Source organism: Streptomyces stoeckheimensis (assembly GCF_045822005.1).
Lineage (GTDB): Bacteria > Actinomycetota > Actinomycetes > Streptomycetales > Streptomycetaceae > Streptomyces > Streptomyces stoeckheimensis.
On the sequence record NZ_CP169550.1, the window covers coordinates 8427226 to 8484537 of the forward strand.

At 73.4% G+C, this 57312-nt stretch carries 46 protein-coding genes and 4 pseudogenes (2 of these 50 cut by a window edge); 19 read left to right on the forward strand and 31 right to left on the reverse strand.

The window, feature by feature from the left end; genetic code table 11:
* From ACE1OC_RS38200 to ACE1OC_RS38215, 4 genes are all read right to left on the reverse strand, one after another.
* Window positions 1–353 carry the 5' portion of an ectoine synthase gene (locus tag ACE1OC_RS38200; RefSeq protein ID WP_407840894.1) on the reverse strand. Its footprint begins 52 nt before the window's first position, so the window shows 353 of its 405 coding nt (coding positions 1–353); its start codon is at window positions 351–353; its stop codon lies beyond the left edge, outside the window.
* A 35-nt stretch (window positions 354–388) separates the two neighbouring features.
* On the reverse strand, window positions 389–1657 hold the full coding sequence (gene ectB / locus ACE1OC_RS38205; protein ID WP_407840895.1) for a diaminobutyrate--2-oxoglutarate transaminase: 1269 nt from the start codon (window positions 1655–1657) through the stop codon (window positions 389–391).
* Between the two features lie 127 nt (window positions 1658–1784).
* Window positions 1785–2270, reverse strand: a complete 486-nt coding sequence (ectA, locus tag ACE1OC_RS38210; protein WP_407841811.1) for a diaminobutyrate acetyltransferase — start codon at window positions 2268–2270, stop codon at window positions 1785–1787.
* Window positions 2271–2643: 373 nt separating this feature from the next.
* The gene (locus ACE1OC_RS38215; protein ID WP_407840896.1) at window positions 2644–4455 is read right to left on the reverse strand and encodes an RICIN domain-containing protein; all 1812 of its coding nucleotides are present in this window, start codon (window positions 4453–4455) and stop codon (window positions 2644–2646) included.
* Between the two features lie 267 nt (window positions 4456–4722).
* Here ACE1OC_RS38215 and ligA point away from each other — a divergent pair, with 267 nt between their 5' ends.
* Together ligA and ACE1OC_RS38225 are read left to right on the forward strand one after the other, a co-directional pair.
* Window positions 4723–6789, forward strand: a complete 2067-nt coding sequence (gene ligA, locus ACE1OC_RS38220; protein WP_407840897.1) for an NAD-dependent DNA ligase LigA — start codon at window positions 4723–4725, stop codon at window positions 6787–6789.
* 182 nt (window positions 6790–6971) lie between these two features.
* Window positions 6972–7760 (forward strand): polysaccharide deacetylase family protein, encoded by a 789-nt coding sequence (locus ACE1OC_RS38225; RefSeq protein WP_407840898.1) that lies wholly within the window; start codon window positions 6972–6974, stop codon window positions 7758–7760.
* Between the two features lie 27 nt (window positions 7761–7787).
* Here ACE1OC_RS38225 and ACE1OC_RS38230 read toward each other — a convergent pair whose 3' ends face one another.
* Window positions 7788–9320, reverse strand: coding sequence for a sensor histidine kinase (locus ACE1OC_RS38230; RefSeq protein WP_407840899.1), 1533 nt, complete (start codon window positions 9318–9320; stop codon window positions 7788–7790).
* Window positions 9313–10005: a response regulator transcription factor gene (locus ACE1OC_RS38235; RefSeq protein WP_351374035.1), complete on the reverse strand. Its 693-nt coding sequence runs from the start codon at window positions 10003–10005 to the stop codon at window positions 9313–9315. Before ACE1OC_RS38235 ends, ACE1OC_RS38230 begins: the two co-directional genes overlap by 8 nt.
* Before the next feature lie 161 nt (window positions 10006–10166).
* Here ACE1OC_RS38235 and ACE1OC_RS38240 point away from each other — a divergent pair, with 161 nt between their 5' ends.
* Together ACE1OC_RS38240 and ACE1OC_RS38245 are read left to right on the forward strand one after the other, a co-directional pair.
* Window positions 10167–11510: a glycosyltransferase family 4 protein gene (locus tag ACE1OC_RS38240; protein ID WP_407840900.1), complete on the forward strand. Its 1344-nt coding sequence runs from the start codon at window positions 10167–10169 to the stop codon at window positions 11508–11510.
* Window positions 11476–11934, forward strand: a complete 459-nt coding sequence (locus ACE1OC_RS38245; RefSeq protein WP_407840901.1) for a GNAT family N-acetyltransferase — start codon at window positions 11476–11478, stop codon at window positions 11932–11934. The genes ACE1OC_RS38240 and ACE1OC_RS38245 overlap by 35 nt, the downstream gene beginning before the upstream one ends.
* A gap of 49 nt (window positions 11935–11983) precedes the next feature.
* Here ACE1OC_RS38245 and ACE1OC_RS38250 read toward each other — a convergent pair whose 3' ends face one another.
* From ACE1OC_RS38250 to ACE1OC_RS38295, 10 genes and pseudogenes are all read right to left on the reverse strand, one after another.
* Entirely contained in the window at window positions 11984–12397 is a 414-nt protein-coding gene (locus ACE1OC_RS38250) for a rodlin (protein WP_407840902.1), read from the reverse strand.
* A gap of 110 nt (window positions 12398–12507) precedes the next feature.
* The gene (locus ACE1OC_RS38255) at window positions 12508–13770 is read right to left on the reverse strand and encodes a lipase family protein (protein ID WP_407840903.1); all 1263 of its coding nucleotides are present in this window, start codon (window positions 13768–13770) and stop codon (window positions 12508–12510) included.
* Window positions 13771–13916: 146 nt separating this feature from the next.
* The gene (locus ACE1OC_RS38260; protein WP_407840904.1) at window positions 13917–14177 is read right to left on the reverse strand and encodes a PKD domain-containing protein; all 261 of its coding nucleotides are present in this window, start codon (window positions 14175–14177) and stop codon (window positions 13917–13919) included.
* Window positions 14178–14252: 75 nt separating this feature from the next.
* Window positions 14253–14516 (reverse strand): annotated as a pseudogene (locus tag ACE1OC_RS38265) (PKD domain-containing protein); the annotation flags it as partial.
* Window positions 14413–15891: a branched-chain amino acid ABC transporter substrate-binding protein gene (locus ACE1OC_RS38270; protein WP_407840905.1), complete on the reverse strand. Its 1479-nt coding sequence runs from the start codon at window positions 15889–15891 to the stop codon at window positions 14413–14415. The pseudogene ACE1OC_RS38265 and the gene ACE1OC_RS38270, both read right to left, overlap by 104 nt.
* 4 nt (window positions 15892–15895) lie before the next feature.
* A complete protein-coding gene (locus ACE1OC_RS38275; RefSeq protein ID WP_407840906.1) occupies window positions 15896–17896 on the reverse strand; it encodes a hypothetical protein in 2001 nt (666 codons plus the stop codon).
* Between the two features lie 162 nt (window positions 17897–18058).
* Window positions 18059–19333, reverse strand: coding sequence for a cytochrome P450 (locus ACE1OC_RS38280; protein ID WP_407840907.1), 1275 nt, complete (start codon window positions 19331–19333; stop codon window positions 18059–18061).
* Window positions 19334–19477: 144 nt separating this feature from the next.
* On the reverse strand, window positions 19478–20008 hold the full coding sequence (locus ACE1OC_RS38285) for a DoxX family protein (RefSeq protein ID WP_407840908.1): 531 nt from the start codon (window positions 20006–20008) through the stop codon (window positions 19478–19480).
* Between the two features lie 68 nt (window positions 20009–20076).
* Window positions 20077–20448 (reverse strand): hypothetical protein, encoded by a 372-nt coding sequence (locus ACE1OC_RS38290; protein ID WP_407840909.1) that lies wholly within the window; start codon window positions 20446–20448, stop codon window positions 20077–20079.
* A 96-nt stretch (window positions 20449–20544) separates the two neighbouring features.
* Window positions 20545–22203, reverse strand: a complete 1659-nt coding sequence (locus ACE1OC_RS38295; RefSeq protein WP_407840910.1) for a phospholipase D family protein — start codon at window positions 22201–22203, stop codon at window positions 20545–20547.
* 159 nt (window positions 22204–22362) lie between these two features.
* On the opposite strand from ACE1OC_RS38295, the gene ACE1OC_RS38300 reads away from it, so the two are divergent.
* Together ACE1OC_RS38300 and ACE1OC_RS38305 are read left to right on the forward strand one after the other, a co-directional pair.
* Window positions 22363–23694: an AI-2E family transporter gene (locus tag ACE1OC_RS38300; protein ID WP_407841812.1), complete on the forward strand. Its 1332-nt coding sequence runs from the start codon at window positions 22363–22365 to the stop codon at window positions 23692–23694.
* Between the two features lie 59 nt (window positions 23695–23753).
* On the forward strand, window positions 23754–23894 hold the full coding sequence (locus ACE1OC_RS38305) for a hypothetical protein (protein ID WP_407840911.1): 141 nt from the start codon (window positions 23754–23756) through the stop codon (window positions 23892–23894).
* 14 nt (window positions 23895–23908) lie between these two features.
* On the opposite strand, the gene ACE1OC_RS38310 is transcribed toward ACE1OC_RS38305, so the two are convergent.
* Both ACE1OC_RS38310 and ACE1OC_RS38315 read right to left on the reverse strand, forming a co-directional pair.
* Complete coding sequence (locus tag ACE1OC_RS38310; protein ID WP_243332813.1) at window positions 23909–24184, reverse strand: isoamylase early set domain-containing protein; 276 nt, start codon at window positions 24182–24184, stop codon at window positions 23909–23911.
* A gap of 203 nt (window positions 24185–24387) precedes the next feature.
* Complete coding sequence (locus ACE1OC_RS38315; RefSeq protein WP_407840912.1) at window positions 24388–24654, reverse strand: DUF4235 domain-containing protein; 267 nt, start codon at window positions 24652–24654, stop codon at window positions 24388–24390.
* A gap of 164 nt (window positions 24655–24818) precedes the next feature.
* Here ACE1OC_RS38315 and ACE1OC_RS38320 point away from each other — a divergent pair, with 164 nt between their 5' ends.
* The 3 genes from ACE1OC_RS38320 (at window position 24819) to ACE1OC_RS38330 (ending at window position 26657) form a co-directional block, all read left to right on the forward strand.
* Entirely contained in the window at window positions 24819–24974 is a 156-nt protein-coding gene (locus ACE1OC_RS38320) for a CsbD family protein (RefSeq protein ID WP_375947185.1), read from the forward strand.
* Between the two features lie 334 nt (window positions 24975–25308).
* Window positions 25309–26313 (forward strand): D-alanyl-D-alanine carboxypeptidase family protein, encoded by a 1005-nt coding sequence (locus tag ACE1OC_RS38325; protein ID WP_407840913.1) that lies wholly within the window; start codon window positions 25309–25311, stop codon window positions 26311–26313.
* A 155-nt stretch (window positions 26314–26468) separates the two neighbouring features.
* A complete protein-coding gene (locus tag ACE1OC_RS38330; protein WP_407840914.1) occupies window positions 26469–26657 on the forward strand; it encodes a hypothetical protein in 189 nt (62 codons plus the stop codon).
* A gap of 83 nt (window positions 26658–26740) precedes the next feature.
* Here ACE1OC_RS38330 and ACE1OC_RS38335 read toward each other — a convergent pair whose 3' ends face one another.
* Complete coding sequence (locus tag ACE1OC_RS38335) at window positions 26741–28117, reverse strand: Lrp/AsnC family transcriptional regulator (RefSeq protein WP_407840915.1); 1377 nt, start codon at window positions 28115–28117, stop codon at window positions 26741–26743.
* Between the two features lie 198 nt (window positions 28118–28315).
* Here ACE1OC_RS38335 and ACE1OC_RS38340 point away from each other — a divergent pair, with 198 nt between their 5' ends.
* On the forward strand, window positions 28316–28804 hold the full coding sequence (locus ACE1OC_RS38340) for a DUF6328 family protein (protein ID WP_407840916.1): 489 nt from the start codon (window positions 28316–28318) through the stop codon (window positions 28802–28804).
* A 24-nt stretch (window positions 28805–28828) separates the two neighbouring features.
* Here ACE1OC_RS38340 and ACE1OC_RS38345 read toward each other — a convergent pair whose 3' ends face one another.
* The 6 genes and pseudogenes from ACE1OC_RS38345 to ACE1OC_RS38370 form a co-directional block, all read right to left on the reverse strand.
* The gene (locus tag ACE1OC_RS38345; RefSeq protein ID WP_407840917.1) at window positions 28829–29359 is read right to left on the reverse strand and encodes a DUF5133 domain-containing protein; all 531 of its coding nucleotides are present in this window, start codon (window positions 29357–29359) and stop codon (window positions 28829–28831) included.
* Window positions 29360–29596: 237 nt separating this feature from the next.
* A complete protein-coding gene (gene hypE, locus ACE1OC_RS38350; protein ID WP_407840918.1) occupies window positions 29597–30661 on the reverse strand; it encodes a hydrogenase expression/formation protein HypE in 1065 nt (354 codons plus the stop codon).
* The gene (gene hypD, locus ACE1OC_RS38355; protein WP_407840919.1) at window positions 30654–31796 is read right to left on the reverse strand and encodes a hydrogenase formation protein HypD; all 1143 of its coding nucleotides are present in this window, start codon (window positions 31794–31796) and stop codon (window positions 30654–30656) included. Before hypD ends, hypE begins: the two co-directional genes overlap by 8 nt.
* Window positions 31793–32089 carry a HypC/HybG/HupF family hydrogenase formation chaperone gene (locus ACE1OC_RS38360; RefSeq protein WP_274546756.1) on the reverse strand — a complete coding sequence of 99 codons (297 nt, stop codon included), beginning with the start codon at window positions 32087–32089 and terminating at the stop codon, window positions 31793–31795. Before ACE1OC_RS38360 ends, hypD begins: the two co-directional genes overlap by 4 nt.
* Window positions 32058–32744, reverse strand: a pseudogene (locus tag ACE1OC_RS38365) (hypothetical protein); the annotation flags it as partial. The gene ACE1OC_RS38360 and the pseudogene ACE1OC_RS38365, both read right to left, overlap by 32 nt.
* Window positions 32642–34394: pseudogene (locus ACE1OC_RS38370) on the reverse strand (enoyl-CoA hydratase-related protein). The pseudogenes ACE1OC_RS38370 and ACE1OC_RS38365, both read right to left, overlap by 103 nt.
* On the opposite strand from ACE1OC_RS38370, the gene ACE1OC_RS38375 reads away from it, so the two are divergent.
* The 4 genes from ACE1OC_RS38375 to ACE1OC_RS38390 all read left to right on the forward strand — a co-directional run bounded on the left by ACE1OC_RS38375 (window position 34317) and on the right by ACE1OC_RS38390 (window position 38635).
* Window positions 34317–34529 (forward strand): hypothetical protein, encoded by a 213-nt coding sequence (locus tag ACE1OC_RS38375; RefSeq protein ID WP_407841858.1) that lies wholly within the window; start codon window positions 34317–34319, stop codon window positions 34527–34529. The pseudogene ACE1OC_RS38370 and the gene ACE1OC_RS38375 sit on opposite strands and share 78 nt — an antisense overlap.
* Window positions 34530–34886: 357 nt before the next feature.
* Window positions 34887–35102: a hypothetical protein gene (locus tag ACE1OC_RS38380; protein WP_407840920.1), complete on the forward strand. Its 216-nt coding sequence runs from the start codon at window positions 34887–34889 to the stop codon at window positions 35100–35102.
* A 51-nt stretch (window positions 35103–35153) separates the two neighbouring features.
* The gene (locus ACE1OC_RS38385) at window positions 35154–37607 is read left to right on the forward strand and encodes a SpoIIE family protein phosphatase (RefSeq protein ID WP_407840921.1); all 2454 of its coding nucleotides are present in this window, start codon (window positions 35154–35156) and stop codon (window positions 37605–37607) included.
* A 29-nt stretch (window positions 37608–37636) separates the two neighbouring features.
* Window positions 37637–38635, forward strand: a complete 999-nt coding sequence (locus ACE1OC_RS38390) for a SigB/SigF/SigG family RNA polymerase sigma factor (RefSeq protein ID WP_407841813.1) — start codon at window positions 37637–37639, stop codon at window positions 38633–38635.
* Between the two features lie 3 nt (window positions 38636–38638).
* Here the strand turns inward: ACE1OC_RS38390 and ACE1OC_RS38395 are convergent, their stop codons facing one another.
* The 3 genes from ACE1OC_RS38395 to ACE1OC_RS38405 all read right to left on the reverse strand — a co-directional run bounded on the left by ACE1OC_RS38395 (window position 38639) and on the right by ACE1OC_RS38405 (window position 39516).
* Window positions 38639–38938: an STAS domain-containing protein gene (locus tag ACE1OC_RS38395; protein ID WP_407840922.1), complete on the reverse strand. Its 300-nt coding sequence runs from the start codon at window positions 38936–38938 to the stop codon at window positions 38639–38641.
* A gap of 65 nt (window positions 38939–39003) precedes the next feature.
* Window positions 39004–39183, reverse strand: a complete 180-nt coding sequence (locus ACE1OC_RS38400; protein ID WP_389694978.1) for a CsbD family protein — start codon at window positions 39181–39183, stop codon at window positions 39004–39006.
* Window positions 39184–39279: 96 nt separating this feature from the next.
* Window positions 39280–39516, reverse strand: coding sequence for a DUF6213 family protein (locus tag ACE1OC_RS38405; RefSeq protein WP_407840923.1), 237 nt, complete (start codon window positions 39514–39516; stop codon window positions 39280–39282).
* 331 nt (window positions 39517–39847) lie between these two features.
* Between ACE1OC_RS38405 and ACE1OC_RS38410 the strand changes: the two genes are divergently transcribed.
* Window positions 39848–41185 carry an MFS transporter gene (locus ACE1OC_RS38410; RefSeq protein ID WP_407840924.1) on the forward strand — a complete coding sequence of 446 codons (1338 nt, stop codon included), beginning with the start codon at window positions 39848–39850 and terminating at the stop codon, window positions 41183–41185.
* 50 nt (window positions 41186–41235) lie between these two features.
* Here the strand turns inward: ACE1OC_RS38410 and ACE1OC_RS38415 are convergent, their stop codons facing one another.
* A complete protein-coding gene (locus ACE1OC_RS38415; protein WP_407840925.1) occupies window positions 41236–41637 on the reverse strand; it encodes a GNAT family N-acetyltransferase in 402 nt (133 codons plus the stop codon).
* On the opposite strand from ACE1OC_RS38415, the pseudogene ACE1OC_RS38420 reads away from it, so the two are divergent.
* Together ACE1OC_RS38420 and ACE1OC_RS38425 are read left to right on the forward strand one after the other, a co-directional pair.
* Window positions 41623–41772 (forward strand): annotated as a pseudogene (locus ACE1OC_RS38420) (HAD family hydrolase); the annotation flags it as partial. The gene ACE1OC_RS38415 and the pseudogene ACE1OC_RS38420 overlap by 15 nt on opposite strands.
* Before the next feature lie 172 nt (window positions 41773–41944).
* On the forward strand, window positions 41945–42130 hold the full coding sequence (locus tag ACE1OC_RS38425; protein ID WP_407840926.1) for a hypothetical protein: 186 nt from the start codon (window positions 41945–41947) through the stop codon (window positions 42128–42130).
* A gap of 537 nt (window positions 42131–42667) precedes the next feature.
* Here the strand turns inward: ACE1OC_RS38425 and ACE1OC_RS38430 are convergent.
* Together ACE1OC_RS38430 and ACE1OC_RS38435 are read right to left on the reverse strand one after the other, a co-directional pair.
* On the reverse strand, window positions 42668–43951 hold the full coding sequence (locus tag ACE1OC_RS38430) for a putative Ig domain-containing protein (RefSeq protein WP_407840927.1): 1284 nt from the start codon (window positions 43949–43951) through the stop codon (window positions 42668–42670).
* Between the two features lie 137 nt (window positions 43952–44088).
* Window positions 44089–44982: a LysR substrate-binding domain-containing protein gene (locus ACE1OC_RS38435; RefSeq protein WP_407840928.1), complete on the reverse strand. Its 894-nt coding sequence runs from the start codon at window positions 44980–44982 to the stop codon at window positions 44089–44091.
* 954 nt (window positions 44983–45936) lie between these two features.
* Between ACE1OC_RS38435 and ACE1OC_RS38440 the strand changes: the two genes are divergently transcribed.
* Entirely contained in the window at window positions 45937–53775 is a 7839-nt protein-coding gene (locus ACE1OC_RS38440; RefSeq protein WP_407841814.1) for an SDR family NAD(P)-dependent oxidoreductase, read from the forward strand.
* A protein-coding gene (locus ACE1OC_RS38445; protein ID WP_407840929.1) for a beta-ketoacyl synthase N-terminal-like domain-containing protein crosses the window boundary here: on the forward strand, window positions 53768–57312 show its 5' portion. 1354 nt of this gene lie beyond the right edge of the window; 3545 of the gene's 4899 nt are visible here — the first part of the coding sequence; the start codon lies at window positions 53768–53770; its stop codon lies off the right edge, out of view. The genes ACE1OC_RS38440 and ACE1OC_RS38445 overlap by 8 nt, the downstream gene beginning before the upstream one ends.

Here is a 57312-nt window from a genome sequence, read left to right on the forward strand (position 1 = left end):
TCCTCGCGGCCGGTGACCGGCGGGTTGAAGACGCAGAGGCAACGGAATTCGTGCTTCACGCGCAGGGTGTGCCGCTCGTGGCCGTCCAGGAGGTACATGGTTCCCGGCGTGATCGTGTGGGTCAGACCCGTCTCCTCGTCGGTGAGTTCGGCCTCCCCCTCCGTGCAGACCACGGCCTCCACGTGGTTCGCGTACCACATGGACGTCTCGGTGCCGGCGTACAGGACGGTCTCGTGCAGGGAGAAGCCGACGCGTTCCTTGGCCAGGACGATGCGCTTGCTCTCCCAGGTGCCGGATGCCGCCCTGACGTGGCGGTCGGTTCCCTCGAGGTCCCGGAACGAGCGGACGATCATGGGGGTGCCCTTCGTGGTGGGTGGCGGGGCGCCGGTCAGGCGGTTTCGCGGACGGAGCGGGCGAGGATGTCGAGGCCCTCGTCGAGTTCGTCGGCGGTGACGGTGAGCGGCGGGAGCAGCTTCACGACCTCGCCCTCGGGGCCCGAGGTCTCGATGAGGAGACCGTGCTCGAAAGCCCTCCGGCTCACCGCCGCCGCACGCTCCTTGTGGGCGAACTCGATGCCCCAGACCAGTCCGCGGCCGCGGTACGTGGCGCCGAGCCGGGCGTGCTCGGCGCACAGCTCGCGCAGCGCGCCCTCGACGTGCCCGCCCTGGGCGAGGGTCCGCTCGCGCAGGACGCCGTCGGCCCAGTAGGTCTCCAGGGCGGCCGTCGCGGTGACGAAGGCCGGATTGTTGCCGCGGAAGGTGCCGTTGTGCTCGCCCGGCTCCCAGAGGTCGAGTTCGGGCTTGAACAGACACAGGGACATGGGGAGTCCGTATCCGCTGATGGACTTCGACAGCGTGACGATGTCGGGCGTGATGCCCGCCTCCTCGAAGGAGAAGAACTCGCCGGTCCGGCCGCAGCCCATCTGGATGTCGTCGACGATCAGCAGCATGTCGCGGCGCCGGCACAGGTCCGCGAGGGCGCGGAGCCATTCCGCGCGCGCCACGTTGATCCCGCCCTCGCCCTGGATCGTCTCGACGATGACCGCCGCCGGGTGGTTGAGGCCGGATCCCTGGTCTTCCAACAGGCGCTCGAACCAGAGGAAGTCGGGGACCCGGCCACCGAGGTAGTTGTCGAAGGGCATCGGGGTGCCGTGGACCAGGGGGACACCGGCGCCGGCCCGTTTGAAGGCGTTGCCCGTGACGGCGAGGGAGCCGAGCGACATGCCGTGGAAGGCGTTGGTGAAGGACACGACCGACTCGCGGCCCTTGGCCTTGCGCGCCAGCTTGAGCGCCGCTTCGACGGCGTTGGTCCCGGTGGGCCCCGGGAACATCACCTTGTAGTTCAGTGCGCGGGGTTCGAGGACGTGGGACCGGAAGGTCTCGAGGAAGGACCGCTTGGCGGTCGTCGCCATGTCGAGCCCGTGCGTGATGCCGTCCCGCTCCAGGTAGTCGAGCAGGGCCCGCTTCAGGACGGGGTTGTTGTGCCCGTAGTTCAAGGACCCGGCGCCCGCGAAGAAGTCCAGGTAGCCGCTGCCGTGTTCGTCGTACAGCCGGCTTCCCGTGGCGTGCTCGAAGACGACGGGCCAGGCGCGGCAGTAGCTGCGCACCTCGGACTCCAGGGTCTCGAAGACGGACAGGACCGGCTCGGTCATGGTCAAGGGAACTCTCCAATGAGCGTGGGGGTGTTCGGTGCGGGTGGTTCGGTACGAGGGTGTGCGGCACGGGGGTGTGCGGCCCGGGGCGTGCGGCACGGGGGCGGGCATGCCCGGGGCGTGCGGGCCGGGGTCAGAAGGGGAGCGGCCCGATGCGGTGCAGGACCTCCGGGGCGTACCCGCGGTCCGGGAACTCCTCCGGGGCGAACAGCACTTCGCGCGTGAGCGTGGCGCCGTGCCGCGCGGCGTACGAGGCGAACAGTCGCTCCGACGCGAGGTTGCCGGGGGAGATGGTGGTCTCCAGGGAGCTCAGTCCGTGTTCTGCCGCCACGCGGGCGGAGAGGCCGTCGAGCAGGGCCCCGGCGATGCCCAGGCCCCGGACGGACTCGTCGACGGCGATCTGCCAGACGAGCAGGGTGCCCGGGCTCTCGGGCCGCAGGTATCCGCTGACGAATCCGACGGCACGCCCGGACGCGTCGCGGGCCACCGCGGAGGTGCCGGCGAAGTCACGGCACCAGAGGAGATAGCTGTAGGCCGAGTTGAGGTCCAGCGTCCCGGAGTCGCGGGCGAGGCGCCACAGCAGGCGGCCGTCGCCCGGGCGGGGGCGGTCGATGCGCATCGTCGGGGTGGACGGGTTGGTCCGGGTGGACGGGCTGGTCGGAGCGGTCGGAGCGGACGGGGTGGACGGCGGGGTCTTCCGGTAATGGGCCAGTTCTGCATGAGCAGTCATGCGGGCCGAAGCTACCGAGGGTTGGCGCGGATTGCACGGGCCTGAGGGGTTACGGGGAGGACGTTGTCCGTGATAGATGGAAACGCCTCCCCGGGGTCGCGAAAGTGCCGGCAATGCGCCCGGTTTCCTCCGGAAAATGCCGACATATTCACCCCACCCTCGGTTTTATAACGAGCAGGTAACGTCTTTGCCTTGTTTCATATTTTCCACTTGAATGTGATGTCTTCGTCGGAGGACCGGGGTTTGGTTCGCGGCTGAGCGGTCAAAAGGTGACGGCGCTCAGGGTGAGGGTCTGTTCCGCCGATGTGCGGGAGCCGCCGACCGGGCTGCCGCTGGTGTCGGTCCAGGCGCGGGTGGGGGTGGTCTCGGCGAGGCGGCCCGGTGTGTCCGAGAGGCCGATCACGAGCCCGCTGTAGCGGTTCACGAGCCGATGGGTGCCGGTGGGCGTGCCGTCGGCCGTGGAGTTCGGGATCACGAACCACTGCTGCCCCACGGTGGGCCCGCTCTGCGGTGCCTTCGTCACGGTGGGCTTGGCCGCCCAGGCCCGCCCCGCGTTCGCCTTGGAGTCGACGCCGAGGAGTTGACGGGTGGAGGCGTTGGCGATGCGGTAGGAGCCGTCGCCGTTCGGGGTGAACACCCACTGGCCGAGGGCCGACGCGCCGGCGGAGGGGAGGGACGTGGTCGCCGTACTGCCCCGGACCTGGGCGAGGTGGCGGCCGGTGCCGCCGGCGATCGTGTAGGACTTCCCCGGATCGATGACCGCGGCGGGAGCGTTCGTGTCGATCACGGTGTCGTAGTACTCGCCGTCGGCGCCCCCGGAGCAGAAGAACGAACAGTACGACCGGAACTTCTTGCCGACGATGGTGGAGCCCGTCTTGTTCACCGCGTCCAGGACCCAGCGGTACCAGGAGCCGGTGCGGTACGCGCCGGAGTCGCCGGCGAGGCGCCACTGCTGGGTGGCGAGGTTGTCCGTGACGTAGAAGCGCTGTGGCTCGCTGCCGTCCTGGTTGACCGCCTCGGGCTGGCCCACGTACAGGCCCAGGTAGGCGTTGTAGGCGATGTTCATCGTCAACAGGTCGGACTTCGCGGGCAGTTCGCCAGCGGCCTGCTGTTCCTGGACGGTGCCGGGGTTCGACGGGTCGTAGTCCTTCGCCACAGGGGTGTAGCCGGTGGAACGGGTGGCGTCGACGGGTTCCATGTTGCTTTCCAGGCCGCCCGTGCCGGGCTGGGACCAGGAACCGTCGTACCACTTGCGCCATGAACCGGGCGCCATCTTCCCGGACATGGGGGCGCGGGCCACGTGCGCCCGGCTGCCCGCGGTCCACGCACCGGGGACGCCGCCCTTCGGGATGACGCGGGAGTTGTAGTAGACGTAGAAGTAGCCGGAGGCGGTGTCCACGAACAGGCGGGCATCGCCGTTCCCGTAGTGGTACGTCTCGTGCGGGAAGGCCGCGGTGTCGCCCCGCAGGGTGCTGTAGGGCGAGGTGAGCACGTGGTCCTTGATGGCCCACGTCCTGCCCTGGTCCCGGGACACGGCGTAGTCGATCGCGTCGTAGTGCAGGCCGTCGCCGAAGGGGCGCGGGGTGAACTCGTTGTGGACCAGCCCGTACCAGTCGCCGGTGTCGGGATCCACCCATACGCCCATCAGGTCGCAGTAGTTCTTCTGCGCGTAGTGGGAGGTGTCCGGGGCGTACGTGGCCTCGCGCCCGGTCGGGCTGTTGTTGCACCGCCACGTGGTGTCGTCGTTGCGGTCGTTGGCGTTCGCCGGATCGACCGCTGTGCTCAGCGAGGCGGAACGGGTGGCGGAGTCGAAGTCCTTGCCGGTGTAGAACGTCCACTTGCGGGGATCGTTCGCCGCGTACAGGGCGTGGGCCGACTGGTAGTAGAACGCGCCGTCCTTGTCGATGTACGTGGCGGCGGGCGTGTCGTCGGGGTGGGTCCAGGAACCCTTGGCGCCGATGGAAACGGTGTACGTGGCCGTGGGGGACTGGCTGGACCGGGCCGACGCCGGAGCGGTGGCCAGGGTGCCGAACAGAACCGCGGCCGTGGCGACTAGCGCAACGGCGGTCCTCATCCCGGGAGGGGCTGACACGGGTACTCCTCTCTTGCCCGGGCCGTCCGCAGGGCGTGGGGGCGGAGGAGGGGCCCGGGGTGGCGAGTGGTGCGTGGTCGTGGGGGTGTGCGCGCGCCTGCTCGCGACAGGGCGTCAATTAATTTGTATAGAAGCCGAATTAATAAACGACTGTCAAGACTCGGCACAGAGATCGCCGCGACCCCGCACCCGTCCCGCACGAACCCGGCGCCGACGGGCGTTGTCAGTGCCCTGGGAGAAGATCCTTCCATGACGATCCTTTCCGCCGACGAGGCGCCGTTCGGCCTGCTCAGCCGCCCCGACTACGCCGCCGCCCTGCAGCAGTTGCGCGAGGCGTCCCGGGCCTACTACGGGGGCGAGAGCGGCCTGCTCGACGACGCGGCGTACGACCGCCTGCGGCAGTCCGTTCTCGCCTGGGAGGCGGAGCACCCGGACGAGGTCGCCCAGGATTCCCCGACCGGCCTGGTGGGGGACGGGGCCGCCCCCGTCGGCGACATCGCGCACACCACCCGGCTGCTCAGCCTCGACAACGTCTTCGACCCGGACGGCCTGGTCGCCTGGGGAGCATCCCTCCAGCGCCGCCTGGGCCGCGAGCCCGCGGGCGGCTTCACCGTCGAGCCGAAGATGGACGGCGCGGCCGTGGCCGCGCGGTACCGCGACGGGCGCCTGGAGCGGATCGTCACCCGCGGCGACGGTACGCACGGTGAGGACGTCAGCCACGTCATCGGCACCATAGAGGGCCTGCCCGAGCGGCTGCCGCTCCCCGCCACCTTCGAGGTGCGCGGCGAAGTCCTCTTCACCCAGCAGCAGTTCGAGACCGCGAACGAAGTCCGCACCGCCCACGGCGCGCAGGTCTTCGCGAACCCGCGCAACGGCACCGCCGGCACCCTGCGGGCGAAGGACCGGCCCTACCGACTGGCGATGACGTTCTGGGCGTACGGAGCGGTCGAGCTCGACGGTGTCGCCCTCGCACCCTCCGGAGCCACGCACGCCGAGACCCTGGCCGCCGTGGCCCGCGCGGGCGTGGCGACCACGGCCGACACGCCCGCCGGCCTGCACGTGGTCGCCACCCTCGCCCAGGCGCAGCGGAAGGTCGACGAGATCGCCGCGCTGCGCCCCGGACTGCCGTTCGGCATCGACGGGGTCGTGATCAAGGCGAACGACGCGGCCGAGCAGGCCGCGGCCGGCTTCGGCAGCAGGTTCCCGTACTGGGCGATCGCCTTCAAGCTGCCGGCCGTCGAGCGGCAGACCGTGCTCAGGGACGTGGTCTGGGAAGTGGGCCGTACCGGCGTGCTCGCCCCGACGGCCGTCCTCGACCCGGTGGACCTCGACGGATCCACGGTCACGCGGGCCACCCTCCACAACCCCGCCGACATCCGCCGCCGCGACCTCCACCTCGGGGACACGGTGACGGTGTACAAGGCGGGCGACATCATCCCGCGCGTCCAGGCCGCCGTCACGAGCCTGCGCCCGGACGGCGCGCGCGAGGTGCCGCTGCCCACGGTCTGCCCGCAGTGCGGCGGAGAGATCAACAAGGACCAGGAGCGCTGGCGCTGCGCGAAGGGCACGGCGTGCGCGCTGCCCGCGCTCATCGAGTACGCCGCCGGTCGCGACATGCTCGACATCGACGGCCTGGGCAAGACGTACGTCAGGGCCCTGATCGAGTCGGGTGACGTGACCGACGTCGCCGACCTGTTCACCCTCACAGAGGAGCAGCTCGCCACCGCCTCCGGGAGCGCAAAACGGGGGGCGAAGCTGGCCGAACAGATCGCGGCCGCCAAGTCCAGGCCGCTCAGCCGCATCTTCTGCTCGTTGGGCGTTCTCGGCACCGGGCGCAGCATGTCCCGTCGCATCGCCGCGTACTTCGGCACCATGGACGCCATCCGGCAGGCCGACGCCGAACGGATGCAGGAGGTCGACGGCATCGGCGGGGAGAAGGCCCCGGTCATCGTCGAACAGGTCGCCTCCCTGGCCGCGGTCATCGACAAGCTGGTGGCGGCCGGGGTCAACATGCGGGAGCCGCAGCAGCCGGAAGCCACACGGGAGGGCCCGCTGGCCGGCCGGACCGTCGTGGTCACCGGCAAGATGAGCGGCCCGCTGGCGGGCGCCGGCCGCTCCGAGGTGAACGCGCTGATCGAGAAGGCCGGCGGCACGGCGGGCAGCAGCGTCAACTCCAAGACCACCGACCTGGTCTGCGCTCCGTCCGCGAGCGGGAAGCCGAGCTCCAAGGCCGTCAAGGCCACGGAGCTGGGCGTCACGGTCCTCACCCCGGAGGACTTCGCGGAACTCGTGGCCGACTACATGGCCGACAGCTGAGAGCCGGGAAGGACCTGGGGACCCGTGGTGGCCGCTGAGGCGGCGACGGGGCCCAGGGGGACGCCGCCTTAAGGGTCCATTAAGGCGGCGCTGCGCATGCTCGGTGCCTCTTTGCGCCGGCATCGCTGCACGTGAGCGCGCCGGTCGAGCACTCGCCTCCGACCGATCCAGGACTTCCCCTCATGATTCGCTCGCTCAAGCGCCGCGCGTACGGCACCTCCTCCCGGCGGGCCGCCACCGCGGCGGCCGCGCTGGTGCTGGCCGCCCTCACCGGCTGCTCCTCCCTCAACGGGGTCGTCTCACCGGCCGCCGTCCGCAACGCCGCAGTCCCTGCCGCCACGGAACGTGCTTTCGGCCTGGTGGACTGCAAGGTCGCCAAGTGCGTGGCGCTCACCTTCGACGGCGGCCCGAGCAAGCCGACGCCCGACCTCCTCGATGTCCTGAAGCGGGAGAACGTTCCGGCGACGTTCTTCCTCCAGGGGAAGGGGCACACCGACACCTATCCCGACACCGTGCGCCGCATGGCCGACGAGGGCCACGAGATAGCGAACCACACCTGGTCGCACGAGAACCTCACCGAACTCACCCCCGATGGCATACGCGCGGAAATCGAGCCGGTGCAGCACGACATAGAGAAGGCGACCGGGCGCGCCCCCACCCTCATGCGGCCCCCGGGCGGCGCCACCGACGACGACGTGTCGAAGGTGATGAAGGAACTCGGGCTCGCCCAGGTCCTGTGGAGCGTCACCGCGAAGGACTTCCAGACCACCGACACCGAACTCATCAAGAAGCGCGTCCTCGACCAGACGGAGCGCGACGGGATCATCCTGCTCCACGAGCGCTACGCCGGAACGATCCCCGCCGTCCCGGGCATCATCGCCGAACTCCATCACCGCGGGTACACCTTCGTGACGGTTTCCCGACTCCTCGCACCGGCCCGTCCCGAACCCGGCAAGGTCTACCGGCCCTGACCCGCGCTTCCCTCCCGGTCGCCCCCGCTACCGGGGCAGTCGCAGGAGGAACGCCGTTCCCCGGTCGGCCGGGGCGACGGCGAGGGTTCCCCGGTGGTGGCGGGCCAGGTCCCGGGCGATGGCGAGGCCGAGGCCGCTGCCGCCGGTGTCACGGGTGCGTGCTTCGTCGAGGCGCGTGAAGCGGTCGAAGACCCGTTCGCGGTCCGCTTCGGCGATCGGGGCGCCGTCGTTGTGGACGGTGCACTCCACCCATCCGGGCCGTGGGGTGAGCGTCACGGTGATCCGGGTGTCGGCGTGCCGGGCCGCGTTGTCCAGGAGGTTGCGCAGCAGGCGCCGCAGCTGGTCACGATCGCCGTGCAGGACGACGGGCTCGGCGGGCGCATCGAGGACGAGGTCCGCGGGGGCTCCGGGCCGGGTGTGGGGCAGTTCGATGAGGAGTTCCCGGACGAGCTCGGTGAGGTTCACCGGTGCGCGGTCCGGGCCTGCCGCCGGGGTGTTGTCCAGCCGGGCGAGGGTCAGCAGGTCGTCGACGAGGTACTGCAGTCTCGTCGTGGCCCGAAGGGCGTCGTTCAGGGCCGCGGGCCGCTCGGGACGGGCCACGGCTACCTCGAGGACGGTGCGCAGGCCCGTGACCGGGCTGCGCAGTTCGTGGGCCGCGTCCGCGATGAAACGGTGCTGGCGGCGGGCGTGGGCGTCGAGGACGTCGAGGGTGTGATTGGTGGTGCGGGCGAGCCTGGTGATCTCGTCCTCGGCCGCGGGGACGGGGACGCGGGTGCCGGAACCCGGCTGGTCGACCGTGGCGAGGCGGCTACGGATGGCCTCGACCGGCCGCAGGGCCCTGGTGGTCGCCACCCAGGCGGAGAGGGCGACGACCAGGGCGGCCAGCGGGACCGCGCCGGCCAGGGCCGGGACGAGGGCGTCGGCGGCCCGGGTCGCCTCGGACGGGGTCAGGGCGACGTAGACGGTGTAGCGCCCGGCCGGGGGCGCCGACGGACTGGGGACGGCGGGGGACTGGACGTCGATGCTCGTCCCGGCCATGTCGACGCTCTGCCCGGCCAGGGCCGCCGCCTGGGAGAGGCAGCCGGGGACGGTCTGCCCGGTGGAGGTGCGGACGGGGTCCGCCCGGCAGTCGGGGGCCGGGTCGCCGAAGCGGACCTTGCGGACGGTCGCCCATGCGGGCCGGGCCGACGCGGGGGCGGCCGGGAGCTCCTTCACGGCCTCGGGGAACGCCTGGGGGAGCCACGACGCGAAGGGGCCGTCCGGGCCGATGATCAGTACCGGTGAACCGGCGAGGATGTCGCTGGTGGCCTCCCGGTCCCTGGCCCGGACACCGGCGAACTCCAGCGCGACGGCGCGGGACTGGGCCAGGGCGCGGCCCCGCGCCGCGTCCATCTCGGTGGAGTACACGACGTGGTGCAGCCACCAGGCGCCGGCGCCGGAGAGGACCAGGGCGGCCGTACCCGCGGCAAGGGCCGTACGGGCCCGGGTGGGCAGGCGCAGCCACCGAGCCGACGTGCGGCCCGACATCCGGGCCGGGGCCTGGGCTACGGGCTCAGGCATGCGTGGCGTCCAGCCGGTAGCCGCGTCCCCTGACGGTCACGATGCTCCGGGTGCCGTAGGGCTGGTCGATCTTGCGGCGCAGCAGGCTGATGTAGACCTCCACGATGCTCGCCGAGCCGCGGTAGGCGATGTCCCACGCCTCGCCGAGGATGGTCTCCTTCGACAGCACCCGGCCCGGCTCGCCCATCAGGCACTCCAGTACCGCGAACTCCTGCCCGGTGACCTCGATGCGCTCGCCGCCGCGCCCACAGGTCCGCGCCTGCGGGTCGAGCCAGAGGTCGCCGGCCCGCAGCACGTCCAGGGCTCCGGACCCCGCGGCCTCGCGGGCGCTGCGGCGGATCAATGCGCGCAGGTGCGCCGTGAGGACCAGCAGGGAGAACGGCTTCGTCAGGTAGTCGTCCGCGCCGATGTCCAGGCCGTGTGCCTCGTCGAGTTCTCCGTCCCTGGCGGTCAGCATCAGCACCGGGGTGTCGACGCCCAGCGCTCTGAGCCGCCCGCACACGGCGAATCCGTTCAAGGAGGGCAGCATGACGTCCAGGACGATCGCGGCGAACCGGCCCGTGGCGCCGAGCTCCACCGCGGCCAGGCCGTCGGACGCGAGGGTGACCGCGTACCCCTCGCCCTCCAGGCCCTCCCGCACCGCGGCCGCGATGACCGGATCGTCCTCCACCAGCAGAATGTCCACGATGTCAGCATGCCATCCAGTCGCCCCTGCCCCCTGCGAACGGGCCTTCAGGAACGGTTAAGCATGATCTGCGCACAGTGGGGCACGACCGGCAGTACGGCCGCCCTCCCCGGCCCCGGCCCTCACCGATCAGCCTCCGTCACCGAAAGGCCCGGCGCCGCATGCGCATTTCCTTCCTGCTCCACAATGCCTACGGCATCGGAGGCACGATCAGGTCGACGTTCAACCTGGCCGCGGCGCTCGCGGAACACCACGACGTGGAGATCGTCTCGGTCCTTCGCAACCGTGCCGTCCCGGTCATGGGCGCCCCTCCCCGGGTGAGCCTGACGCCGCTGGTCGATCTGCGCCCGGACTCCCCGGACTACGACGGTGACGACCCGCGGCACGCGCTGCCCGCCGGGGTCTTCCCCCGCGCGGACGGCCGACACGGGCAGTACAGCCGGCTCACCGACGAGCGCATCGGGCGCTACTTGTCGACCCTGGACGCCGATGTCATCGTGGGGACCAGGCCGGGCCTGAACGTGCACATCGCCCGACAGGCGCACCGCGCCGCCGTCCGCGTGGGCCAGGAACACCTCGCCCTCTCGAACCACGGCTTCCGCGTGCGCCACGAGATACGCCACCGCTATCCGCTCCTCGACGCCCTGACCACCGTCACCGAGGCCGACGCGGACGCCTACCGGCGGTTCGGCCCGCCTTCGATGAGGGTGGAGGCCATACCCAACAGCGTTCCCGCCGCCTCCGTGGAACCGTCCGACGGCACCGGCAAGGTGGTCGTGGCGGCGGGCCGGCTCACCCCGGCGAAGCGCTACGACCTGCTCGTACGGGCCTTCGCGCAGGTCGTCGCCGACCATCCGGACTGGGAGCTGCGCATCTTCGGCAGCGGCGACGCCACCGGCAACGAAAGGGCCGGGCTGTCCGCCCTGATCGGAGAGCTCGGCCTGAGCGACCGGGCCCATCTCATGGGCGACGCCCACCCGTTGGACCGGGAGTGGGCCAAGGGATCCATCGCCGCTTCCACCTCCGACCGGGAGTCGTTCGGCATGACCATCGTCGAGGCCATGCGCTGCGGACTCCCCGTCGTCTCCACGGACTGCCCGGTCGGACCGCGCGAGATCATCGAGGACGCGGTCGACGGACGCCTCGTCCGCCCCGGCGACACCGAGGGCATCGCCGCCGCGCTGATCGAGCTGGTGGCCAATGACGGGCTGCGGCGGCGCATGGGCGCAGCAGCGCTGCGGAACTCGGCCCGCTTCGATCCGGCCCACATCGCCGAACGGCATCTCGACCTCTACCGGGAGCTGCTGCGGCGCGGTCCCGGCCGGCGCACGCTCGGCCCCGCACGGGAGGCCGCGCACCGTGCGCGGGTCGGCGCGATCGACGCGGCACACTCCCTGCGCGCCACCGCCCGTGGAGCCCGCGCGAAGTACCGTTCGTCGAAGACCCTTCACGACGACGAAAGTGCGCATCATGCCGACCACCATCACCGTCCGGGCAGTCCGTGACGCCGACTTCCCGCAGTGGCGCGCCCTGTACCGCGGTTACGCGGACTTCTACCGGGTCGAGCAGACCGAGGAGGCCGCCGAACGCGTGTGGGGGTGGGTGAACGACCCCGCCCACGAGGTGAGCGCCCTCGTCGCCGAGGACGGGGACGGCCGGCTGATCGGCCTGGCGCACTACCGCCCGTTCGCCCGTCCCCTGTCGGCCACCACCGGCGGGTACCTGGACGACCTGTTCGTCGACCCCGCCCACCGGGGTTCCGGCGCCGCCGATCACCTGCTCGGGGCCTTGCGGGAGATCGCGGCCGAGCGCGGCTGGAGCGTGGTCCGCTGGATCACGGCCGACGACAACCACCGCGCCCGGGCCAAGTACGACCAGCTGGCCACTCGTACGATGTGGGTCACCTACGACATGGCGCCCGCCGACTGATCGAACGCAGCGCCCCGCGGCCGAGGTCCCCGGGCCGCGGGGCGCGCCGTCAGCTTCCGTTCGACACGTTGCCCGACAGGACCGGGATGTTGTCCAGGATGTGCGAGAGCGGCTCGTCGCCCTTGGCCTGGGTGGAGTTCTCGGTGCACTGCTGGTTCTGCGGGTTGGAGAGGACGTTGACGTCCTGGACGCCCACGTTCGCGAGGATGGCGAGGAGCGACTGCGCGTTGACCTTGACCGGCAGGCCGATGCAGGGCTTGTTCGCGGTGCCCTGGATCACGGAGAGCTGCGGGCTCTTGTCGCCGTGCGTCTTCTGGTTGCCGTACGCCTGCACGGCGCTGTTGCCGTTGACGGTGTTGATCCCGTTGTCGTTACCGATGGCCATGGCCGGAGCGGCCATGGCGCCGCCGGCGCCGATCGCGGCAGCAGTGGTGACAGCGGTGACCATCATCTTCTTCAGCATTGCCTGGTAATCCTTCACTGAGCGGGGCGGTACCCGTCGATTGGTTCGCCCTGGCAACGGCTGTGGGCGGCACACGTGGCGGCAAGTCACCCGTTTGCAGGACGGTCCGCTCAGAAGAGGCACCTTGCGGCCGTCGGAGTGCCGGTACGACGGGCGTCCATCCAGGCGATGGCATCGTCCAGCGGGCCGTCGCCGATGGTGTGACCCTGATCGGGGTAGTACGTGAACTCCAAGTCGACCCCCTTGTCGCACAGTTCCCGGGCGAGCGTCTGGTTGAGGTTGCTCAGGACATCGTTCCCGCCCTGCGGCAGCAGCACCGGGACCTTGATAGTGGCCTCGCTCGCGGCACTGGCCTTCAGCGCGGCGTTGAGGGGTGCCAGATCGGCGCCCGGCCTCAGGATGTCGGAGGCGGGCGGCAGATCGGGGTCGGTGGCCATGCAGGGCTGGGTCCAGATGCGGTCCGCGGCGGCCAGGCCCGCGGGGGTGAGCAGCTCGGCGGGTTTGACATCCGGGTCGGCCGCAGCGGCCCCGTTGATGAGCAGCAGCAGGATCCCGGTGTAGGTGGTGGCCGTCGCGTCCTGCTGGGCGAACAGGGCGGGCATCCACTCGAATCCGACCGCCGGCGCGTTGGCGACCACGCCCTTGAGGTCGACGTCGGGAGCGTACGAGGCGGCGTGGTGGGCGCTCCACAGGGCCGCGTGCCCGCCCTGCGATCCGCCGTAGACGAGCGTGGTCGCGGACGACCCCGGGTCGATCCCGCGGGCGGCGCGGACGATGTCGAGGGTGGCGTACGCGGCGGACTCGCCGTTGAGGTAAGGGTGTCGGACCCCGGTCACGCCCAGGCCGATGTAGTCGGGCTGTACGACGACGAACCCGCGCGCGAGCAGCTTTCCGACCGGACTCGCGTCCTGCAGCCCGGCGAAGGCCGGGATGCGGGACGGGGCGCACGCCGTACCGATGCCCATGGTGCCGTGATCCACGGCGGCGACGGGCCGCCCGCCGGAGGGTGCGGGCCCGTCCGGAACGGTCACCAGTCCGCTCGCGGCCACCGGCTTGCCGTCCGTCCCGGTGCTCAGGTACATCACCAGGACGGTGTGCGACGGCGGCGTCAGCGCCGCCTCCGGCGGCGCGTAGGGGCGTTGGCGGATCACCGTGCCGGGCTTGCCCGGGGGCAGCGGGTTCGGCGGGTCGTAGAACGCGTCGCCCTCGGGTACGGGCGCGGACGAGGTCCGCCCTTCCGGGCTCCGCCCCTCCGTGCTGCGGCCGTCCCCGCCGCCGGTGCAGCCCGACAGCGTCAGCGCCGCGGCGATCGCACCGATGACGGCCCAACGGGCCGCTATGCCAAGGGGGTTGTGGCTCTGTCCGTGCGGCAAGGAGGAACTCCTCTGCGTACGCGGCTGCCGTGCGGCACGCTCCGGGCGTGAAACGCTAGCCGAGTGCATTTTTGGCGTCTACATGCGGGGCGGCCCGGCCCTCCCCGGGGAGGGGGAGGACCGGGCCGCCGCGCGAGGGGGCAGGATCAGGAGGCGAAGCAGAGGGACTGGCCGGTACCGAACCCGTAGCAGTCGATGCGGCGCGAAGCGGTCGCCGTCAGACCGGAGTTGTCGGTCACCGTCAGCTCGGCGGTGTAGCTGCGCTGCCCGGCCGGGTAGCGGTGGGCGACGGTGACGCCGGTGCCCGTGGCGGAGTCGCCGAACTTCCACTTGTACGAGGCGACCGAGCCGTCGGAGTCCTTGGAGGCCGAGGCGTCGAAGGAGCAGTCCTGGTACCAGCAGGACACCGAGAACGCGGCGGTCGGCGGGGTGCCCGTCGGCGGTTGCGTCGTCCCGGCGGAGACCGGCTTGGTGACGCTGGCGGTGCGGCCCGAGTCGTCGGTGACGGTCAGCTTGACCGAGTAGGTCCCGGCGGCGGAGTACGCGTGGGAGGGCTTGACGCCCTCGCCCTTCGCGCCGTCCCCGAACTCTTCGGCTGACCGGGCCGCGGTGCGACCGGGCCGGTCTCCAGAGGCGGGTGCGTCATTGCTCCTGGGGCGGTTTGCCCTCCGCCGCGGAGACCTCCACGAACTCCACCTGGCCCTTGGCGTTGAGGCGCAGGACGGGGACGGCCTTGTTGCGCGGATTGCCGTTGTTCTGGAAGGAGATGAACCCGCTGGCCCCGGCCACCTGCTGGGTGCCGTCCATCTGGTGGAACATCCGGGCCACGGCGTCGCCGGCGACCTCGCCCTGCCAGCGGGCGGCCATCTGGATGCCGTGGGCCGCCGCGAGGACCGCGTCGTGGCCCATCAGGGCCCCGCCGTCCTCGCGGGGGTCGTGCGGGAACCACTGGTCCATCAGTCCGCCCGGCTGGAAGTTCTTCGCGGAGGGCGCGGACACCGCCTGCGGCGCCGCACGGTACATGTCGGGATGGGCGAGGCCGGTGTACAGCACCTCGATGCCCGTCTCGGCGGCGCGGGCGAGCTGCTCGGGGCTCAGGTTGGTCGTGTCGTCCCCGGTGAACACGGTGAACTTCTGGTCGGTGCAGCTGCGGTTGGCGAGCGCGTCGAGGAAGCGGGTGAGGTGCAGGCCGCGGCCCGCGAAGTGGACGAGTTGCGGGCGCTGCTGGCACAACTGGCCTGGCATATAACGCAGTTCGTTCTGCCAGGCGCTGCTGACGGAGGAGTCGTAGGTCATCCGCTCGGAGACGAGCTTGTGGGGGCCGCCGTCCTGGAACGCCTTGGTGAAGGCGTCGCCGAGGGTGGAGGAGTAGAGGTCCCCCTGCGCCACGTCCTGGATGACGACGCCGGTGGTGACCCCGCGCCGCTTGAGGTAGCCGGCCCCCGCGAACGCCTCGTCCTCGTTGGTCGGGGCGATCCGGACGAAGCCGTTGATGTCCTGGATGGTCGAGGCGGTCATGGTCGCCCCGACCATGGCGATCCCGTTCTCGGAGAAGCGCCGTATCGCGGCGAGGTTCTCCTCGGTGCTGGGTCCGAGACCGGCCACCGCGACGAGCCGGTCCGGGGCGTCCTTGCGGGCGATCAGTTCGTCGACGGTGTGCTTCCACTGCGTGGACTTGCTGCCCGGGTTGGCTATCAGCAGCCGGATCTTGGGAGTGGCGGCCAGATCGCCCTGGTTGTGCCGGTACTGGGCGAGGTAGGCGCCCTGGAGTTCGTGCCGGACGCCCTCGGCGGAGTTGCTGTCGGAGGCGGTGGTGGTGAACGAGGTGTAGTACGCGACGCTGACGTACGGCTCCTTGGCCGCGTTGGCGAGGACCCGGCGGTTCTCCTCCTCGATCTTCGCGCTGACGGCGTCGAGGTGCGGTGCGAAGACGTAGGAGCCGTCGCTCACCCCGACGCACTCGTCGGCCGGTCCCTGTTCGACGACCCCGTCGGCACATCGGGCCTGGCGTTCCTGGAACCAGCCCACGCCCAGCCAGAGCGCCGCGACGAGGGTGACGGCCGCCGCCGTGGCCAGCACGACGCGGCGTACGACGTGCAGGGGCCATTCGAGTCTGGGCACGTGCTCAGCCCTCCCAGCCCGCGGTCTGGGGATCGCGCCATTGCCGGTACCGTTCGGCCTCGTTGAACAGGGCCACGATGTCGTTCCTCCGCAGTTGGGACAGCTGGGTGTAGCCGTCGGCGATCAGGTTCCCCAGCCGCATGGCGGGGTCGGCGAGCGGATCGCTCCACACCCAGCGGGTGGTCACCAGGGTGTGGATCACGGACTCGGTGTCCATCACGCGCCCGGGCCGGCGCGGGACGATCCCGGAGAGGAGCTCCAGCGGCCCGCTGTCGGAGGGGAGCCGGTTCGGAGCGGTGGTGATCGCATCGAACTCGGAGATCCACTGCGCGGCCGGTACGGCGGTGAAGCGCCGGGTCAGGTGGGAGGTGACCTCCTCGGTCCGCCCACGGGCGAGCTGGTGGTACATCTCCTGCACCGGCTTGCCCTCGCCGCGGTAGTACTCCGCGAGGAGTTCGTGCACGGCGTCCCACCCGTCGGGGCGCGCGGCCAGCCGCCACAGGAGCAGCCGGCGCAGCCACGGGTGGAGTACCGGCACCACGGCGACGGGTCCGGTCAGCAGCCAGCGGGCCCGGATGTCGCCGAACAGGGAGTCGTCGGGGCTGAGCAGCCGGGTGGCCACGGAGAAGTCCCGGGCGGCGGCGCATTCGGCCAGGGCCGCGCGCTGGGTTCCGTCGAAGTCGCGCAGCAGGTGGCCGAGGGCGGTGTCGGCGAGCGTGGCGGAGTGCTCCCCGGTGCGCAGCGGCCGGTCGGGCAGGGTGCGCAGCCAACGGTCCTGCTGGGGGCCGGAGTCGGGGAGCGGCCCGGCCTGGCGCAGCACGTCGAGCACCTGGTGGACGGCGCGCGGCAGTCCGCCCGTGAGCCGGTGCACGAAGGGGGTGAGGCGGGTCAGCGGGGCCAGGTCGCTGTTCCCGCCGAGCTGGAGCTCTATGCGGATCCGCACCTCGTCCAGATTGAGGTCGCGCAGGCGCAGCGGGTACCACCAGCTGTCCTCGCTGTCGCGGGGCGGCCGGTGGGCGTGCCAGTCGGCCAGGGAGGCCCGGTCGGGGCCGCGCAGTTGCCAGGGCCAGGAGTCCCCGGTCGCCGGACCCCAGCGGGGCAGCCAGCGGTTGGAGCTGGCGACGACGGTCAGCGGATCGCTGGCGTGTCCCGCCACGACGGTCTGGTCGTGCCGTGAGCGCAGTAACAGGTCGAGGAAGTGCCGGCCGTACTCGGTGTGGGCGTTGTCCAGCAGCAGCAGGTAGGAGCGGGGCATGAAGTTGCGGGCGGTGTTGCGCCTGAGGTCTTCCAGGAAGGCCGAGAACAGGACGAGGTCGAGCCGCTCCTGTTCGTTCTCGTCGCCCTCGTGGCGCCACAGGTTGAGCTCCACGAGGGCTTCCATCGGGTCCGCGCTGCGGGTCATGGGGTGGCGCCCGTACCAGTGGGCTCCGGTCGTGAGCCGGCTGCCCAGTCGGCCGCCGAGCAGGCCGGGCACGGTGCGGCGGCCGCGCCGCAGGGCGTCCTGGAAGAGGGCCAGCGCGGCGCTGGAGGCGCCCTCGGGCATGCCGACCGCACCCATGCCCACTTCGAAGAAGGCCGCCAGGTAGTCGCCGTGGCGGGCCTCGTTCTCCTCCTGGAACCGGTCCAGCTGGCGCTGCACCGCGCGCCGGCCCTCCGAGAGGTTGCGCATGCGCAGTTCCTGGTCGGAGGCGAGCAGGCCGAGGCTGAGCAGCGGGAAGTGGGAGCGGCCGTAGCGGGGCAGCTTGCGTTCGAGCTGCCGGGCCAGGAGTCCGAGGGCGTAGCGCGGAAGCAGGGACTGGGCCCCGCCGAAGTTGACGAAGGCGAAGGGGTAGTCGGGCCCGAAGCGCTCCATGAGCGCGCTGTGCGCTTCGCTGGCTCCGCTGCCGGCCGGCCCGAGGAGCATGGTCAGGGGACGCTCGGCCGCCGGGTCCTCCTTCAGGCACGAGTCGACCAGCGACACGATGCCGCTGCGGCCCCGCAGGCCCATGCCCGTACCCGGCTCCATCACGTGTGATCCCCCCCCAGGACGTGCTTCGAGGTCTAGAGCCTGCCATTTGGAGCCGGAGTCAGACAGGGGTTTCCGCTCCTTGATTCCATTCCGGTAGCCGGGACCGGTGGCGGGACCGGGCGATCGGCCGGGCAACGGGGTCGTGCCGCGAGGGGTCTTTCAGTTCAACCGCAGCTCGAAGCCGCTGCGGGGGAGGGTCGGCATGCGGGACAGGGGGATCGTCAGGTCCTGGTCGGGGACGCTGTAGTCCAGGCGCGCCAGCTCAGCGGCGAAGGTGGCCAGCGCGGTCACGGCGATGTCCTCGCCGGGGCCGCGGTGATCGCGGGCCGGGTCTCCGCCGTCCTGCGGGACCAGGCCGTCCAGCGGGGCGCGGGAGCCTCGGGCGTGGGCGAACCGGTGCGGATCGAACCGGTAGGGCTGCTCCCACACGGCGGCGTCGTGGTTCTGGCCGTACAGGTCGAGCAGGACGAGCGAGTCCTTCGGGATGTCGTGACCGTGCCAGCTCAGGTCCTGGGCGGCCAGTCCGCCCGCGAAGGGGGCGAAGGGGTAGAAACGCCGTACCTCGTACGCGAACGCTTCGGCATAGTGCCCGTCGGTATCGGCGTGCAGCAGCTCGCGGTGGTGGGGCCAGCGGTGCAGGGCGTGGGCGGCGAACGTGGCGAACCAGGCCACCGCGACGGCCGGCCTGATCACGTCGAGCAGTTCCACGGCGGCCCTGTGGAGGTCCAGGAGGTCCCCCTCCGCATCCCGGTGCCACGCGACGGTCGCCAGGGCCGAATGCCCGGCCTCCGCTTCCGGAACGTGCCGGACCTCGGCGATCAGGGCGGCCTGGGCGTCCTCCTGGCGGTGGCGCGCCCGGCGGGCGCGCAGGTACCGGGGACCGGGGGCGGCGAAGCCGTCGACCATGGCCGTGCAGTCCCGCGCCAGCGCGGCGGCCGCCCGGGCGGACAGCGCCACGCCGAGCCAGTCGCAGACGGCCAGGGCGAGCACCTCGGCAGCCTCGTCGAAGAGCACCACGCGCTCGAGCCGCCGGCCGTCCGTCGCCCGGCGCCACCGCCCGGCGACGTGCCCGCCCAGCGCGGCGACGCCGGTGCCGTCCTCGAGGAGGGCGTCGACCAGGGCCGTGCGGACCCCGTGCGCGTCCTCGTCGGCGTCGGGGGTGTGGAGGGAGCCCTGTCCGAACAGCGTGTCCAGGACGGGATCCGGCAGGGCCGCAGCCCGTACCACGTGCTCCTCGTCGTAGAAGAAGGCGACCGCGTCGGGTCCGTGCAGCGCGGTGGTGGGCCGGCCCAGCAGCCGGGTCCTGACCGTGTCGTCGTCGGAGTCCCGCATCCGGTTGGGCAGCCAGGCGTAGCCGTGGGCCAGCAGGCCGAGCGTGCTGTCGTTCCAAGGGGCCACGGGATTCTCGACCCCGGAAATCCTGGAGGAGGACATGCTCCGCGCGTACCCGGCTCCGCCCGGCGCACACCTGAGGCACGCCGGGGGCGCCCCTGCCGCTGCCCTGCCCCTGCCCCTGCCCTGCCCCCCTGCCCCTGCGGCCGCAGCTGCGCCCCGGCCGCGTCCGCCCGCGGGGGCCGATCAGTCCTCGTCGGCTCCGGCCGCGGACTCCATCGCGGCGACGCGGCGCTTGACGACGACGGTGGCCGCGACCGCGCTGAGGGCGAACGCCACCGCGATGACTGCGGGACGGTCGAGCCGGTGCCGGCTGAGGTGGTCGAGGGAGATGCGCCCCGGCCCCGTAACGCCGAGGGAAGCGGCGACGGTGCCCAGCAGGGCCGGGTACTCGAAGCCGCCTCCCTGGGCGAAGAAGCCGGCGGGAGCGTGCACCGAGACGGCCCCTGCCATGGCGCCCGCCGCGGCGGCGCCCGCCGCAGGGGTGGCGAGACCCAGCGCGAGCAGGGCACCGCCGCCCGCCTCGCCGAGCCCGGCGGCGATGGCGCTCCGCCTGCCGGGAGTGAAGCCCATGTGCTCCATCGCCCGGGCCGTGCCCTCGATGCCGCCACCGCCGAACCAGCCGAAGAGCTTCTGGGTGCCGTGCGCCATCAGGACCCCGCCTGCCGCGAGGCGCAAGGAAAGCAGTCCGAGGTCCTTGCGGAGGGTGAAGTGCATGGGGCGGCCTTTCGACAGGAAGGAGGTCGGCGGAATGTGTTCCACACCGTCCGTTCCGCCACACCGGACTACTCCTCCTCCTCGATCCCGACGACCTCCGCCAGGTCCCGGTGAGCCTTGCTCCTCGGCCCCTCCTGCTCCTCCAGCAGGACGTTGGCGATGGCGTCCAGCTTGCGCTGGATCGCATGCTCGGCCCGGCGTTCGGAGTTCTTGAGCAGGGCGAGCAGCAGCAGGGACACCGCGGCCATGGCGTCTCCGGCGAGGTGCTGCCATTCCATCGGCAGGTGGAGGAGGTGCACGGTGACGAAGCCCGCCACCAGGAGGACGCACAGGAAGGAGAAGACCGCCGAACTCGTGAAATTGGATGCGAGTTCCGCCAGCTTCTCGAAGCGACCGAGCCCTCCCGACCTGCCCTTTTCGGCCGGATGTTCGAATGTCATGCCCGGCGTCTGCCCGCCGGCGGCCGGCCGAAACGGTCGGAACCACGTGAAACCGTCTGCTCACGGCCTGAGTGCGGCGGAAAGCGGAACGCGGAGTCAGAATCCGCCCCGGAGCCGCATGCGGAGGGGGCGGCCGTCGGGGTCGACCAGGGCGTGGTGCAGCGGGGTCGCGAGCAGGCGCCGGACGGTCGGCACCTGCGGAGCGACGTAGCGGCGCAAGCGGCCCGCAGGACGCGGGCCACGGCGCCCGGCCGCGTGCCAGGCGTCCAGCGCCGCGGCCGCTTGGCGGAACCGGTCGAACGCGGTCGACGGATCGCACAGGGCTTCCGCGGACCGCGTCTCCTCCGACAGCGCCTCCTCCCTACGCGGCCCGCCCCCCGGCCCGTAAATGCCACCCGCGTCGAGGTGCTCGCGCATCAGCTCCAGGCGCAACTCCCGGGCGAACGGGCGGGCCCCGTCCCCGAGTCCGCCCGGGTCGCGCGGCCGTCTCGGATCGGCGGCCCGGTCGAGGACGGTGCAGCTCAGCTCGGAGTCGTGCGTCCACGAGCGCATGTTGACGTTGTCGGACCCGACGGCGGCCCAGACGTCGTCGATCACGCACACCTTGGCGTGCACGTAGACAGGGGTCCCGGCATGGTTCTCCAGCCCGTACACCGCGACCCGCTCTCCTCCGGCGCGGCGCAGTTCCTCCAGGGCGGTGATCCGTCCGATCAGGTTCATGGGTCCGGTGAGCAATCCGTCCTGCTCCGGAACGGTGGGGATGACGGCGGCCAGCCGCAGCTGCGGATGCGCGCGCAGGGCATGGGCGAAGCTGTCCACGACGCGCGGGGACCAGAGGTACTGATCCTCCAGGTAGATCAGCGTGCGGGCCCGCAGCAGCGCCTTGAGGTAGCCCCGGGCGATGCTGCGCTCGCCGTCGGGGGCGAAGGGGTAGCCGCGCAGCAGACGGTTCGGATAGGTGCGCAGCACTTGGACGGCGTGCGTGCCGCAGGGCGGGGGATCGGGCTCCTGCGGCGGCAGTTCGTCCGCACTGGTGTCCTCCCGGGCCAGCCGTTCGCGCAGGCGCATCAGCGGACTGCGGCTGAGCGGCGCGGGATCCTCCCAGCGCTCGCGGAAGACGGCTTCGATGTCTCCGACGACCGGCCCCGTCAGGGCGAGCTGGACGTCGTGCCACGGGGGGTGCGGACCGTACCGGGGTGCCAGGGGCAGAGATTGCCGGTCGCCGCGGTGGTCGGCGTCGTCGTTGCGGTTGTGGCAGAGGTCGATCCCGCCGACGTACGCGACATCGTGCTCCGGACGGCCGGGGTGCCGCAACACCACCATCTTCTGGTGGTGCGAGCCGCCGGGCCGCACGCGCAGGTCGAGCAGGCACTCGCCGCCCGCCGCTTCGACGTCCTTGCTGAGGGAGCGGTTCTCCTCCTCGCTGAACCGGAAGCCGTCCAGGTGGGAGCGCCACAGCAGGCCCTTGACGATGACACCGCGCTCGGCCGCCGCGCCCAGTACGGCCGCGATCTCCGTACCGGGTCCGCGGAGCCGCTCGTCGGGGTCGCCGCGCCAGTCGGTGAACAGGAGCAGGTCGCCGGCGCGCATCGCCCGGATCCGCTCGAGGAGCTCGGCGAAGTACGTGGCGCCGTGGACGAGCGGCCTGGCCTCGTTGCCCTCGGACCACGCCGCCCCGTCCGCCCGGCGGTCATCCAGCCGGGTGGCGGTGTTGCCGCGTTCTCCAGGCGCCAGGAGCCAGTCCGAAGCGGGCATGGCACCTCCTCCGCTCACACGGGTACCCACTCCCCACCCTTCCACTCGGGACGGTGGGCCGCACCGCGGCCCCCGGGGTGCCGGTGGGCCCCGCGCGGTCCAGCCTGGAGGGAGTTCTCCTACACACCGACTCGGAGGAACCCCACGGTGGACCGTCCTCTGCCCCGAGTGCGCGGATGGCTCGGGCGGCTGAAGAAGAGCGCCGCCGGGTACGGCGAGCGCCGGGCCCGGCTCCATGCGCAACGCGAGGCGGAGGCTGCCGGAGCGTGGGAGGAAACAGCTGGGCCGGAGGCGTCGGACGGGCCCGGCACCGGAGCGCGGGACGCCGCGAGCGCGGTGCCCTGGGGGGTACGGGTGGCCGCGGAGGCCGGCTGGCGGTTCCTGGTGCTCGCCGCGACCGTCTGGGTGCTGATGCGGGTCATCGGGGCGGTACGGCTGGTCGCCCTCGCCTTCGTCGTCGCGCTCCTGGTCACCGCACTGCTCCAGCCGACGGTCGCACGGCTGCACCGGAGCGGACTGTCCCGGGGCGCGGCGACGGCCCTGACCGCGACCTGCGGATTCGTGATGCTCGGACTGGTCGGGTGGTTCGTCGTCTGGCAGGTGCTCGCCAACCTCGGCAACCTCTCGGACCGGGTTCAGGAGGGCATCGGAGAACTCAAACAATGGCTGATCGACAGTCCGCTGCACGTCACGGAACAGCAGATCAACGACATCGCCGACAGCCTGAGCGACAGCATCGGCACCAGTACGAGCGAGATCACCTCCACCGGCCTCCAGGGCGTGACCGTCCTGGTGGAGGTGATCACCGGACTGCTGCTCGCCATGTTCGCCACCCTCTTCCTGCTGTACGACGGCAAGCGCATCTGGCAGTGGACCCTGCGGCTCGTCCCCGCGGCGGCCCGCCCGGGGGTCGCGGGCGCCGGTCCGCGCGCCTGGCAGACCCTCACCGCGTACGTCCGCGGCACCATGATCGTCGCGATGATCGACGCGGTCTTCATCGGCGTGGGCATCTACTTCCTGGGCGTACCGCTCGCCGTTCCGATCGGCGTGGTGATCTTCCTGTCCTCCTTCGTGCCCCTCGTGGGCGCCGTGGTCTCCGGCGCACTGGCGGTCGTCGTCGCCCTCGTCACGGATGGGGTCTTCACCGCCCTGATGGCGCTGATGGTCGTCCTCGTGGTGCAGCAGATCGAAGGACACGTGCTCCAGCCGTTCATCCTGGGCAGGGCCGTGCGCGTCCACCCGCTGGCCGTCGTCCTGGCCGTCGCCACGGGCGGCACCATCGCGGGAATCGGCGGGGCCGTCGTTGCGGTCCCGCTCGTCGCCGTGACCAACACGGTGGTCACCCACCTTCGGTCCCACCCCGCCCGCGCCGTCACGAGCACGGGCCCCCCGGCGCCCCCGTCCGACGCCCCGCCGGAGGACCACCAGCCGGAACCGGCGGACACCCCGGACCCGCCCGCCCCACGGCAGAACCCGGAGGCCGAGGGCTGACCGACCCGGACGAGCGGCCGGATGGACCACCCGGCCGGCGGGCCCCGGCGGGCGCGGGCGTGCGCCGCGAGCTGGGGGAGGCCGCGTACACGCTCGGAGTCGTGAGGGGCGGGCGCGGCGCCGGCGGCGCTCTGTTCGCCGCGGCGGAGCTGATCACCGTCAGCGGGCTGAGGCCGCGGATGCCGGTGCGGAGCGGGTGATCACCAGCCCGAGGTCAGGTGCGCAGGCGGCTGTTGCCTTCCTCGTGCCCGTCGGCGGCCGGCTCGTCGAACCAGTAGTCGCCGGCCGCGAGGTAGCGGAAGCTGTGGGTGGCCTTGGCCGGGAGGGCCACCGTCACGGCGCGCATTCCGTCGGTGCGCGGTTCGAGGACGTGCGCGCCGGGATGCCAGTCGTTGAACGTCCCGACGACGCTCACCGGCCCGGGCGGGAGGTCCCCGGGAAGGACGAAGGTGACGTCGGTGGTGTGCTTCCGGCGCTTGCGCTCCAGCACGGACTGCTCCTCTTCTCAGGGCGGGCTGTGCCCGCCGACCGGGGCCAGCCTGACGACCACCACCCGTTCCGGCCGACGACTCGCCGCACGGGCACCCCCGCATCACCCCGTCCGGAGCAGATCCGGTCGCGCGCGGCCCCGACGGGCGGGCGTGGCGAGCCGTAGCGTAGCCACCGCGACACGTGAACCCGGGCGGCGCCGCCTCAAGCGGGCCAGGTGCCCGTCAGGCGTTTGGCGGCCACCGCGCCGCCGCGGTCGATCGCGGCCTTGACCGCGGCGAACACGGCGCCCTGGAGGGCCGCGGCGATGAGGATCTCCCGCCACGAACGGTCCTCGTCGGTCGCGCTCGGCGCGTCGTCCTCGTGGCCGAGCCGCTTCCAGAGCTGCTTGAAGGCCACACCGGCCAGCAGACCCCCCGTGGCACCGAGCACCAGACCCACGGGTTTGTAGGCGATCTTCGAGGTCTCCACCGTGCCTCCACTCCGTAGCTCTTCCTCCCGGCGCCTGCCCAGAGCCGCTCGCGGCTAACGCCCGGAGCCGCGCGGGCAGGTTTACGGGAAGGGCATCCGGACAGACGCACCTCGTCAGACGATCGCCAACGATCGGAGTGAGAGCCGTGTCGGGTGAGCAGAAGATGAAGGCCAAGAAGGAACAGGCCAAGGGCAAGGTCAAGGAAGCCGCGGGCCGGACCGTCGGCAACGAGCGCCTCACTGCCGAGGGGCGCGCGGAGCAGATGAAGGGCGATGCCCGCCAGGCCAAGGAGAAGGCCAAGGACGTCCTCAAGGACTAGCTCGGCAGGGCGACTTCACCGACGCCGAAGCGTGAACGGCCACGGCCTCCGTCCCCGGAAACGGGCCACGGAGGCCGTGGCCGTCGCCATGCCGGCGCGTACGGCGAGGCGCCCCTTCCGCGGCCCCCGCGAACGCGGCCGCGGCCGCGAGTGCTGCGGAACTGATACACGGCGGAGCGCCCGCCGATGGACGGCGGCCGGGGTTCCGATGCGTGGGGCGGCCATGCTCCGGTGTGTGCCCCGCCGCTGCCGAGTGACCCGGGCCCGGACCGTTCCGGGCGCGGTGGGGGCACGTGCCCCCCACCGCGAACCCGAACCCGATCCCGGGAGTGTCATGTCCGTCCACGCGTTCCTCCGACGGTCCGCCGAGCTGCCCGGGCGCGGCCGCCTCGCGGCCTGCCGGGCCGGTGACGCCGCCTTCGCCGCCGCCCGTCGTGCGGTGTCGACGGAGGCGCTGCCCTGGCCCCACGAGGGGCAGGCGAGCGTGGAGGTGGAGGGGGTCGGCAGCCTCGGCACGGCCGGCGCGCAGATACCGGTGCCGATCGCGAGCCTCACCAAGGTGATGACCGCCTACGTCGTCCTGCGCGAGCACCCGCTCGGCCCGGGGGACCCCGGTCCCGTGGTCCGCGTCGACCGGGCCGCCGCCCGCGAGTCGGGCTCCGCCGTCGAATCGGTCGTGCCCGTGGCGGAAGGGCAGGAGTTTCCCCTGCGGCAACTGCTCGCCTACCTGCTGATCCCCTCGGGCAACAACATCGCCAGGCTCCTCGCCCGCTGGACCGCCGGGTCTGAGGCGGCCTTCGTGCGCCGGATGAGCGAGGCGGCCGCGGAGCTGGGCATGGCCCGTACGACCTTCACCGGCTCCTGCGGCATGGACACCGGGAACACCAGCACGGCCGAAGACCTGCTCCTCCTGGCCCGTACGGTCATGCGGGACGAGGTGTTCCGAACGATCGTCGCCACCCCCTCGGTCCGCCTCCCGGGCGACCGGGGCGAGGCGCGCACCACCAACCGGCTGCTCGGCCGGTACGGGGTCGTCGGACTCAAGACGGGCACCAGCACCCCGGCCGGGGGCAACGTCCTGTGGGCCGCCTACGCGGACGTCGGCGGCGCCCGCAGGCTGGTACTCGGCGCCGTTCTCGCCCAGCGGAGCGGCTGCTCGCCGGTGCGCGCGCGGGCCGCGGTCTGGGCCCACACCAGGCGGCTCGTCCAAGCCGTCCAGCACGCGCCGCTCGACGCACTCGCAACGCCCCGGCCAGCTGCGCCGGCCACCCGTGATGCGCGGCGGAGTGCCGGGCCGGGAGGGCCGGTCGCGCTGTCCGGGCGCGGCCGAGCGGGGTAGACGATCGCACCCGGCGCGTGACGTTCGGCTCGGCAGCGGTGCACGGGTGCGGCACCGGTCGGCCCGTGTGTGCGTACCACCGCTCCGGGTAGGCGCCGGACGTGAGCGAGGGGGCTCACGTACGACCGTACGACCGCGGGCCGAAGGAGAGAACCGTGAAGGGGACGCATCGGGGCCGGAGGCGGACGGCCCGTTCCGAGGAGACGGCGCGCAACTGCTGGGAGGACTTCGAAGCGGTGCGCGGCCAGATGGACCGCCTGTTCCGGCAGCAGCCCCACCGCACACGGCGGACGGAGGGAACGGGCACCGCCCGCGGGGACGACGGCGGGCGGCGACGCGTCTGACGCGCGGAGCCGAGGTGGGGTCGGTGTCGGCGCGCGTTGGGCGCGCGTCGAGATCCGAAGGAAGGCGCATCGGCGGCGTCCCGTCAGGAGCGGCCGAACCAGCGGCGCTTGGCCTGCGGCCGGGGCGCGGTGTCATTCGCCGGGGCCGCCGACGGGTCGTCGTACTCGCGGGAGATCACCTGGACCTGGCCCGATCCGACGTCGTGGCGCACCGTGTCCAGGCCCTGGCGGTCCAGGTGGGCGATGGTGTCGGCGTGGGTGGTGGTGTTCAGGGCGAGCATCCCGACCTTCGGGTGCCTCGGGCCGAGCTGTACCTCCTCGTCGAGCAGGATCTGCATCAGGCGGTCGGCGGAGGCCGAGGGCAGGTCCTCGTCCACGGCGACGTGCAGCATCAGGTGTTCCTCGCCGCTGGCCCGCCACCGGACCTGCGCCACCCACACCGAGTGGACGGCGGGGAACTCGCGGACCCGCCGAACCAGGGCGTCGCGCAGGGCGACCGCCACTGGGTCGGTGGACCAGTCGAGCTTCATTTCCGCCCCGGGCCCGTAGGTCGCCCAGTCCCGCAGCACCTGCTCAGGAAAGATCGCCTGCCCGTTTCCGGAGCGGACCCCCAGCACGGCGACGCCGGTCTTCTCCAGGATGTCCCTCAGCCGCGCCGTGTCACAGTGCACCATCCCGGAGGCCGTCGGCAGCAGGTGCGCGCCGAGCGCCGCGTCGGTGAAGCCGAGCAGCGTGGGTGGCTGCTCGTCGTCGGGGAGGAACATCACCGAGCCGGATTCGGTGACGGGAACGAACACCCCGCCTTCGAACAGCGCGGCGAGCACCGTGTCCGGCGCGGGCTCGTGCTCGTCCGCAGGGCGGTCGAGAAGGTCGGCGAGACGTACGTTCGGGTGATCGATCACGCGTGCAGCGTAGTGCCCGGACGGCCGCCACCGGCCCCGCCCCATGGGCATCCGACACGGACACGTTCCGGGAGAAGGTCGCCGCCCGCGCGTTTGTACGTCCGCATCGGCAGGGCCGTCTCCACCTGGGTGGTGCCCCGCCCAGCACGGCTCGCGGGCCAGCAGCCGTACGGCCGAGCCGAGCCCGCGGTGCGACACCGCGATCCGGAACCGGGCCTCCACCGGGTAGCCCAGCACCGCCGGGTCCGCGAGCAGCCGCAGGTGCAGGATGTGGGAGGTCATCAGGCGGGCCAGGCGGCGCCGGGCGGTGGTCTCGCCGACCTGGAGCTCGCGGGCCAGCCGGGTCGTCGACATCCGGGCGTCCCTGCTCAGCAGCGTCACCAGCCGCCGGTCGAGATCGTCCACGGTGAGCGGCGCGGGCAGCTCCCGCCCCGCCATGGCCAGTCGGCGCACCTCCGTGGGCTCGTCGTCGTACGGTGCCCAGTCGCCGGCGGTGAGCAGCAGGCGCAGCACGACGCTGGAGTGGACGTCCACGACTCCGTCGAGTCGACCGATCACCGAGTCCACCGTACGGCCAGCTCCGCGGTGATCCCCTCACCCTGGTACTCGGGGACGAGCGCGGCCGTGGAGCGGACGTGGCCCGTAGCCGTCATCCGCTCCAGTCGGCTGGCCGCGCGGGCCCCGCGCGCCGCGGAACATGATGCGGGAGACCGGGGGTAGACGAGGGGCGGGGACACCACTCGGAGAGGCGGCCTGATGACGGACGGGACGGAGCAGGCGGGACGGGACGAGTCCGCGGAGGAACGCGCGGACCGGCAGTGGCAGGAACTGGTCCAGGAGATCCGGGTCGCCCAGACGGGTGTCCAGATCCTGTTCGGATTCCTGCTGACGGTGGCCTTCGCCCCCGTGTTCGCGGGGCTCGCGCAGACCGAGAAGACGATCTACGTCGTCACCGTGGTCCTGGGATCCCTGGCGACCGGCGCCCTGATCGGCCCGGTGGCCTTCCACCGAATCGTCTCGGGGCGCAGGATCAAGCCCGAGGCCGTTGCCTGGGCCGCGCGCCTGACCTTCACAGGCCTCCTGCTGCTCCTGGCCACGTGCACCTCGGCCCTGCTCCTCGTCCTCAGGGTCGCCACCGACAACGCCCTCGCGACGTGGCTCGTGGGCGGAGTGTTCGCTTGGTACGTGCTGTGCTGGTTCGTGCTGCCCCTGTGGGCGCGCGTCCGCTACACGGCCAAGCGCTGACCCGAGCGGCAAGACGGCCCCGGCTTAGAGCGTCGGCGTGGCGGCGGCGAGCAGTTCCTCCGCCGCGGTGATGGCTTCGAGGGCGGTGGGCCTGCCCATCAGCACGCACAAGGTGTACGCGGTGTCGTCCATGGCCCGCAGGGCCGCGGGGTCCTGGGGTGCGGCCGCGAGCCGGGCCTGACAGCCGCGCAGCCGGGTCAGCACCTCCTCGGCCCGGGCGGGATTCGGCGCGAGCCCGGCAGGGTGGGGACCGCCCGCCGGCCCGCGGGTCCGGGCGGCTTCGAGGGAGTGGCGCAGGGCGCGTTCCAGGCGGGCGGGCAGGGCCGCGCCGCACGCGGTGGCCGACATCGCGGCAGCCAGGTCCTCGACGGCGACGTCGGCCAGGTCCGCGGCCGTCGCGAGGATCCGCAGTGCGTCGCGGGCCGAGCAGGGTGTGGTGGCCATCAGCATCCCGACGGCCCGGTTGCCCGCGGGCGCCGGTGCCGGCTGCCCGTGGGTCCGGGCGGGGGCGGTGGTCTGGCGGGTCGGTGGAGTGGGTTCTCCGGGTGTCGGCACGGGGTTCCTCCGGTCCGGGTCGGTGCGGGTCGGTGCGGGGCGGTGGTCCGCGTACGGACGGTATGCCCGCCGTCTGAGCACGGACCGCGCGGCGCGCTGGTTCAGGGCCCGGACCGCTGCCATGACCCGTGCGGCCGACCGCTCGGACCGCGCGGCCCCCCGGCGCGTGCCGGGGAGCCGCCCACGTCACGTCCGCCCACGTCACGTCCGCCCACGTCACGTCCGCCCGCGCCCCGATCAGCAGATCCGCGGCAGCTGCTCCCCGATCGGCAGGTCCACCACGCGGGTGCCGCCCAGCCTGGTCCGGGCCACCACCATGCCGGGGTGGGCCTCCACGGCCTCGCCGATCACGGTCGCCGCGCGCCCCAGCGGATGCGCCCGCATCGCGTCGAGCACGGCGTCGGCGTGCTCGCGCGGCACGAAGGCCACGAGCTTGCCCTCGTTGGCCACGTAGAACGGGTCCAGGCCGAGGATCGAGCAGGCGTTCGCCACGGATGGGGGTACGGGCACCCGCGCCTCGTGGATCAGGACGCCGGTGCCGGAGGCCGTGGCGATCTCGTTGAGGGCGGCGGCCAGACCGCCCCGGGTGGGGTCGCGCAGGACGTGCAGGTCCGGGGTGACCGCGAGCATGCTCCGTACGAGGCCGGCCAGCGGAGCGCAGTCGCTCTCCACGTCCACCCCGAACTCCAGGCCTTCGCGCACGCTCATGATGGCCACGCCGTGCAGCCCGATCTCACCGCTGACGATGACCACGTCGCCCGGTACGACCCGCTGCGCGCGCAGGTCCACCCCCGCGGGGATGACGCCGATGCCCGCGGTGTTGATGTAGACCCCGTCCCCGTGCCCGCTCTCCACGACCTTGGTGTCCCCGGTGACCACCTCCACGCCCGCGGCGCGGGCCGCCTCGCCCATCGCGCGGGCCACCCGCGAGACCACGGACAGGTCCACGCCCTCCTCCAGGATGAACCCACAGGAGAGGTAGGCCGGTTCGGCCCCCGACATGGCCAGGTCGTTGACCGTGCCGTTGACCGCGAGGTCGCCGATGCAGCCGCCCGGGAAGAACAGCGGGCGCACGACGTAGGAGTCCGTGGAGAAGGCCAGCCGGACGCCGCCGAGGGTGAGCGCTGCGGAGTCCCCGAGCTGGGCGAGGGCGGCGCCGCAGAACTCCGGGAGGAAGAGGTGCTGGACGAGTTCGGCGGACAGCGCGCCGCCTCCGCCGTGACCCATCACCACCCGGGGATGGTCGCGCAGCGGGGCCGGGCAGGTCCAGCCGGTGACGTCCAGGGGTGCGGTCTCAGCCAACGGGGCTCGCCTCCAGCGATGTCGTCGGGGAGGCCGGCGCGGCCTGGAGGTCGAGCCGGCGGTAGAGGTAGTACGCGGCGCAGGCGCCCTCGCTGGAGACCATCGTGGCGCCGAGCGGCGAGCGCGGCGTGCACAGGGTGCCGAAGGCCTCGCACTCGTGCGGTTCGATGAGTCCCTGGAGCACCTCGCCGCTGCGGCACTCGGCGGGCTCCCGCGTGGTGATCCCGGTGACCGAGAAGCGGTGCTCGGCGTCGAACTCCCGGTAGCGCTCGGACAGTCGCCAGCCGCTGTCCGGAATGACCCCGATGCCGCGCCAGGCCCGGTCCGTGACCTCGAAGACGTCTTCCAGCATGGCGAGGGCTGCGGGGTTGCCCTCCGGGCGCACGGCGCGCGCGTAGGCGTTCTCCACGGTGTGCTCGCCCCGTTCGAGCTGGAGCACGGTCCGGCGGACGCCTTCGAGGATGTCCAGCGGCTCGAAGCCCGTCACCACGATCGGCACCCGGTGCCGTTCCGCGAGCTCCGGGTACTCCGTCATCCCCATCACGCTGCACACGTGTCGGGCGGCGAGGAAGCCCTGCACCCGGCAGCTCGGGGAGCGCATGATGGCCTCGATGGCCGGGGGCACCCGGACGTGGGAGACCAGCAGGCTGAAGTTGGGGATGCCCAGCCGCTTCGCCTGATGGACCGTCATCGCGTTCGGCGGGGCCGTGGTCTCGAAGCCGATGCCGAAGAACACCACCTCGCGGTCCGGGTTCTGCCGGGCGATGGCCAGGGCGTCGAGCGGCGAGTAGACCACCCGTACGTCACCGCCCTCGCTGCGGACCCGGAACAGGTCCCGGCCGGTTCCGGGGACCCGGAGCATGTCGCCGAAGGAGCAGAAGATCACGCCCGGCCGGGAGGCGATCTCCAGGGCCTTGTCGATGACCTCCAGCGGGGTGACGCAAACGGGACACCCCGGTCCGTGTATCAACTCCACCTGATCCGGGAGGAGTTGATCGATTCCGTGCCGGATGATGGTGTGGGTCTGGCCGCCGCACACCTCCATCAGGGCCCAGGGCCGGGTCACCGCGGAGTGGATCTCGTCCAGGAGCCGCCGCGCGAGGGCGGGGTCCTGGAACTCGTCGATGTACTTCACCGCGGCCCTCCCTCGCCACCGTCGGCGGCGTCCGCCGCCAGCTCCCACGGATCGCCGAACTCCTCCTGGAGCATGCCGAGTTCCGCGAACAGCTCAAGGGTCTGCTTGGCGGACTCCTCGTCCAGGCGCTGCAGGGCGAAGCCCACGTGAACGATGGCGTACTCGCCGACCTGGAGGTCGGGCAGGTACTCCAGGCACACCTCCTTCTGTACGCCGCCGAAGTCGACCGTGGCCATGCGGGTGCCGTCCTTCTCCGCGATGTCAAGCACTCTGCCGGGTACCGCCAAGCACATGGGCCTCTCCTCGCTGTGGGGGGTCGGTGGCGCCGCGGGCGGCCGCCACCATGAGCTGACCGAGTGCCAGCCCGCCGTCGTTCGGCGGGGCCTGGCGGTGCCGCAGTACGGTGAAGCCGCGCTCGCGCAGCACGCGGGCGCAGGCCGAGGACAACAGGGTGTTGGCGAAGACCCCGCCGGTCAGCGCCACCGTGTCCAGCGCGTGCCGTTCGCGTGCCAGGACGCACAGCTCCGCGACGAGCCCGGTGATCGCGGCGTGGAAGCGTGCCGCGATCACGGACGGATCCACCCGCGCCCGCAGATCGGCCACCACCGAAGCCAGCGAGGGGGCCGGATCTGCGGTGACGGGGGCCTCGTGGCCGGGCGCCGGCCGGTTCAGGGCGAAGGCGTAGGGGAGCCGGCCAGGGCCGGAGCCGGGGCGTTCCGTCGCCCGCAGCGCGGCGGATTCGAGCTCCATCGCGGCCTGGGCCTCGTACCCGGAGTACTGGCAGATGCCCGCCAGCGAGGAGACGGCGTCGAAGAGCCGTCCCATGCTGGACGTGGCGACGCAGTTCAAGTCCCGCTCCAACTGCTGTGACAAAACCCGGACCGACCGGGGTCCGGTGCCGCGTCGGGTACGCCCGGTCCGGTGACGGGTACCGGTCGCGCGGACGGCGGAGCGCCGTGCCGGGCCGGTACGGCGCGCGCGAGGTGCGGCGGCGTCGCATCCGGGCGCACCTTGCCCACGAAGGCCCGGCGCAGCGCGTGGTACGGGGACTGCGGGTCGAAGAAGGTCTGCCGCATCCGCTCCAGCTCGGCCGCCCGGTAGGAGGCCAGTGGACGCCGCGCCTCGTCCAGCTCCCGGCGGGCCTTCTTGGTGGCGATCCGGGATGCGGTGGCGGGATGGCCGGCCAGGCGCGCGGCGAGCGCCGAGGCCCGGTCCGCGAACTCCCCGGGCGCACAGTCGATCGTCCGGTCGACCAGGCCCAGCCGACGGGCCGCCCGGGTGCTCAGTGGCAGGGCTTCCGCCGTGAGGCGCTCCGCGGCGGCCGAGCCGATCCGGCGCGGCAGGGTGTACGTCCAGAACTCCGATCCGTACAGGCCCATCAGCCCGTAGTGCGGATTGAGGACCACGCCGGAACGGCACCACACCTCGTCGGCCGCGAGGGCCAGCACGGCTCCTCCGGCGGCCGCGTTGCCGCCCAGCGCGGAGATCACGAGCCGGTCGGTGGTGGTCAGGACGGCTTCCACCAGATCGTCCATGGCGTGGATGTTGGCCCAGGACTCCCCGGCGGGATCCGCGGCGGCCTCGATGACGCCCAGGTGGATCCCGTTGGAGGAGAAGTCCCGCCCGCCACCGAGCACGAGCACCGAAGTCGGCCGGGCGCAGGCCGCACGGTAGGCGTCCAGCAGGCGGCGGCAGTGGGCGGTGCTCATCGCGCCGCCCGGGAAGGAGAACGACAGGAAACCGGCCCCGCGGTCCTCGTGGTAACCGATGTCGGACCAGGTACGGGGTCCGGGCCCCCGGCCGGTGTCCCCCGGGGCGGGCTCTTCCGGCAGCACGGGCAGCCGCTCACCGAGCGCGAGCACGGCGGGGAGCTTGGGGGTGGCCGGCTGCCCCGGGGCGCGGTGGGCCCGCAGCTCCGGGATCCACACGGCTCCGTCGACGGTGGCCCGGCAGATCGCCCCCGCCCTGGTCGCCAGCAGATCGCCGGGGCGGCCGCGCAGCCGGTCCTCCGGGTGACCGCCGTGCAGGTACCAGGTGCCGCCCAGCAGCTCGTCCCGTACGCCGGGCCGGGAGTCCGCCGCGCGCAGGGTGCGCAGCACGCGCTCGGTACCGTCCCGCAGCCAGTCGATCCGGCGGTGCTCCTGGCGCAGCAGGGGGCGGGCCAGGCCCTCGGTCTGCGGCTCGGGGACGTACGTTCCGGAGGCGAAGCGGTCCACGGCGAGCAAAACGGCCTCCAGGGCCGCGTCGGCGACCTCGCCCCGGTACCAGGCGCTCTTCGACCCGCCCCGGGTCCGGCCCGGGACACTCCACCGAGGCCCACACGTCGCCGGCGTCCATCTCCGCATTGGCCTGCAGCACGGTGACGCCCCACCGCGGGACCCCGTCGAGCACCGCCCGGTCCAGCGAGGAGGGACCCCGGTCCCCGACCGGACCGGGATGCACGATCAGGCAGGTGTGGGCGGACCAGACCTCCTCCGGCACGGCCGAGGTCAGCATCGGGGCGACGATCAGCTCGGGACGGTGGCGCCGGACGGAAGCCGCCAGGTCGGCCGCGGGGAGCGCCAGCTCCACGGCGACGCTGTGGCCGCGATCGCGCAGCTCGGCGTGGACCCGCTGGGTGAGACTGTTGAAGGCGCTCGCGACGAGCAGGACGTGCACGGGGACTCCCTGCGACGGACCGGTGCCACGGCACCGGGTTGCCCGGCCGGATCGGCGGTGCGGGCCGGCGCGTGACCAGCCGCCGGAAATCCTTCGGCACGCCACAGGTCGAGCGGGTGCACCCCGCGCGCCTCCCCACAGGGCCGCTCGACGGCAACTCGGGAGCCCCGGCCCTGCTGCGGTCGTGCGACCTCCGGTGCGGCGGCCGTCGGTGACGGAGTGCGACCCCCGTCGCAGCCATGATGGCCGAGGCCGCACCCCGCACCGGGCGCCTACCCAACCGTGTGCGGCCGACGCGGAAGCGGCCGTGGGGAGGCCGGGACCGCAGGACCGTGCGCCGATGCCACCGGTTTGCGCGGCCCGGTGCGGGGCAGTCGCCCGTGCGGGGCCGCCGCCGAGCCGCGCGGCTCCCGTCGAGCGAGGAGGACGGCCATGGACGAGCAGGGTGGTGCCGGGGGAGTGCCCTTGGAGGGCGGGGGGAAACAGGACCGGCGCCGCAAGCCGCACGCCGACCGCCGCGACGGCGGGACCACGCCCGCTGCCGACACGGACGAGGCCAGCCGCCTGGACCGTCCGCAGCAGCCCGAGAAGCCGAACGGGAAGCCGGGCCGAAAGGGGACGCGGTGGGTCGGCCCGCGCGACGAGTGACGCCGGGCCCGCACCCGGGCGGGTGGCAGGCGGGCGTGGCATGCTCAAGGAATGAAGGGCGATGCCGCACCCGTGGGTGAGGGCGCCGCACCCGAGGTGGTGGCGCTCGCCAGGGTCGTGGCGAGACTCCGGTCGGAAATCGCCGACCTCGAAGGCGTCGCCGCAACCGAGGCCGTGGTCGAGCGGGCCAGGGGCGTCCTCATGGCCCGGGCGGAGGTGTCCGCGGACGAGGCCTACGAGCTGCTCCTCGAACGGGCCGGCCGGCGCGGCCACACCCTCCTGGAAGAGTGCTGGATCACGTTGGGGCAGCTCCGGGTGCGCAAGCCGGCGGGGACCGCGCGGATCTCCCTGCCCACGGCCTCGGCCACGGCCCCGAAGGACGAGCCGGGCGGCACTTCGGCGTTCAGCCGTCGCCGATATCTCGTCGGGCCCCACGACGGCGACGGCGAGCTGAACCGCCTGCTGGCTGTCGTCGCCGACGGCCTGGCCACGGCGCACGGCGGCGACGACATCGCGGAGCTGTTGGTGACCGTGCTCGGGGCGGCCACCGACGTGGGCGCGGTGATGATCTACACCGTGGCCGCCGCCGGCGGCCTGGATCTGACCGGAAGCGCCGGAATCGACGAGGCGCTGGCCCAGCAGTGGCGCCACGTTCCCCCGCTGAGCGGGGTCGCGGCGCTCGAAGCGATCGCCGGCCGCCGTGCCCTCTGGCTGGAGGACCCCGATGAGGACGCCCGGCGCTATCTGCTGATCGGAGACCCGCCGGGACGGTGGCCGACGCGTGCCTGGGTCCCCGTGCCGGGCGACGGGCAGCCGAGGGCGGCCATCGGGTTCCTGCGCACCCGGCCGGGCCCCTTCGCCGCCGACACCCGGGCCCTGCTGCGCCGGGCCACCCGGCTGTGCGCGGGGCCCCTGGGGGCGCCGGAACCGGCCCGGGACGCCCAGGCCGTGGAAGCGGTCGGAGGCGACTACGCGGCGGCTGTCCAGCTGATCCTGGACACCATGGCCGGACCCGCGACCCTGCTCACCCCCCTGCGCTCGGAGACGGGCGAGGTGGAGGACTACCGCATCGACGCGGCGGCGCCCGAGTCGGTGGACGTGGCCGGCCGGCGGGGCAAGGAGCTCGTGGGACGCCGGATCCTGGAGACGTACCCCACCGTTGCGGGCACGGCCCTCTGGGAGGGGTACCTCGACACGCTCACCACCGGAACCAGGTACGAGGGCGAACCCTTCACCTACGAGGAAGTGGTCGCCGGTGTCCCCCGGCAGTCCGTCTACTCGGTCCGGGCGTCCCGGCTCGGAGACCACCTGGTCGTGTCCTGGATCTGCCATGACACCAGTCAGCGCGAGGTCCGCCGGCTGGCCGACATGCAGCGCCTTGGCAACCTCGGCTGGGCGGGCTGGAACCTGGTCACGGACACCGTCACCTGGTCCGACCAGGTCTACGCGATCTTCGACCGCGATCCGGCCCGCGGGCCGATGACGCTGGAGGACCTGCCGGGCCACCTCGTCCCCGACGACCTTCCCCGCCTGGGTGCCGCCGTCGAGCGGCTGCTGGGCGAGGGGGAGGCCATCGACCAGCCGTTCCGGATCACCACCGGGCGCGGGGTCCGGCACCTGCGGATCGTCGCCGAGGCCCAGACGGACGCCGACGGAACACCCGTCGAGGTACACGGCTTCTTCCAGGACCTGACCGCACAGCACGACATCGAACACGCCTTGCACGAGAGCGAACGGGCCGTCCTCCTCCAACGGGGCATGCTCCAGGCCGAACGCGCGCTCGCCGCATCCCTCCAGGACGCGCTGCTGCCGATCCCCGAACAGTCCCTGGAGCTGGCCGGCCTGTGCATCGACGTGGCCTACGTACCCGCCGACAGCGGGATCAACGTCGGCGGCGACTGGTACAGCGCTATCGAACTCCCCGACGAAAGCGCCCTGTTCGTCGTCGGAGACGTGGCCGGTCACGGGCTGGCCGCCGTCGGGACCATGGCCCAGCTCCGGTTCACCACCAAGGGCATGGCGATCACCGGATCGCCCCTGCCCGAGGTCCTCCGCCGGCTCAACACCCTGCTGCTGCACACGCGTTCGGACCCGACGGGCAGTGCCACCGCCACCATGGTCATGGCCCGCTACCGGCCCCGGGACCGGCGGCTGCTCTGGGTACGGGCGGGCCACCTGCCACCCCTGCTGATCCGCGGCAACCGGGCGGAGTTCCTCGAGCAGCCGCAGGGCGCCCTTCTCGGCGCGACCTTCGAAGCCTCCTACGAGCAGGCCGCCGTCGACCTGCTGCCCGGCGACCATCTGCTCTTCTACACCGACGGGCTCGTGGAGGAACCGGGCGAGGACATCCAGACCTGCCTCGACCGCCTTGCGGAAGCGGCCGTGCGACTCCTCCGGGAGGGCCTCGGGGAAACCCTCGCCCCCACGCTCGCCGCGCTGTGCACGGCCCACCGCGACGACATCTGCGTCCTGCACGTCCACGTACCGGACGAGATGGTTCCGTAAAAAGGGGGTCGGCCTTCCCCCGTGCGGGTATAACCCCTCGGGAAGACCACGACGGTTCCCGCCGCCCCCGGGGTGGCCGGTGCCCACCAACCCGTCGGAGGAAGCTCATGTCACCCGTTTCCAGCGACACCACGGATCCGCTCCGCATCGACCTCCGCATCGGCCTCCGTGCCGAGACGCCCGATGTCCCCGAGGATCCGCTCACCGTCAGCACCGGCGAGGCGCGGACGCTGTCCGCCGCGCTCTTTCGACGACTGAAGGAGCTGGACGAAGGGACGCCGGAGTACTCGTACGTGCGCAATACGCTCGTCGAGCTCAACCTCAGCCTGGTGAAGTACGCGGCACGCCGCTTCCGCAACCGCTCCGAGCCGATGGAGGACATCGTCCAGGTCGGCACGGTGGGCCTGATCAAGGCCATCAACCGATACGACGTCGAGCGGGGGGTCGAGTTCACCACGTTCGCCATTCCCACCATCACCGGTGAGATGAAGCGGTTCTTCCGCGACACCAGCTGGTCCGTCAGGGTCCCGCGGCGCCTCCAGGAGCTTCGCCTCGACATCGCCAAGACCCAGGACGCGCTCGAACAGCAACTGGGACGGCACCCGACCGACCTGGAGCTGGCTCAGCGCCTCGGCATCACCACGGAGGCGCTCGACGAGGGCCGCCGGGCGGCCAACGGCTACGTGGCGGGCTCCCTCGATGCCCCCGTGGGACCGGGGACGGACGGCGACCCCCGCGGGTGGCCGCTGGGGGAGGAAGAGACGGCGTACGACCGCATCGAGTGCCTGGAGACGCTGAAACCGCTGATCGCCACGCTCAGTGACCGCGACCGGCTGATCCTCTCGCTGCGCTTCGGTCAGGAGCTGAACCAGTCCGAGATCGGCGATCGACTGGGCCTGTCCCAGATGCACGTGTCCCGTCTGCTGGGCCGCATCATGGCCAGGCTGCGGACCGGGATGCTGGAGGACGCGGAGGAGGGTGCCGACGAGGACGAGTCCCACCGCGAGGCCGGTGGCGTGGCCGGGTAGGCGTCAGGGGTCGCCGGACCCGGGCGGGGCGGTGTCGATGGGGAAGAGGGCGAGCGAGCCGGTGATCTCCAGCAGCCGCAGCATCTGGGCGCTCGGCGCTGCCAGGCGCAGCGTCCGGCCGGATTCCCTGGTCTGAAGGCGGGCCCGGAGCAGCAGGTTCAGTCCCGCGGAATCGCAGAAGGTGAGACCGCTGAGGTCGACGATGACGTCCGCGCGGCCGCCCGTGCGGGTCATCGCTTCGAGCAGCAGGGCGCGCACCTCGTCGACCCGGCTGATGTCCATCTCGCCCGACAGTCGCACCACGGCCGCCTCCGCTGAAGGGGGAGGCGGCCGGGAGGGATCGTGCGCGCCCTGCTCTTGCGGCATCCTCAGCGCTGTCCCTTGGCCTTCTTCATCTTGTCCGCGGCATCGGAGGTCATTTCCTCGGCCTTGCCGGCCATCCGCTCGGTGCTTCCCTCGGCCTGCATGCGCTTGTCGTCCATCGTGCTGCCGAGGCTTTCCTTGAGCTTGCCCTTGGCCTGCTTCGCCTTTGCCTTCGCCTTGCCCATGACGGGGTTCTTCCTTCCTGAGGGGGTACTGCTGCCACCATGCGTCAGGGGGCGGCGGCCTGCAATATCTGGCGAATCGCCGTGAATGCACCTGTCCTACGTATGGGGAGAGGGCGAGGTGAAGCCGATGCAGGCGACATCGATCTGATCGGCGAGTTCGGTCAGGACGTCCGCCAGGTCCCGGACGGTCTGCTCGTCGCCGCACATCTCTCCGGTGTGCTCCGATTCGAGCCAGTCGGCCGCGAGTCGACGCAGGAGGCCGGTGACGTCATCGGCGGGGATCAGCAGTGCGCCGTCATCCGCGGGGATCAGCGGTATGGACATCTGGATCATGGAACGGCCTCCCGGGCAGCGCGTCCGTGCGCGTCCGCGTCCGCGTGCGTCCGCACTGTCCATAGTGCCGCCGCCCCCCGATCGCGTGCCCGACGAGGCCCCCGGAGTTATCTTGACGTCAAGATTGATCTCGGGCAGGCTTCCGCTGGTATCTCGATATCGAGATACTTTCACGGGGGCTCGGAGGCCAGGGATGCGGCGGCGCGGTACGGGGATGGGGAAGGGTTCGCAGGGGCGGCAGGGGCGGCAGGGGCGGCAGGGGCGGGAGCCGCGACGGCCCGGGCTGGTGGCCCAGTTGCGGCGGCCGCCGGGGGGCCGGGACGCCCGGATCATGCTGCTCGCCCAGCTCCTCGACCGTGCCGGTACGGGCATGTGGGCCGCCTCCTCGGTCCTCTACTTCACCTTCGTCCTGGGCCTGGACGCCGGCCGCATCGGCTTCATGCTGGGCGCCGCGGCCGTGGCGGGCATCGCCGGGTCGCCGCTGGCCGGACACCTGGCCGGACGGTTCCCGGTACGGTCCCTGCTGATCGGCTGTCACCTGCTGCGCCTCGGAACCCTCGGCGCCCTGCTCGTGGTCACCCGCTTCGACGTGCTCCTGCCCCTGGTCGCCGTCACTTACCTCGGCGATCGGGCGGCCAAGGCGCTGGAAATGCTCTTCGCCACACGGGTGGCGGGCGAGCGGCGCGGCACCTATCAGGCGCTGTCGCGCAGTACGGCGAACGCGGGCTACGCGGTGGGCGCGGGAATCGCCGCCGCCGGTCTCGCGCTCGGGACTCCGGACGCCTACCGGGCGCTGATCCTGGCCAACGCGGTGTCGTTCCTCGCGGCCGCCGCATTGGTCTGGCGCACCCGGGAACCGCGGGCCGAGGGCCGGGTGGCCGCGGGCGCGGGGGATGCGGCGGCCGGAGGGGCTGTGGGCACAGGGGAGGCGGCGGCCGGGCATGCGGCCAACGGCGAGGCGGCCAACGGCGAGGCGGTGAACGGCGGGGCCGCGCGGGCGGATGCGGCGCCCGGTCGGACCCGGGCGCCGAGCCCGTGGCGGGACCGCGGCTACCTGCGCTTCGTGCTGCTCGACATCCCGATGAGCCTCGACGACTCGGTCCTGGCCGTCGGCCTGCCGCTGTGGCTGGTCGTCCACACCGACGCACCGCACGCCCTGGTCCCGGCCTTCCTCGTCATCAACACCGTGCTGGTCGTCGTCCTCCAACTCCGCGTCTCGGCACGGTTCGAACAACCCCGGCAGGCCGCGGAGGCGGTCTCCGTGTACGGGCTGACGATGCTCGTGTGCTGCGTCCTCCTGGCCCTCAGCGCCGGGACCGGGGCGGTGATCGCCTCGGTGGCCCTGCTCGCCGCGGCGGTGCTGGTCACGGGGGCGGAGCTGCTGAGGTCGGTGAGTTCCTGGGAACTGGCCGTCTCGCTCGCCCCCGAGCAGGCGCGGGCCTCGTACCTGGGAGTGGCGGGCATGGCCATGTCCGTCCAGAAGTCGGCCGGTCCGCTGCTCCTGACCGGCGCGGTCATGGCGGGCGGGCCCGTGGGCTGGCTGGCCCTCGGCGCGGGGATCGCGGCCCTGTCGGTGGTTCAGCGGCGCTCCGCGGTCCGCCGGTTGGACTCCCTCCTCGCCCCGCCCGCTCCCGCGGTGCCCTCGCCGTCGGCCACGCACACGGGCTGAAGGCGCGTACCCCGGTGCCGGGGGGCACCGGGGTACGCGTACGGCAGGGTTCAGGCCTGGTGGGCCGGACCGTTCATCGTCCAGGCGGAGTTGTGCGCGGTGAACCCGAGGTGCGGGTAGTAGTCCTTGGCCGCGGGGGCCGCCAGCAGGATCAGATCGGCCTGCGGCGCGGCCTCCCGGGTGGCGCGGATGAGGTCGCGGCCGACGCCCTTGCCCTGGTAGGCGGCGTCGACGGCGAGGTCGCTGAGGTAGGTGGCGTACGCGCCGTCGGTGATCGAGCGGGAGATCCCGATGAGGCGGCCGTCCTCGTCACGGGCGACGATCACGAGGTTGGCGCCGGCGAGCATCCGGGTGAAGCGCCCGGTGTCCTCCACGGGACGGCGCTCGGCGAGGGTGGACGCCCGGTACAGGGCGGCCGCCTCCTCCACGTCGAGGGCGCGTGGGCGGGCCACTCGGTCGCCATGGCCAACGCCCACGACAGCCTCAAGGCGGTCGCCGACGAGATCACCGCCGGCAACGACGAGGACGGCGTGGCGGCGGTCCTGGAGCGCCACCTCCTCCCGCTCGCCGGTACGGCCATTCGGTAGGGGCCGCGCAGCCGCGAGCACGCGTACCGGCTGGTCCGGACGGCCGCCGACGGAACCTGGCGTACAAAGGGTCCGTGTTGGCCATGTCCCGGCGACCCGCGGGGCCCCCGTCCCCGTCCCCGTCGGCCTCCTCGATCCACCCCGGCAAGGAGCAGCAGCACCATGTGGAAGTGTGAACAGGTCATCGGCGGCGGAATGCGTGGAAGGCCGCCCGGACGCCGACTCCACGGCAGCCCTCGGCGGCGCCGTCTCGGTCACGGCCGTCACCTCGGACCGTACGTACGGCACCGCAGTCGACGCGAAGAAGCAGCTGAAGAAGACCGAGCAGTACGTGAAGAAGTCCGCTCCCCGCTCCTGAGTCCCACGCGTCGGATCCACGAGCCGCGAGCCACGAGCCATGCGTCATGAGCCACGAGAACGGAACGCCCCCATGAAGATCGTCATCGCGCGGGACTAAGCGGACCTCGGTCGCACCGCTGCCGACATCGTCCTCGGTGACATGCTGCACGACCGGCGGGTCAACATGGCCCTCACCGCGGGCGCGAGCCCCGCGGGAACCCCGGGGCCTTCTCCGACGTGCACTTCTACACCTTCGACGAGGTGCCGCTCGTCGGGAGGGAGCGCGGACTGACCCTCTCCGCGCTGTACGAGCACCTTTACGGGCCCGGTGGGGTGGCGGAGGCCAACATCCACCCTCTCACGGTGGCCAACTACGCGTCCGTGGCCCGGGAACGGCGGGCTGGACCTGATGCTCATCGGGCTCGGCGCGGACGGCCACTTCTGCGGCAACATGCCGTACGCCACCCGCTTCGACCGGGAGGCGGCGTCGAGGCTGGGCTGACTCGGTGGCGAGGGGCGGATCCCGGGTGGTCCGGGGTCCGCCCTCGCGGCTCTTTCAGAACCAGGTGAGCGTGAGGGGGAAGGTGGTGGTGGCGGTGGCCGGGGTGGTGTCGGTGGCGGTGGCGGTGATCTGGATGGTTCCGGTGGCCCAGGGTTTGCCGGTGATGCGGCCGGTGTTGGCGTCGAGGGTCAGGCCCCAGGGGAGTCCGGTGGCGGTGTAGCGGGCGGGGGGCTTTCCGCCGGTGGTGGTGAGCTGGATGGTGCAGTTCTGGTTGAACTTGCAGCTCTGCGGGCCGGGGTTGACCAGCTTCAGCTGGGCCGAGGTCGGGGTGGGGGTCGGGGTGGGCGTGGGAGTCGGGGTCGGAGTCGGCGTGGGTGTCGGCGTCGGTGTGCCGCCGCAGCCCGGTGTGGCCTCAGGGGGCAGCGGGACGCGCCAGATCTGGGTGTCGTTCTCCGAGCCGACGAGCAGGCTGGTGCAGTCGAGGTACGTCACCGTCTCGCCCTGCGACTGCGCGGGCAGGGCCACGTCCGCGAGCTTGGTGCCCGCGGTGTCGTACACCGAGGCCGTGTTGGCCCCCATCGGCCCGCCGCTGCGCAGGGTGTACGAGGCCCCCGACGGGGAGAACGCGCCGTCGGTGGCGAAGACCGGGCCCGGCCGGACGGCGGTCAGGGTGCTCAGCTGCCCGGGTACCGGTGACGGCGGCGCCTGGTACAACTGGCCTGTCGCTCCGATGAGTTTGCTCGCGATGTGGATCCGGCCGGTGACGGGGTCGGTGAGCAGGGATTCGGCGTCGTGCTTCCCGTCGGGGTAGGCGAAGCGGTACGTCACGGGCGTCACCGAGGCGTTGGCGAGCTGGTCGGGCTCGGTGAAGGAGTGCACGGTGATCTCGGCGCGAGTGCCGAAGTTGTCTCCGATGTCGCCGACCAGGATCGCGGGGCGGCCCGAGGAGTCCTTGCCGATGGCCAGCCCCTCCCAGTCGGTGTTGCCTACCCCCGAGACCGTGTACGTGGCCTTGAGCAGGCCGGTGGCACCGTTGCAGTCGATGGCGAAGACCTGGTTGGTGTTCCCGCTGTCGTTGACGGCGTAGAAGACGCCGGGATGTTTGCGGCTCATGGCGAGCCCGCTGAGCTCGGCCAGCCCTCCGGGGAGGGTGCACTTGCGCTCGGGAGCGGCGGCGGCGTCCGCGCCGGACAGGGGTGCGGACAGGGGCGTCAGGACGGCCGCGTCGGCGTGACCGGCGGTGGGTCCGGTCAGCCAGGCCGCGGCCGGCAGGGCCGTGGCGAGGACCGCGGTGGCGAGGGCGGCGGCGCGCGGGGGCGTGATGAGTAGTCGTAACATGCCCACCATGTGAGGGGGAGTCAGGTTTCGGCGCCAGGGTCAATCGGCGTCCGTTTGAGCATCGTTCAATGCCGGGCCGGCATGTCAGGCCGCTCGGAGGGGCCTCTGGGTGGCCCGCCCGGACGTGGCCCGCGCGGTCATCGTGAGGGCTCGCGTACGGGGGCCTTGTGCCGGGAGTGCGCGATGAAGGCGCGGGCCGCGCGGCTCAGCGGCCGCCGGGCGTGCGCGATGCCCACCGGGCGCAGCAGGGGCGGGGTGAAGGAGCGTACCTCGGCCCGGCTGCCGAAGGCCCTGGCGACCACGTCGCGGTACCAGATGAGGGAGCCCCGGCCGTCGGTCACCCCTGTCACCCAGCCGAGGCGTTCGTCCACCTCCAGACAGGGCACCGGCCGCACGCCCAGGCAGCTGAACATGGCCTCCATCTCGGTGCGCCGGCCGGTCCCGGGCGTGGGCAGCACCATCGGGAGCCCGTCGAGTGCGCGGAACGGCAACGGGTCGGGCAGCGCGGATCCCACGGGGGAGATGAGCACCACCTCGCGCTCCTGGATGAAGTGGGTGGAGAGCTCCTGGTCGAGGGGGAGATCGACGAGTGCCAACTCGGCCCGGCCTTGGGTGAGTTCCTGGACCACCGCCTCGCGGCTGTCGTACTGGTGGAGTCTGACGTCGAGGCCGGGGTGCCGCTCCGTGAAGGTGCGTATCAGTCCCGATGCCAGGTCGAGGGCCAGCGTGGGGGTGGTGACCACGGACAGGGCGGCCCTGGCGCCCAGTGCGTGGGGGGTGCCGATGTCGTCGATGGCCTCCACCGCGTCGAGCACGGTGCGAGCCAGTCGGACGACCCGGGCCCCTTCCGGTGTGAGGTCCACCCCCCTTCCCCGGCGGGCGAGGAGATCGACCCCGAGGTCGCGTTCCATCGCCTGGACGGCACGGGACAGGGCGGACTGGGCGACGAAGACGGAGGCGGCCGCGCCGGTGATGGAACGGCAGTCGGCGACGGCGACGAGGTAGCGGAGCTGGGCGAGGGTGGGGGTCATGACCGGACGGTAACCGGGCAAGGGTGTACCTGTAAGACCGCGTCGGGTGAACAACCGTCAGACTTCCGCAAAGGTGTTCATGCCGGACCGGTGGCAATCCATACCCATGCGGCATGAGCCCCTGCGGATGCGGAACGCGGGCGGGTGGTCCGGAGACGGACCTCTCGGGCGTAACGCACCAGGTCACGGCCTCGGCGGGAGTGCGCCGACGCAATGTCCGGGAGGCCGTCGGAGCGGGTGGGGGCCGTCCGGGGGGCGAAGTGAACGGCTCCGGAAGACCGTTGACAGTGCAGGGCCGTCACCGCACGATGCATCCCGGCAACAGGGAATTTGACCACTGCTCAACCCTGTCCCCGCCGGATCGCCCGGCCGTTTCGCGGATCGCCCACCTCGGATCCCCCAGCGGGAGGGCGTGTCTCGTCCGCCGTCTCTCCCGCACGCCTGTCGTCGCCTCCCCCGTCTTCCGTCCCGCACTGCGCCATGTCACACAGCACTGGAAGAGGAGCGTCCGTGTCCCCCCAGCCCGAGCCGTCCCCCCAGCCCTCGCGTGCCCTTCCGCCCCGGCCGTCCCCGCCGGCGCCCCCTGCGGCGCGGACTTCGCCGACCCCGCGGCCGCCGCGCTCCGCACGGCCCGGCCCCCGGTCCGCGAAGGCCGAGCGGTCGGGGGAGGAGGCAGCGCCACTGGGGGAGGAGACAGCGCCGCCGAGGGAGAAGCCGGCGCCGCCGGGGGAGCGGAGCGAGCCGTCGGGCTCCGGGCGGCCCGAGCTGCCCGAGCGGCCCGAGCCGTCGGCTTCGGCCCGGCAGCCCGGGCGGCTCCGCGCCGGCGACCGTGACCTCGTCGTCGCGCTCAGCCCGTTCGAGGAGCCCAACCCGCGGATCGTCACCGCCGCCGAGCGCGCCGGCGCCCTGGGCCTGCTCGACCTCGGCCGGGACGCCGGGTCCGCGCGGCGCGCCATGGCCGAGATCGCCCGCCGCCTCGGAGCCGGCCGCTACGGGGTAAGGGTGCCCGCGGGCTGCCCCGTCACACCCGGGGAGCTGCCGGCCGAGGTGGACACCGTGCTGCTCGCCGACCCCGCACAGCACACCCCGGACGGGGTGGCCGGCTGGGCGGCCGCCGCCGGACGGCCCCGGGTGTGGGCCGAGATCACCGATCCGACCGAGGCCCTGGCCGCGACGGCCGCAGGGGTGGAGGCGCTCGTGGCCAAGGGGCACGAGGCGGGCGGCCGGGTGGGCGGAACCACCACCTTCGTGCTCCTCCAGCAGCTCCTCGCGGACCCCGCGTTCGGACTGCCCGTACGAGCCTACGGGGGGATCGGGCCGCACACCGCGGCCGCGGCCGTCGCGGGCGGAGCCGCCGGGGTGCTGGTCGACGTACAACTGGCCATCACGCCCGAGGGGGAAGCCGGGCTGCCCGCCGAAGTGGCCGCGGCCGTAAGGGCCATGGACGGCTCCGAGACCAGGCTGCTGCGGGGCCACCGGGTGTATGCGCGCCCCGACCTGACCCCGCCGCAGGGCCCGGTCGCCCCTCTGCTCGGTGCCCGGGACCTGCGCACGCAGCTGCTCCCGGTCGGGCAGGACGGGGCCTCGGCGGCCCGGCTGGCCGCCCGCCACCGGACGACCGGAGGCATCCTCCAAGGCATCCGGTCGGCCGTCGCGGGACACCTGGCGGCCGTCGTACGGGCCCGGCCGCTGGGGGGCGGCCACGGCCCGGGGCGACCGCTCCCGGTGGCGCAGGGGCCGATGACCCGGGTCAGCGACCAGGCGGCCTTCGCCGAAGCGGTGGCCGCCGGGGGCGGGGTCCCCTACCTGGCGCTCGCGGTCATGGAGGGGCCGGACGTGCGCCGGCTCCTCGCCGAGACCGCCGAACGGCTCGGGGAGCGGCCCTGGGGCGTGGGCATGCTCGGCTTCGCCCCGGCCGAGCTGCGGGCCGAGCAGCTCGAGGCCGTCGCCGAGGTGCGTCCGCCGTACGCGATCATCGCGGGCGGCACCCCGGGGCAGGCGGCCCCGCTGGAGGCCGCCGGAACCCGGACCCACCTGCACGTGCCCTCGCCGGGCCTGCTGGAGCGGTATCTCGCCGACGGGGCGCGGCGGTTCGTGTTCGAGGGGCTGGAATGCGGTGGCCACGTCGGGCCGCGCGCCTCGTTCCCGCTGTGGGAGGAGCAGATCGAGCTGCTGCTCTCCTGCCCCGAACCGGCCGCGCTGGACGTGCTCTTCGCCGGTGGGATCCACGACGCCCGCTCCGCCGCGATGGCCGCCGCCGCGGCGGCCCCGCTGGCCGAACGGGGCGCGCGCATCGGGGTGCTCATGGGCACCGCCTACCTGTTCACCGAGGAGGCGGTGGCGGCGGGCGCGGTCCTTCCCCGCTTCCAGCGGGCGGCGCTGGAGTGCGCGGACACCGTCCTGCTGCACACCGCACCCGGACACGCCACCCGCTGCGCGGTCACCCCCTACGTGGACACCTTCGAGGCCACCCGGCAGCGGCTCGCGGAGGGCGGCGCCGAGCCGCGCGAGGTGTGGGAGGAGCTGGAGCGGCTCAACCTGGGAAGGCTCCGGATCGCCAGCAAGGGACTGCGCCGCGGGGCCGAGGGCGACGGGCTGGAGTCCGTGGACGAGGAACAGCAGGGCTCCGAGGGGCTGTTCATGCTCGGGCAGGCCGCCACCCTGCGCTCCGGGACCACCACGGTCGCCGCCCTGCACGCCGAAGTCACCGAGGGTGCCACCGAGTTGCTCGACCGGCGGGCCCGGGAACTCGCCGGTCGGGCACCCGAGGGTGCTCAGGCGGCCGCGACGGGCGACGCCTGGGGCGTCGCGCGGCCCGATCCGCTCGACGTCGCCGTCGTCGGCATGGCCTGCGCCTACCCCGGCGCACCGGACCTCGCCGCCTACTGGGCGCGGATCCTGGACGGGAGCGACGCCGTGACCGAGGTCCCGGCCGAACGCTGGGATCCGGAGCTCCACTTCGATCCGGACCCGGCGCGGGCCGGGGAACGCACTCCGTCCCGCTGGGGCGGCTTCCTCGGCCCGATGCCCTTCGACGCCCTCGCGCACGGCATCCCGCCGGCCTCGCTGGCCGGGATCGAGCCAGTGCAGTTGTTCGCCCTGGAGATCTCGGCGCGGGCCCTGGCGGACGCCGGGTACGGCAAGGACCGGGAGTTCGACCGGTCCCGGACCTCGGTCGTGTTCGGCGCGGAGGCCGGCACCGAGCTGGCGGGCGCGTACGGGCTGCGCGCCCTGTACCCCGGATACCTGGGCGAGCTCCCTCCCGAACTGGACGAACAGCTCCCGCGGCTCACCGAGGACTCCTTCCCCGGGGTGCTCGCCAACGTCATAGCGGGCCGGGTCGCCAACCGGCTGGACCTCGGCGGCGCGAACTGCACCGTCGACGCCGCATGCGCCTCCTCGCTGGCCGCACTCGATCTCGCATGTCGCCAACTGCGCGACAAGGACAGCGACATGGTGCTGTGCGGTGGCGCCGACGTCCACAACGGCATCAACGACTACCTGCTGTTCTCCTCCGTCCGCGCGTTGTCGGCCGCGGGCCGCTGCCGTCCCTTCGACGCGGCCGCCGACGGGATCGCCCTCGGGGAGGGGGTGGGCGCGCTGGTGCTGAAGCGGCTCGCGGACGCGGAACGGGACGGCGACCGGGTGTACGCGGTGATCAAGGCGGTCGGAGCCGCCAGCGACGGACGCTCCCTCGGCCTGACCGCACCCCGGCCGGAGGGGCAGCGCAGGGCCCTGGACCGGGCCTACGCGCGGGCCGGGATCAGCCCCGCCGAAGTCGGCCTGATCGAGGCGCACGGCACCGGCACCGTGGTCGGCGACACCACCGAACTGTCCGTACTGACCTCCCTGTTCACCGAGTCGGGCGCCGCTCCCGGAGCCTGCGCGCTCGGGTCGGTGAAATCGCAGATCGGGCACACCAAGTGTGCGGCCGGGCTGGCCGGACTGATCAAGGCGGTCAGGGCGGTCCATTCGGGCGTGCGGCCGCCCACCCTGCACCTCGACGCACCGGTCCCCACCTGGAACGCGGAGAGCAGCCCCTTCACCTTCGACACCGGGGCCCGGCCGTGGGCGGTGCCCGCCGAGCGACGGATCGCCGGAGTGAGCGCCTTCGGCTTCGGCGGCACGAACTACCACGCGGTGCTGACCGGTTACGCGGGAGCCGAGGAGCCCCGGCACGGACTGGAGGAATGGCCGGCCGAACTGTTCTGCTTCCGCGGCGAGGACCGGCGCGCGGCGGGCCGGGCGATGGCGCGGCTGGCGGCCCGGCTGGAGGAGAACGACGCGGCCGGGCGCCCGTGGGCGCTGCGGGATCTCGCGGCCGAGGCGGCGGCAGGAACCGGCGCCGTACGGGTCGCGGTCGTGGCCGCCGACCTGGACGAGCTCGCGGCCCGGCTGGAGCGGGCGCGGGCCTTCACCCCGGGGGAGGGGGTCCACGTACGGGAGGAATCGGCGGAGCCCGGGCAGGTGGCCTTCCTCTTCCCGGGGCAGGGCAGTCAACGAGCGGGGATGTTCAGGGAGTTGTTCACCGCCTTCCCCCGGCTGCGGGAACTCCTCGACACGGCGCCGAGCGCCGTGGTCTCCGCGATGTTCCCCCCGGCGGCCTTCACCGCGCAGGGGCGGACCGCCCAGCGGGCAGCGGTCACCGACACCCGGGTCGCCCAGCCGGCGCTCGGGCTGGCGGGCTCGGCGGCGCACCTGCTGTTGGGGGAGTTGGGCGTACGCCCGGACTGCGTTGCCGGGCACTCGTACGGAGAGCTCACCGCACTGTGGGCGGCGGGGGTGTGGGACCAGGAGAGCCTGCTCCGGCTGAGCGCGCGCCGGGCCGAAGCCATCGTCACGGCCGCCGGTACGGACCCGGGCTCGATGGCGGCGGTGACGGCCGCACCGGAAGAGGTGCGGGAGATCGCCGCACGGGCCGGGTGCGTGATCGCGAACCACAACGCACCCCGGCAGTGCGTGATTTCGGGGCCGGCCGCCGCCGTGGCCGAGGCGGTGGCCGCCCTGCGGGACGCGGGACTGTCGGCGTCCCCGCTCCCCGTCGCCTGCGCCTTCCACAGCGAGGTCGTGGCGGGGGCGGCCACGGCCCTGGCCGAGGAACTCGCCGGGACGGAACTGGCCGACGCGGCCGTCCCGGTCTGGTCGAACACGACGGCCGGCCCGTACCCGGCGACCGCCGACGCGGTACGGGACCTGGTGGCCCGCCAGGTCGCCGAGCCGGTCCGGTTCGTGGAGCAGGTGGAGCACATGTACGCGGCCGGAGTACGGACCTTCGTGGAGGCCGGGCCGGGCCGTGTCCTGTCCGGCCTGGTCGGCCGGATCCTGCGCGAGCGGCCGCACACGGTGGTGCCGCTGGACGTGCCGGGCGAGCACGGGCTGCTCCGCCTGATCACGGCGCTGGCGGAACTGGCGGCTGCGGGCGTGCCGGTGGCGCCGGAGGCCCTGTTCCGCGGCCGCACCCGCCGGCTCCCCGAGCGCGCTCCGCGCCGCCCGGGCTGGCTGGTCGACGGCCACCTGGTCCGCACCAGGGACGGCAACCCCGTCCCCGGCGGCCTCCGCCCGGCCCGCCGGGTCCACGTCGCGGTATCCGAAGGAAAGGGAGCCCACCAGATGACACAGCCGATGAACGGCACCGAACCGGTGAAGGGCGCAGGCGGCCCGGGGGCCGTTGGGAACGGGGCGCCCGACGCGTGGGGCTCGGCCGGGAGCATCGCCCAGGACGGGGCCCCGGTGGCCGGACACGAGAACGGCCGCTTCGTGAGCAACGGGCACGGCGCGGCCCCGGGCGCGGGCGGGCCGTGGCTGCCGGGGGCGGGCGCCGGTGTGGGATCCGCGGTGGGTGCGGGTTCCGGTGCCGCGGGGAGCGCGGGCGGCGGGCTCGCGGAGCCGGGGAGCGGGGGTCAGGCCTGGGGAGGGCGCCGGTTGCCCGGCGGGGGCCCTGGTGTGGGTTCCGGTCCGCTGGGGGGCTCGACGGGCGGGCCCGGGGACGCGTTGAACGGCCGTTCCGGGCTTCCGGTGGCCGGTTCCGTCGGCCTGGGTGGGGACGGCCGACAGCTCCGGACCGCGAACGGCGCCCCGGGCAGGGGCCTCGAGCCGCTGTCGGGCCCGCCCGCGTGGGCGGGCGCGCGCTCCGGCCACCCGACCGAGCACGCTGCGCCTGCTCCGGCCGACCGTCGCGAGGAGGTGGTCCTGGAGTACCTACGGGGCTCGCGCGAACTGGTACAGGCGCAGCGGGACGTGATGATCGGCTACCTGGCCTCGACGGCGCCGCCTTGGACCGGATCCGACCCGGCCGTACTCGGGTTCCGCGCTGTCACCGGCCCGGCCGCCGCGATCCAGCCCTCCGCCTCTGGCGCCCTCCACGGCCACGAGGGACCGCAGGGCGTGTGGGTGGCCTCGGACCGAGTCGTCGGGCAGGGGTTCGCGGGCCCGCAGGGTGCGGGGGGCGCCGATGGGGCCTGGTCCGGGGCCGCGGTGGGTGCGGATCCCGGTGTCGGCGCCGGGGACGCAGGTCCCTGGCCGACGGCCGCCGAAGGCGCGGCTTGGGGTGCCGGACTGCCCGGCGGTCCCGGGGCGTTCGCGGACGCAGCCGCTCCGTATGCGCGGGCGGAGTCCGGGCCTGACGGCGCCGCCCTGGCCGGAGGCGCCGACACCTCCTGGTCGGCCGCCCACGGCGGGGGCGCGGCCCCTGCCGTGGGCGGAACCGGACCGTGGCCGGCCCACGTCGGGGCTGCCGACACCGGGATCCCGGGTTCCGGGATGCCCGGTGGGACGGCCCCGGGCGGCGCGACGTCCGGTGGTGCGTTCCCGGGCTCCGGGTTCCCTGGCGGCGTGGCCGCAGATGCGGGGATGCCCGGTGGTGCGGCCTCGGGGGTGGGGATGCCCGGTGGTGCGGCCGCAGGTGCAGGGGTGCCTGCCGGGGTGGTCTCGGGGGGTGGTCTGCCCGGGGGGACTGGCCGTGGGGGTGTGGGCGGTAGCGGGGGCGCGGGGCTCGGGGGGCCGCGGTCCCCCGAGGAGGTGATGGACGTGATCGTGGAGATCGTCCACACCCGGACCGGGTACCCGCGGGACATGCTCGCTCCCGAGCTGGACCTGGAGGCGGACCTGTCCATCGACTCCATCAAGCGGGTCGAGATCATCGGCGCCCTGGCCGACCGGATCGGTCTGCCCCAGGACCCGGGCGGCTCCGCCGAGTCCGCGATCGAGGAGCTCTCCCGGATCAAGACCCTGCGCGGCATCGTGGACTGGGTCTCCGGCCACACCGTCCGCCCCGAGGCCCCCGCCGCCGAAGCGGTGGCCGTGGCAACGGTCCCGCCCGCGCTCGACCGCCTCCGGGTGGACCTGCAGGGGCTGCCGCCCGCCCCCGGGGACCCGGAGACCCTGCGGGGTCTGCGGATCGGGGTCGTCGGGGACCTCGGAGACGGCCAGGGCGTCGGGCCCGCGGTCGCAGACGCCCTCCGGGCCCGGGGGGTGGACGTACGGCAACTGGCCGCAGCCGACGCCGGGTTCGATGCCGTCCTCGACCTGTCCGCCCTGCGGCCGGGAACGTCGCCCGTCCTGCCCGAGGCCTTTCCCGGGCTGCAACGGGCCCTCACCGGCGGTGTGCACCGGCTCCTCCTGGTCACCGCCCGGGGCGAGGCCGCCGGAGCGGGAGTGCACGGCTTCGCCCGCAGCGCCTCCCTCGAGTACCCCGGCCGGCTGATCCGCGCCGTGGAAGTCCACTCCAAGGAGGACCCCGAGCGGATCGCGGCGCAGCTCCTCGCCGAGCTGAGCTGCGAAATCGCCGAACCCGCCGAACCGGCCGACGGCACTCCGCCCGTGGAGGCGACGCTCGCCTCCGTCGTCTACACCGCCGACGGCCTACGGGTCACCCCCCGGCCGGTCCCCGCACCGCTCGTCCCCGGCGACGGGACACCGCCCCTCGACGCGGGCTCGGTGGTCCTGCTCACCGGTGGGGCCCGCGGGATCACCGCACGGACCGCCCTGGCCCTGGCCACGGCCACCGGATGCCACGTAGAGCTCATGGGACGTACCCCGCAACCAGCCGCCGAGGCGGATGAGTTCGCGCACGCCACCGACCGGGTCGCCCTGCGCGCGGCGCTGATCGCCACCGGCCTGCGCACCCCCGCGGAGATCGAGGCCGCGGCCTCGCGGATCCTCGCCGAGCGCGAGGTGCGGGCCACCCTGGCCGCACTCGCGACCGTGGCCGCGTCCGTCGGCTACCACTGCGCGGACGTCACGGACGAGCAGGCGGTACGAGCCGTCGTGGCCGCCGTACGGGCCCGCCACGGCCGGCTGGACGGGATCGTGCACGGAGCCGGGACCCTGAGCGACGGACTGCTCCGGGACAAGCAACCGGCCGCCTTCGCCGAGGTGTTCAGCACGAAGGTGGCCGGAGCCCGCCACCTCGCCGCCGCGGCGGCCGAGCACGGCGCGGCGCCCGCGCCCCGCTTCCTCGCCCTGTTCGGCAGCGTGGCGGGCGTGTACGGAAACCGGGGCCAGACCGACTACGCCGCGGCCAACGACGCCCTCGACGGCCTCGCGCACCTCTGGGCGGAGAACTTCCCGGGCCGGGTGCTGTCCGTCGACTGGGGTCCCTGGGCCGCAGAGGCGGGCGGGATGGTCAGCCCCGAACTGGCGCGCGCGTACACCCGCCGCGGCATTCCGCTCATCGCCCCGGGCGAGGGCGGCGCGGCGTTCCTCGCCGAACTCGCGCACGGGACCGACGTACAGGTGGTCCTGATGGCGGCTGAGGGGCACGAGGGGCACGAGGGGAGTGAGCGGCGTGGCTGACCGCCATCGACAGGACCAGGCGCCGGGCCAGGGCCAGGGCCGGCCGCAGGGCCAGGACCGGCGGCGGCATCACCGCGGCCCGCGGCCCACCGATGCGGCCATCGTCGGGATGGGCGCCGTGTTCCCGGGCGCCGCCGACCTCGCCGCGTACCGCCGCAACCTCCTCGCCGGCACGGACTGCATAGGCGACGTCCCGCCCGGGCGGTGGGACCCCGAGGTGTACTACGACCCGGACGGCGCCACCGGACCGGTCTCCGGCGACCGGTTCTACTGCCGGCGCGGGGGGTTCGTGGACGGGCTCGCCGCCTTCGACCCGACCCGGTTCGGCATCATGCCGGCCACCGTGGAAGGCGCCGAACCGGACCAGATGCTCGCCCTGCAGGCCACGGCCGAGGCCATCGCCGACGCGGGGGGCGAAAGCCGCCTCCCGGCCGACCGCTCGCGGATCGGCATCGTGCTGGGGCGCGGCGGGTTCATGGGTGTGGCCACCGCCCGGCTAGACCAACGCGTGCGGACCGCGCACCAGTTGGCGCACACCCTGCGAGAGCTCGCGCCCGAACTCGACGAGCGGCGGATCGCCGAGGTGCGCTCCGCCTTCCAGGATGCCCTGGGGCCCGAACGGCCCGACGCGTCGATCGGACTCGTACCGAGCTTCACGGCTGCCCGGACCGCCAACCGGCTCGACTTCCACGGACCGGCCTACACCCTGGACGCGGCCTGCGCGTCCTCCCTGCTGGCGGTCGACCAGGCGGTGGGGCTGCTGGCCGGCGGGCGCTGCGACGTGGTGGTCGCCGGGGCCGTGCACCACTGCCACATCGCCACCCTGTGGAGCGTCTTCACGCAGCTGCGCGCCCTGAGCCCCAGCGAGCGGATCCGGCCCTTCGACCGGCGCGCCGACGGAACTCTGCTGTCCGAGGGCACCGGCGTGGTGCTGCTGAAGCGGCTGGCCGACGCGGAGCGCGACGGCGACCGGATCTACGCGGTGATCCGCGGTACCGGCGTGGCCGGGGACGGCAGGGCGGCGAGCCTGATGAGCCCGCTCGTCGCGGGCCAGGTACGGGCGCTGGAGCGGGCCTGGCGGGAGGCCGGTCTCGATCCGCAGGCGCCCGGCGCCCTCGGACTACTGGAGGCGCACGGGACCGGGACCCCGGTGGGAGATGCCGCCGAACTGGACACCCTGGCCCAGGTGTTCGGACCGCTCGCGGGCGGCGGAACCGGGCCCGGGATCGAGACCGCTCTGGAAGCCGGGAACGCGATCGGCTTCGGCTCCGTGAAGTCGATGCTCGGCCACACCATGCAGGCCTCCGGCATGGCCGGGCTGATCAAGGCCGCACTCGCGGTGCACGAGGGGGTGCTGCCGCCGACCCTGCACCTGGAGGAACCGCACCCCGGTCTGGCCCGGACCCGGATGCGGCCGGTGACGACGGCCCTGCCGTGGGAACGCGGGCCGGCGCCGCGCCGCGCCGGGGTGAACGCCTTCGGCTTCGGCGGCATCAACGCCCACGTGGTGCTCGAGGAAGCTCCCGGCGCCGCGCGCCGCGCCGCGTCCTCGAACCGGACGGCGCCCGCCCGACCGGCAGCCGCCCGACCGGCGCCCGCGCCCGTACGCCGCTTCCTGCCCCTGGGGGACCAGCCCGCGCCGGTGGGAGCGCCCGCACGGGAGGAGATGCTGCTGCTGGCCGCCTCCGACGCGGCGGAGCTGGCGGACCGCCTGGCGTCCGGCCCCCCGGTGTCCGGCGGCGACGGGCCCTGCCGGCTCGCGGTCGTCGGTCCCACGCCCCAGCGGCTCGCGCTGGCCGCGAAGGTCGTGGCGCGCGGCCGGGCGTGGCGGGGGCGAGGGGAGGTGTGGTTCACGCCCGCGCCGCTGGGCGGCCGGCTGGCGTTCCTGTTCCCGGGCCTGGAGCCGGAGTTCGCCCCGGCGCTGGACGACGTGGCGGACCGGCTCGGGCTGGAGCGGCCCCGGCTGACCGGGGGCGAGGAGCTGACGGAACGGGCCCTGGACGCCATCGCGACGGGCCGCTTCCTCGCCCGGGCCCTGCCCGAAGTCGGCATCCGGGCCGAAGTGCTGGCGGGTCACAGCCTGGGGGAGTGGGCGGCGATGGTGACCGCCGGGATGTACCGGCAGGAGGCGGCCGACACCTTCCTGGACTCGCTGCGCCCCGGATCGGTGAAGGTGCCGGACCTGGTCTACGCGGCGCTGGGATGCGGCACCCGCCGGGCGGAGGCCGCGCTGCACGGACTGGACGGGGTGGTGGTCAGTCACGACAACTGCCCCCACCAGTCGGTGGTCTGCGGTGATCGCGCCGAAGTGTCCACGGTCCTCGAACGGTTGAAGGCCGAGGGCGTCCTCGGCCAGGAACTCCCCTTCCGCTCCGGCTTCCACACCCCCATGTGGGAGCCCTACCTCGGACAGGTCCGCGCCGCCTTCGCCCGACTGCCGCTCCAGCCCGGCACCTTGCCCGTCTGGTCGGCGACCACCTGCGCGCCGTTCCCTCCGGAGCCCGAGGCGGTGCGCGAGCTCGTGGTCCGCCATCTGCTGGAGCCGGTCCGGTTCCGGGAGCTGACGCTCCGGCTGTACGAGGACGCGGGCGTCCGCGGCTTCGTCACGCTGGGCCCGGGAAGCCTCCCGGGCTTCATCGAGGACACGCTGCGCGATCGCCCCCACCTCGCGGTGGCGGCTTCCTCGCCCCGGCTCACCGGGCTCGCCGCCCTGCGGCGCACCTGCGCCGCCCTGTGGACCGAAGGGCACGCACCGCGCTGGGACCGGCTGGCCCCCGGCGCGCCGGAAGGTCCCGACCGGGCAGCCGCCGGACCGCCGGCAGCGCCCAGGGTCGGGCGCAGCGTGCTCCTGGACCTCGGCTCGCCGCTGGTCCGCCTCGGCGAGGCCGCACGCACCACCCTCACCGGCCTCCTCCCCCAGGCCACCACCCGGCCGGCCACTCCCACCACCCCGTCGGCACCCGTGCCGCCCCCGTGGGCTCCCGCCGCCTCGACCCCGGCGGCCTCGCCCGCGCCGACCCCGTGGGTTCCCGGCGCCTCGACCCCGGCGGCCTCCGCCGCCACTACCCCTGTCGCCCCGCCCACCCCTGCCCCGCCTACCCCCGTCCCGCGCCCCCCGGTGGCCGCGGGCCCCCGGCCGGTCCTGCTCTCCGCCCTGGACGCGGCCCCCGCCGGAGCACCGGCCGAGCCGCGCACCGCGCCGCAGAGCAAGCCGCACACCGAGCCGCGCACCGCGAAGCAGCCCGTGCCGGAGCCCGACGCCCGCCCCGACGCCCGCCCCGGTGCCCGGGCCGGGAGCCACACCCTGCACCTCTCCCTCGCCGCGCTGCCCTACGTACGGGACCACTGCGTCTACCTGCAGCCCGAGGGCTGGCCGGAGGACTCCGACCGGTTCCCCGTCGTCCCCATGACGACCACGCTGGAGCTGGCGGCCGAAGCCGCGCTGCGGAACGCACCGCCGGGCCTGGCCGTCGTCGGCTACGAACGCGTACGGGCCCTGCGCTGGCTCCCCGTGGAGCCGGCCCTCGACGTGGAGGT

Bases quoted from the DNA above. Each gene is read 5' to 3' on its own strand.
- ectA (WP_407841811.1), bottom strand. From the start codon at position 2,270: ATGCGCATCGACCGCCCCCGCCCGGGCGACGGCCGCCTGCTGTGGCGC.
- ACE1OC_RS38215 (WP_407840896.1), bottom strand. From the start codon at position 4,455: ATGAGGACCGCCGTTGCGCTAGTCGCCACGGCCGCGGTTCTGTTCGGC.
- ligA (WP_407840897.1), top strand. From the start codon at position 4,723: ATGACGATCCTTTCCGCCGACGAGGCGCCGTTCGGCCTGCTCAGCCGC.
- ACE1OC_RS38225 (WP_407840898.1), top strand. From the start codon at position 6,972: ATGATTCGCTCGCTCAAGCGCCGCGCGTACGGCACCTCCTCCCGGCGG.
- ACE1OC_RS38230 (WP_407840899.1), bottom strand. From the start codon at position 9,320: ATGCCTGAGCCCGTAGCCCAGGCCCCGGCCCGGATGTCGGGCCGCACG.
- ACE1OC_RS38240 (WP_407840900.1), top strand. From the start codon at position 10,167: ATGCGCATTTCCTTCCTGCTCCACAATGCCTACGGCATCGGAGGCACG.
- ACE1OC_RS38245 (WP_407840901.1), top strand. From the start codon at position 11,476: ATGCCGACCACCATCACCGTCCGGGCAGTCCGTGACGCCGACTTCCCG.
- ACE1OC_RS38250 (WP_407840902.1), bottom strand. From the start codon at position 12,397: ATGCTGAAGAAGATGATGGTCACCGCTGTCACCACTGCTGCCGCGATC.
- ACE1OC_RS38275 (WP_407840906.1), bottom strand. From the start codon at position 17,896: ATGGAGCCGGGTACGGGCATGGGCCTGCGGGGCCGCAGCGGCATCGTG.
- ACE1OC_RS38280 (WP_407840907.1), bottom strand. From the start codon at position 19,333: ATGTCCTCCTCCAGGATTTCCGGGGTCGAGAATCCCGTGGCCCCTTGG.
- ACE1OC_RS38285 (WP_407840908.1), bottom strand. From the start codon at position 20,008: ATGCACTTCACCCTCCGCAAGGACCTCGGACTGCTTTCCTTGCGCCTC.
- ACE1OC_RS38290 (WP_407840909.1), bottom strand. From the start codon at position 20,448: ATGACATTCGAACATCCGGCCGAAAAGGGCAGGTCGGGAGGGCTCGGT.
- ACE1OC_RS38295 (WP_407840910.1), bottom strand. From the start codon at position 22,203: ATGCCCGCTTCGGACTGGCTCCTGGCGCCTGGAGAACGCGGCAACACC.
- ACE1OC_RS38320 (WP_375947185.1), top strand. From the start codon at position 24,819: ATGAAGGCCAAGAAGGAACAGGCCAAGGGCAAGGTCAAGGAAGCCGCG.
- ACE1OC_RS38325 (WP_407840913.1), top strand. From the start codon at position 25,309: ATGTCCGTCCACGCGTTCCTCCGACGGTCCGCCGAGCTGCCCGGGCGC.
- ACE1OC_RS38340 (WP_407840916.1), top strand. From the start codon at position 28,316: ATGACGGACGGGACGGAGCAGGCGGGACGGGACGAGTCCGCGGAGGAA.
- ACE1OC_RS38360 (WP_274546756.1), bottom strand. From the start codon at position 32,089: ATGTGCTTGGCGGTACCCGGCAGAGTGCTTGACATCGCGGAGAAGGAC.
- ACE1OC_RS38380 (WP_407840920.1), top strand. From the start codon at position 34,887: ATGGACGAGCAGGGTGGTGCCGGGGGAGTGCCCTTGGAGGGCGGGGGG.
- ACE1OC_RS38385 (WP_407840921.1), top strand. From the start codon at position 35,154: ATGAAGGGCGATGCCGCACCCGTGGGTGAGGGCGCCGCACCCGAGGTG.
- ACE1OC_RS38400 (WP_389694978.1), bottom strand. From the start codon at position 39,183: ATGGGCAAGGCGAAGGCAAAGGCGAAGCAGGCCAAGGGCAAGCTCAAG.
- ACE1OC_RS38405 (WP_407840923.1), bottom strand. From the start codon at position 39,516: ATGATCCAGATGTCCATACCGCTGATCCCCGCGGATGACGGCGCACTG.
- ACE1OC_RS38410 (WP_407840924.1), top strand. From the start codon at position 39,848: ATGCTGCTCGCCCAGCTCCTCGACCGTGCCGGTACGGGCATGTGGGCC.
- ACE1OC_RS38430 (WP_407840927.1), bottom strand. From the start codon at position 43,951: ATGTTACGACTACTCATCACGCCCCCGCGCGCCGCCGCCCTCGCCACC.
- ACE1OC_RS38435 (WP_407840928.1), bottom strand. From the start codon at position 44,982: ATGACCCCCACCCTCGCCCAGCTCCGCTACCTCGTCGCCGTCGCCGAC.
- ACE1OC_RS38440 (WP_407841814.1), top strand. From the start codon at position 45,937: ATGGCCGAGATCGCCCGCCGCCTCGGAGCCGGCCGCTACGGGGTAAGG.